At 66.8% G+C, this 42,666-nt stretch carries 19 protein-coding genes and 1 pseudogene (1 of these 20 running past the window's edge); 16 read left to right on the forward strand and 4 right to left on the reverse strand.

The window, feature by feature from the left end:
• The 4 genes and pseudogenes from BJ970_RS36305 to BJ970_RS36315 form a co-directional block, all read left to right on the forward strand.
• On the forward strand, positions 1–4,576 hold the 3' portion of the coding sequence (locus BJ970_RS36305) for a WXG100-like domain-containing protein (RefSeq protein WP_184733009.1). 4,463 nt of this gene lie to the left of the window's left edge; only the last 4,576 of its 9,039 coding nucleotides appear in the window; its start codon lies beyond the left edge, outside the window; its stop codon occupies positions 4,574–4,576.
• A 179-nt stretch (positions 4,577–4,755) separates the two neighbouring features.
• Positions 4,756–6,036, forward strand: a pseudogene (locus BJ970_RS37475) (molybdopterin-dependent oxidoreductase).
• A gap of 114 nt (positions 6,037–6,150) precedes the next feature.
• A complete protein-coding gene (locus tag BJ970_RS37485) occupies positions 6,151–6,816 on the forward strand; it encodes a flavodoxin domain-containing protein (protein ID WP_221468591.1) in 666 nt (221 codons plus the stop codon).
• A 113-nt stretch (positions 6,817–6,929) separates the two neighbouring features.
• Positions 6,930–7,148 carry a TOBE domain-containing protein gene (locus BJ970_RS36315; RefSeq protein ID WP_184733011.1) on the forward strand — a complete coding sequence of 73 codons (219 nt, stop codon included), beginning with the start codon at positions 6,930–6,932 and terminating at the stop codon, positions 7,146–7,148.
• Here BJ970_RS36315 and BJ970_RS36320 read toward each other — a convergent pair.
• Complete coding sequence (locus BJ970_RS36320; RefSeq protein ID WP_184733013.1) at positions 7,120–7,539, reverse strand: DUF5997 family protein; 420 nt, start codon at positions 7,537–7,539, stop codon at positions 7,120–7,122. The two genes, BJ970_RS36315 and BJ970_RS36320, sit on opposite strands and share 29 nt — an antisense overlap.
• A 60-nt stretch (positions 7,540–7,599) precedes the next feature.
• Here BJ970_RS36320 and BJ970_RS36325 point away from each other — a divergent pair, with 60 nt between their 5' ends.
• The 9 genes from BJ970_RS36325 to BJ970_RS36365 all read left to right on the forward strand — a co-directional run bounded on the left by BJ970_RS36325 (position 7,600) and on the right by BJ970_RS36365 (position 19,600).
• Positions 7,600–8,355, forward strand: coding sequence for a LysR family substrate-binding domain-containing protein (locus BJ970_RS36325; protein ID WP_184733015.1), 756 nt, complete (start codon positions 7,600–7,602; stop codon positions 8,353–8,355).
• A 342-nt stretch (positions 8,356–8,697) separates the two neighbouring features.
• A complete protein-coding gene (locus BJ970_RS36330) occupies positions 8,698–9,591 on the forward strand; it encodes a LysR substrate-binding domain-containing protein (RefSeq protein ID WP_184733017.1) in 894 nt (297 codons plus the stop codon).
• Between the two features lie 138 nt (positions 9,592–9,729).
• Positions 9,730–11,373 carry a M24 family metallopeptidase gene (locus tag BJ970_RS36335; protein WP_184733019.1) on the forward strand — a complete coding sequence of 548 codons (1,644 nt, stop codon included), beginning with the start codon at positions 9,730–9,732 and terminating at the stop codon, positions 11,371–11,373.
• Between the two features lie 36 nt (positions 11,374–11,409).
• A complete protein-coding gene (locus BJ970_RS36340; protein ID WP_184733021.1) occupies positions 11,410–12,588 on the forward strand; it encodes a pyridoxal-phosphate-dependent aminotransferase family protein in 1,179 nt (392 codons plus the stop codon).
• 45 nt (positions 12,589–12,633) lie between these two features.
• On the forward strand, positions 12,634–13,956 hold the full coding sequence (locus BJ970_RS36345; protein WP_184733023.1) for an MFS transporter: 1,323 nt from the start codon (positions 12,634–12,636) through the stop codon (positions 13,954–13,956).
• A 21-nt stretch (positions 13,957–13,977) separates the two neighbouring features.
• Complete coding sequence (kdgD, locus tag BJ970_RS36350) at positions 13,978–14,892, forward strand: 5-dehydro-4-deoxyglucarate dehydratase (protein WP_184733025.1); 915 nt, start codon at positions 13,978–13,980, stop codon at positions 14,890–14,892.
• A 230-nt stretch (positions 14,893–15,122) separates the two neighbouring features.
• Positions 15,123–16,511: a C69 family dipeptidase gene (locus BJ970_RS36355; protein WP_184733027.1), complete on the forward strand. Its 1,389-nt coding sequence runs from the start codon at positions 15,123–15,125 to the stop codon at positions 16,509–16,511.
• A 109-nt stretch (positions 16,512–16,620) separates the two neighbouring features.
• Positions 16,621–18,105, forward strand: coding sequence for an ABC transporter substrate-binding protein (locus BJ970_RS36360; protein WP_184733029.1), 1,485 nt, complete (start codon positions 16,621–16,623; stop codon positions 18,103–18,105).
• Positions 18,106–18,169: 64 nt separating this feature from the next.
• Positions 18,170–19,600: a purine-cytosine permease family protein gene (locus BJ970_RS36365; RefSeq protein WP_184733031.1), complete on the forward strand. Its 1,431-nt coding sequence runs from the start codon at positions 18,170–18,172 to the stop codon at positions 19,598–19,600.
• 382 nt (positions 19,601–19,982) lie between these two features.
• On the opposite strand, the gene BJ970_RS36370 is transcribed toward BJ970_RS36365, so the two are convergent.
• Both BJ970_RS36370 and BJ970_RS36375 read right to left on the reverse strand, forming a co-directional pair.
• Positions 19,983–20,594: a phosphotransferase family protein gene (locus BJ970_RS36370; RefSeq protein ID WP_312864652.1), complete on the reverse strand. Its 612-nt coding sequence runs from the start codon at positions 20,592–20,594 to the stop codon at positions 19,983–19,985.
• Positions 20,595–20,787: 193 nt separating this feature from the next.
• Positions 20,788–22,119, reverse strand: a complete 1,332-nt coding sequence (locus BJ970_RS36375; protein WP_184733035.1) for an NsdA family TPR-like regulatory protein — start codon at positions 22,117–22,119, stop codon at positions 20,788–20,790.
• A gap of 302 nt (positions 22,120–22,421) precedes the next feature.
• Here BJ970_RS36375 and BJ970_RS39315 point away from each other — a divergent pair, with 302 nt between their 5' ends.
• A complete protein-coding gene (locus BJ970_RS39315; protein WP_281399744.1) occupies positions 22,422–22,547 on the forward strand; it encodes a hypothetical protein in 126 nt (41 codons plus the stop codon).
• Positions 22,548–22,815: 268 nt separating this feature from the next.
• A complete protein-coding gene (locus BJ970_RS36380; RefSeq protein ID WP_184733037.1) occupies positions 22,816–23,373 on the forward strand; it encodes a hypothetical protein in 558 nt (185 codons plus the stop codon).
• A 294-nt stretch (positions 23,374–23,667) separates the two neighbouring features.
• On the opposite strand, the gene BJ970_RS36385 is transcribed toward BJ970_RS36380, so the two are convergent.
• Positions 23,668–34,575 carry a WXG100-like domain-containing protein gene (locus tag BJ970_RS36385; RefSeq protein WP_446689112.1) on the reverse strand — a complete coding sequence of 3,636 codons (10,908 nt, stop codon included), beginning with the start codon at positions 34,573–34,575 and terminating at the stop codon, positions 23,668–23,670.
• A gap of 1,053 nt (positions 34,576–35,628) precedes the next feature.
• Here BJ970_RS36385 and BJ970_RS36390 point away from each other — a divergent pair.
• Positions 35,629–42,666 (forward strand): WXG100-like domain-containing protein (locus BJ970_RS36390; RefSeq protein ID WP_446689113.1); only part of this gene is annotated, 7,038 nt, incomplete at its 3' end.

The following is a 42,666-nucleotide window of genomic DNA, read 5'->3' on the forward strand; positions in this document are numbered from 1 at the left end:
TGCGGCCGAGCGGTCGGAGCGTGCGGAGTTGTTGAGAGAGACGGCACGGGTGGAGGCGCGTCGTGCTCGTGACGCGGGTGAGCCCTACAGCGGTGTTGCGTTGGGGAAGAAGTTCGGGATGAGCCGGTCGTGGGGGGAGACACGACTTGCGGAGATCAAGAATGAGGGCGGTGCGAACCGGCAGACATTGCGGGAGCAGGAGTGGGCGGAGGAGCGAGAGGCGGCGCGGGTGGAGGCGCGTCGTGCTCGGGACGCGGGTGAGCCCTACACCGGTCCAGCGTTGGGGAAGAAGTTCGGGAAGACCGATAGGTGGGGACGGGCCCGGCTTGATGAGATCAGGAGTGCGGGTGATGTGCCCTGGTCGGCTGGGAAGGGGGCGGAGGAGGAGCGGTTGCGGGAGGACGCGCGGGTGGAGGCGCGTCGTGCCCGGGACGCGGGTGAGCCCTACACCGGTCCAGCGTTGGGGAAGAAGTTCGGGATGAGCCGGTCGTGGGCGGATACACGACTTGCGGAAATCAAGGATGAGGTTAATGAAGTCCGGCGGGCCATGCGGGGAGGAGAGCAGGAGTGGGCGCGGGAGCGGGAGGCGGGGCGGGTGGAGGCGCGTCGTGCTCGGGACGACGGCGAGCCCTACTCCGCGGCCGCGTTGGGGAAGAGGTTCGGGAAGAGCAAGGCGTGGGGGCAGAAGCTACTTGAGGAAATCAAGCCTGAGGGTGGTGCGATCTGGTCGGCTGCGGGAGAGCGGCAGGCCGGGCAGGTGCGGGAGGCGGCGCGGGCGGAGGCGCGCCGTGCTCGTGATGCGGATGAGCCCTATAACGCTGTGGCGTTGGGTGAGGAGTTCGGGAAGAGCGAGATGTGGGGGCAGGAGCGACTTGCGGAAATCCGATCTGAGGGTGGTGCGCTCTTGTTGTCTGTGCGGGGGCGGGAGGGGGCCCGGGAGGCGGCGCGTGCGGAGGCGCGTCGTGCACGTGATGCGGGTGAGCCCTACACCGGAGCGGCCTTGGGGGAGAAGTTCGGAAAGAGCGAAAAATGGGGGCAGAAGCGACTTGCGGAAATCAAGCCCGAGGATGGCAGCCGACCGGCCGTGCGCGGGCCGGAGAAGGAGCGGTTGCGGGAGGCGGCGCGGGCGGAGGCGCGTCGTGCTCGGGATGCGGGTGAGCCCTGCACCGGTGCGGCCTTGGGAAGGAGGTTCGGAAACGGTGAGAGGTGGGGTCGGGAGCGGCTTCATGAGATCAGGAAGGAGACGAGTGGTTCTGCCGGTGGAGCCTCGGGTTCTGGGGGTGGTGTTCCGGCGGAGGGAGTCTCGTCGGTCGATGCGGCCGAGTGGGTGCAGTCGGGTGTTGAGTCGGGTGGTGTGGCGGGGTGGTCGGAGTCGGATTTGCGGAGGGAGGTCGAGTTGGCTCAGGTGGTGGGTGGATCACGTGAGGTGGCGATGGGGATTGTGCGAGGCACGCATGATGTGGTGGCGCTGGCGTGGGAGGACGCGCGTGTGTCGTTGGATGATGTGGTGGCTTTGGTTGCGGTGCGGGTAGAGGCGGAGGGACATGCTGCGGCGGTGCGGTTTTCCCGGGAACTGGCGAACCGACTTGGTACCCAGGGGTCGGGGTTGGCCATCCGTGCCGGTGCGGGGCCGGCTCCCCACGCGGCGGTGTTCGAGGTATCTGCGGCCGACGAGGGGCCCGGTGCTCCGATGACGAGGCGGATCGAACCGGCCGGGGCCGTCTCGGGTTCGATTGATGTCGCGGGGTGGTCGTCGGGTGCTGTGGCGGGTGCGGATTCATGGGATGGTGCGCCGAGTGCGGCGGCGGAAGACGCGGAAATGCTGGCTTTTGGTGCGGCTGATCGTGGCGTAGGGGGGTTGGGTTCGGTCGGCGCGGACACCGGGCGCAAGCGGCGTCGTGACGACGATGGTGCAGTCGATGAGGGTGCGGCACGAAGGCCCTCAGGTCCGCAGGATTTCCCGATTTTTCCGGAATTTGGGAAACCCGGCGACACGACGATCGAGGTAGCACCGGAGGTGATACACGCGGCCGAGGCGGTGGATACTACCGAGTCGTCGAAGGAGGAGGCTCGCGCCGAAGCGCGTCGTGCTCGTGACGCGGGGCAGCCCTATACCGCTGGGACGTTGGGGAACAGGTTCGGAAAGAGCTCGTCGTGGGGTTGGCGTCGGCTTGACGAGATCAGGGCCGAGGGTGGTGTGAGCCGGCTGGTTTCGCAGGGGCACGAGGCGGCGCGGGTAGAGGCGCGTCGTGCCCGGGACGCGGGTGAGCCCGACACCGGTCGCTCGTTGGGGAAGAAGTTCGGGCGGAGCGCGGCATGGGGTGCGCAGCGGCTTGCGGAAATCAGTACTGAGGGCGGTGTGAGCCGCTCCGATTTGAAGGGGCAGGATGCGGCGCGGGTGCGGGAGGCGGCGCGGGTGGAGGCACGTCGTGCTCTTGCCGAAGGAAAGCCCTACGGCGGTGAGGCGTTGGGGCAGCGGTTCGGGAAGAGCGGGTCATGGGGCAGGTCCCGGCTTGCGGAGCTCAGCGATGAGGGTAGTGCTGACCAGCCTGTTGCCGAGGTGCAGGGGCAGGATGCGGCGCGGGTGCGGGAGGCGGCGCGGGTGGAGGCATGTCGTGCTCGTGATGCTGGTGAGCCCTACAGCGGTGGGACGTTGGGAAAGAAGTTCGGAATGAGCGAAAGATGGGGTCGGGCGCGACTTAAGGAGATCAGAGGTGGGGATGGTGCGACCCCGGAGGCTGTGCGGGCGGAGGAGGGGGAGCGGTTGCGGGAGGCGGCGCGGGCGGAGGCGCGTCGTGCACGTGCTGCTGGTGAGCCCTACAGCGGTGGGACGTTGGGAAAGAAGTTCGGAAAGAGCGAAAGATGGGGGCGGGAGCGGCTTCGCGAGATCAGGGCGGCCTTCAGTGGTTCTGCTGGTCGTGCTTCGGATTCTGCGGGTAATGTGCTGGCGGAGGATGTCCCTTCGTTGGATGTGACTGCGGCTGAGCGGCCGCAGTCGGTTGTTGAGTCGGGCGGTGTAGCGGGTTGGACGGAGTCGGATCTGCGGAGAGAGGTTGAGTGGGCTCGGTTGGTGGGTGCGCAGCGTGATGCGGCCGTGGAGATTGTGCGGGGCACGCATGATGTGGTGAAGCTGGCGCGTGGGGATGCGGATGTGTCACTGGATGACGTGGTGACACTGGTTGCGGCGAAGATCGACGAAGTTGGTCACGACGAGGCGAAGCAGTTTTCCCGCCAACTGGCGGCCAGAATCGGCACACCGGGGACCGCGTTTGCGATCCGTGCCGCAGCAGGACCCGATCCCCGGGCAGCGGCCGCGGTGTCCGAGGAGTCCGCGGGCAGCGCTTTGGTCGGCGACATGCCCGGCGGCCCGGCGGAGAGCCCATCGGGTTTTGGGTGGGGCGAGCTTCCGGCTGGTCGAACGGATGATGTGCTGATGACGGACTTTCCGGTGACAGGCACGAATGTGGTTGTGGCTGAAGGGTTCGCGGATGATCTGGGCGGCTTGTCTTTCCTTGGCGACCCGGAGTCGTGGTTCGTTGACCCGTTGAACGTCGGGAATTTCGGTCTTGGCTGGGATGAGGTTCAGGACGGTCGAACGGATGATGTGCTAGGGGTGGGCTTGTTCGGAGCGGGGGCGGATCCGCTTTCGATTGAATGGTTTGCGCATGATTCGGGTGGATTGTCGTCGGTTGGGGCTGTGGGCGGTTCCGGGGTGGGTGGCCGTAGCAGGCACAAGAGGGCTCGTGTTGATGGCTCGGATAATGAGGGTGCCGAGTCTGAGCGTCCGTCCCGTCGTCGTGTGCGTCGGGCGGATTCGGCGAAGCGGAAGCGGGCGGCGGAGTTGGAGACAGTGTGGGCGGAGCTGCGTCGTGCCGGTGAGGCGGGTGAGTCTCACACCGGGGCGACATTGGGGAAGAAGTTCGGAAAGAGTGCGACGTGGGGCTTTGCGCGGCTTAGGGAGTTCCGGGCAAGTCATGGGGGGACGAGTCGGGCGGATGTGGTGAAGCGGAAGCGGGCGGCGGTGTGGGCGGAGATGCGTCGTGCTCGTGACGCGGGTACGCCCCATACCGGTGAGTCGTTGGGGAAGAAGTTCGGGAAGGGTGTGTCGTGGGGCTGTGCGCGGCTTGCGGAGTTCCGGGCGAGCGAGGGAGGTTTGAGTCGGGCGGAGTTGTCGCAGCGGGATCGGGACGCGAACTTGGAGACAGTGTGGGCGGAGCTGCGACGTGCTGATGAGGCGGGTGAGTCCCACACCGGTGCGACTTTGGGGGCCAAGTTCGGAAAGAGCGCGTCGTGGGGTGTGCAGCGGCTTGCGGAGTTCAGGGTGCGGGCAGGGGAGGGCGGCCCGGCGGATGTGGAGCAGAAATGGGCGGCGGTGTGGGCGGAAGTGCGTCGTGCTCGTGGCGCGGGCGAGCCTCACACGGGCAAGTCGTTGGGGGTTAAGTTCGGAATGAGCCCGACTTGGGGGCTGCAGCGGCTTGCTGAATTCAGGAACGCGGAGAGCGCATTGGCGTCTGGGAGTGGTGTGCCCACGGAAGACGCGTCGGCCTCTGGTGCGGTTTGCCCGGAATGTCCGTGATGTCCGCTCAGAGTTGCTAGTGAAGCTCGCGCTGCTCCAGCGGCCGCGGGCCGACCCGCGTGCGCTGCTGCGTGAGCAGCGCAGGGTCCTGGAGACGATCAGCGCGGGCCTGAGCGCTCAGCAGCAGCGGTCGGTCTGGAACGAGGGGGAACACTGTGGCTAAAGCCGTCACGACCTCGGTGCGAACGGTGTGTACGTACTGCGGGGTTGGATGCGGGGTCGTGCTGGACGTGGCGGACTCTGACGGAACGCCTCGGGCGGTGAAGGCGTCCGGGGATAAGTCGCATCCGGCGAACGCGGGCCGGTTGTGCACCAAGGGTGCGACGAGCGCGGAGTTGTTCGCGGCTAGCGGGAGGTTGCGCACAGCGCTGGTGCGGCCGGAACGGGGCGCGGAACTGGCGCCGCAGCCGGTGGACGAGGTGATAATCGAGACTGCGCGGCGGTTGCGGGACATTCTGGACAAAGATGGCCCGGACGCGGTGGCGTTCTACGTGTCCGGGCAGATGAGTCTGGAGGCTCAGTATCTGGCGAACAAGCTGGCCAAGGGCTACGTGCGCACCAACCAGATCGAGTCGAATTCCCGGTTGTGCATGGCCAGTGCGGGCACCGGGTACAAGCTCTCGCTCGGGGCGGACGGCCCGCCGGGTTCGTACGAGGACTTCGATCACGCGGATGTGTTCTTCGTGATCGGCGCGAACATGGCTGACTGCCACCCGATTCTGTTCCTGCGGTTGATGGACCGGGTCAAGGCGGGCTCGAAGCTGATCGTGGTGGATCCCCGCCGCACGGCCACCGCCGACAAGGCCGACCTGTTCCTCCAGATCAAGCCGGGTACGGATTTGGCACTACTGAACGGATTGCTGCACCTCCTGGTGGCGAACGGGCAGATCGACACGGAGTTCATCGCGGAAACCACCGAGGGATGGGAGGAAATGCCCGCGTTCCTGGCCGACTACCCGGCCGCACGGGTCGCGGAGATCACCGGTATCCCGGAGGCCGACATCTGCCGGGCAGCGGAATGGAGTGGTGCGGCTGGCAACTGGATGAGTTGCTGGACGATGGGGTTGAACCAGAGCACCCACGGCACGTAGAACACCAACGCCCTGATCAACCTGCACCTGGCGACCGGCGCGATCTGCCGGGCGGGCAGTGGGCCGTTCTCGCTGACCGGACAGCCCAACGCGATGGGCGGCCGGGAGATGGGCTACATGGGACCGGGCCTGCCGGGCCAGCGGTCGGTGCTCGTGGCCGAGGACCGCGCCTACATGGAGAACCTGTGGGGCCTGCCCTCCGGCACGCTGCGCACCGAAACCCGGCGCGGCACGGTGGAGGTGTTCTCCCAGCTCGCCGAGGGCTCGATCAAGGCATGTTGGATCATCTGCACTAACCCGGTGGCCACGGTCGCCAACCGCAAGACCGTGATCACCGGGCTTGAGGCCGCCTCGGCCACCGGGACCTGAAAACCCTGCTGCGCCCGGACAACAAGGGCGAACTGGCCAAATGGGCCTGGGGCCGTCAAGCCGTTGACGTCGCCGCCGAATACCCCGTTCGCGCCACCGCGCAGGACTGGGCCGATGTGTTCAAGAGGCTGCAACCCCGGGTACTCGATCTCCTCCAGTCCGCTGACCAATCCCGGCCGGCTCAGCCTCACCGTCTCGGTGATCCGCTACGACAGCCCCAGCGGGAGACCGCGCAAGGGAGTCTGCTCCGCCCTCCTTGCCGATGCGCCCACTGCGACCATCTTCCCGGTGCTGGTCCGGCCCGCCGAGCATTTCGGCCCACCCGCCGACACGGCAACACCGATGATCATGGTCGGGCCTGGCACCGGCATCGCCCCCTTCCTCGGCTTCCTAGACCACCGCCGAGCCCGCGGCGACCACGCCCCCAATTGGCTGTTCTTCGGGGAACAACACCAAGCCACCGACTTCTACTACCAGGACGAACTCGCCAGTCTGCGCCGCGACGGCATCCTCACCGACCTCGACCTGGCGTTCTCCCGCGACCAGCGCACCAAGATCTACGTCCAGGACCGGATGCGCCAACAAGGAGCCAAGCTGTGGTCCTGGCTGAAGAACGGCGCCCGCCTCTACGTCTGCGGCGACGCCACCCGCATGGCCAAAGATGTCGACCGAGCGCTCCGCGAAATCATCGCCCAGCACGGCAACCTGAGCCCCGCCGACGCCGGCGCCTATGTCAAGCAACTCAGCATCGACAAGCGCTACGTCCGCGACGTCTACTGACTTCTCCGGGCCGGTGTCCGTATCGCGAAACGGCGTCGTGGGTGGTCACCGGGCGGTGCGGTCACAACGCGCTTACCCTCGTGCCGACACGGAGCTGTTGGCAGGGGGAACCCATGCGACTGTCCACACGCAACCAGCTATCCGGGACCGTCAGCGCGATCGAATCCGGCGGCGTGATGGCCGTGGTGAAGGTCATCCTCGACGGAGGCCAGCAGGTCACCGCATCGATCACCAACGACGCCGTCGACGACCTCGCCCTCAAACCCGGCACGCCGGTCACCGTCCTCGTCAAATCCACCGAGGTCATGCTGGCCGTCGACGGAGACGGCTAGCGTCCGGGATGACACGGCGTTCCGCGTTTTTCTCCTTGATTCGCACCGCTTCCTTCCGGACTTCGGCCTGAATGGCGCGTTCCTGCTGAAGCCACTCGGGACTGTCCGCCTTTAACGCGTAAATCTGCTCCGTGGTGAGGGGGTCGGTGATTCCGTTGCGCGCGAGAGCGCCGATGGAGATGCCCAGCCTCGCCGCGACGACCTGTCGCGGGTGGGGGCCGTTGCGGCGCAGTTCCCGCAGCCACTCCGGCGGGTTGGCCTGCAGGGCGTTCAATTCGTCGCGAGAGACGACACCCTCCTGGAACTCCGCGGGGGTGGCTTCGAGGTACACGTTCAGCTTCTTCGCCGCGGTCGCGGGCTTCATCGTCTGGGGGGTCTTCTGCGACGTCATGCCGTAAAGGGTATCGACCGCGCGGAAGCTACCTGCGATGACGCCAGGTAATCTGACCTCGTGACAGGCTCGGACGGATATCCGTCTTTCACACTCGCGTACGTCCCGGGTGTGACACCAGGCAAGTGGGTGCGGACATGGAACAACCGGTTGCCCGAGGTTCCGCTGACCCTGATCCAGGTTTCCGCGGCCGAAGCCGCCGGCGTGGTGCGAGACCGTGACGCCGATGCGGCCCTGCTCCGGTTGCCGACAGACCGGACCGGCCTGCATGCGATCCCGCTCTACACCGAGACGACCGTGGTCGTTGTCCCGAAGGACCACCTCGTGGCCACGGCCGAAGAGGTCTGCGCCGACGACCTGGCCGACGACATAGTGCTGCAGCCCCGCGACGACACCCTCGACTGGGAACAGCCGCCCGGACGGCCGGCGATCGAGCGCCCGGCCACGACCGCGGATGCCATCGAACTGGTCGCGGCCGGGGTGGGGCTGCTCGTCGTGCCGCAGTCACTCGCCCGACTGCACCACCGCAAAGACCTCGCCTACCGGCCAGTCACGGATGTCCAGCAGTCGCGCGTAGCGCTGTCGTGGCTGGAGGAGGAGACCACCGACTTGATGGAGCAGTTCATCGGGATCGTCCGCGGGCGCACTGTCAACAGCACGCGTGGGCGCCAACCGGCCTCTCCGCCGGCGAAGCGCAAGCGTCCCGCTGGCGATGGCAACAAGGCTGCCGTCCGCAAATCGGCCGGTGGGAATCGACGACTAGGTTCCGGCACGCCTAACAGCCGCAAACGCGGGAAACCGCGCCGCCGATCGTAGCGCTCGTCAACCTTGGGCCAGCAGCGATGGATTCACCCACACGGACTGTGGGCCTCCAGGAGGCACGGTTGTTCAGGCTCGACTATCCATGCCGCGTCAGGCAAAATCGGGAAACCGCGCCCTGCGCCTCAATCACGCTCCGCATCCGGCCGACCACCACGTGCACGGCCGGAGCGGCCCACCATCCAGCTGACTAGGACGCCGACGCGACGGGCACAAGGAACATCGTTCGAGACGTGCGCACCGCACCTGATCTGACTGGGCCCTCCCGCTCGCAGACGGGCGCGGCCGGTCCGCCGGGCGGGTCCGGCAGTTCCTCCCCGGCGGGCGGCGAAGGAGAACATGTTCTCACTGCTCCAGTTGAACGGCTTCGTCGCCGTGGCCGAGGAACTGCACTTCGGGCGCGCCGCCGAACGACTCCGCATGACCCAGCCACCCCTGAGCCGCCAGATCCAACTGCTGGAAAACGAACTCGGCGTCACGCTCTTCGACCGCAGCAACCGCACGGTCCGGTTGACCAGGACCGGCCGCGCCTTCCTTCCGGAGGCGCGGCGTCTGCTCCGCCAGGCCGAGCAGGCCGCGCGGACGGCCCGGTCCGCGTCCTCCGGGGAGATCGGCAGCCTGGCGCTCGGTTTCACGGCGGCCAGCGCCTACCGCACCCTAGGTGCGGTGCTGGACGTGATCCGGAAGAACCTGCCCGGGGCCGAGATCATTCTGCGCGAGATGGCGAAGAACGAACAGCTGGAGGCGCTTTCCGACCGCAGCCTCGACCTCGGAATGATGGTCCGCCCACCCATCCGGCGGCACGATCTCGAATCGCGAATCTACGTGCGGGAGCCGCTGGTCGTCGCCATTCCGGTGGGGCATTCGCTGGCGAAATCGCCGGGCCCCGTCACGGTCGCCGATTTCGACGGAGAAAGCGTCATCATGTATCGGCCGGCGGAATCAAGATATTTCCATGACCTACTCATCAGCGTTTTTCGAAATGCCGGATGCACCCCGGTGTTCTCCCACTACCTGAGTCAGATCCACTCCGTTCTGGCGCTGGTCAACACCGGCTTCGGGCTGTCCCTGGTGCCCGCCGCGGCCACCCAGCTGCGCTATCCGGACGTGGTCTTCCGGCCCATCGAATTGTCCGAGTCGAGCCAGGTGGAACTCAGCCTCGTCTGGCGACGCAACAACGACAACCCCGTGTTAACGGCATTGCTCGATCATTTGTTTGCAACAGGAGGGTAATCGATTCAATCGTTGGATCGGAACATCCAAACGAAGTATTGGACATCCCGGAATCGGCTCGCCTAGCGTGTGCACATCGGTCGGACGTCAGCAGTTCCAACAGGAACGGCTTCTGCGGTGTAGAGCGAGGAGTGCCCGGTGCGGCTCATCACGGATTGCGATCAAATCGCGGGCGAGTTCGGATTCCATCCGATCAAGCAGTTGCTCACGCCTGGTATTCGAATGGACGCGCCGAAAATGGTCACGCCGCTGATCGCGGACCGCAATGGCGAGCGGTTCCTGCTGGCCCGCGAGCAGGAGACCGGCAACCTCCGCGCCCACGGCATCCCGGCCGACCGGCTCCGGTTCTTCGAGCGGTATGTCAGCTTCGACAACATGGTGAACGGCTCGTCGGCGGCCGAGTCGCTGGCCGATGCGGTCGCGGAACTGGCCGGGTCCGACCCGATCATCGTCGGCGCAGACCTGCCATATGGCCGCTACCTGGACCTGCACGAGCAGTTCGGCGATCGCCTGCGCGTCGAAGCGTCCGCCCCGAGCGGTCCGGTGCTGCTCTACCGGCTCGCGGTCAGCGACGTGCATGACCGGTTCGCGCGGCTGCGCTCGGGTGGCGCCGAGGCGGCGGCGCGAGTGCTCCGCGACCGTCCGCACCTGCGCGGTCTGGTCGACGAGATCGATCGCGCACCGGCGGACACCCGTTTCGAGTTGCTGGAGAGCAAGCTGAACGCGGACGCGGTGCTCGCTGCCGCGCCACCGAATGTTGGTGAGCTGACGGGGCTGGCACCGCGTGCCGGGCTCGCCGTCCTGTGGGCCCGCGGGTCCGAGCACCTGTACTGCATCGCTGCTGCCGATGACTACACGATTCCCGGCGAGGTCGTCGGCGCCCACGCCTCGGTGCCGGCGGCGGTCCGCTCCGTCGTGGACGGTGGCCGACTCGCGATCGAGGAACAATGGCTCGACACCGGCACCGCGTTGGCGTTGCGGGACGCGGGATTCGAGGTCGTCCCCGCATCGCGGGAGCTGTCGCTGTGGCGCGAAGAACGGGACAGCACGGACCTGGCGTTCATGGTCATCGCCGCCCAGGCCAGCCGCTACTGCATCGAAGGCGCGCTCCAGCATGCGCGGCAGGCGCTCGACGAGGGCGCCGCGCTCACCGAACGCGACGTCTTCCGGCGCTACCTCGAACTGATTCCGGAATTCCGCGCCGAATTCGGCATCCCGTTCGCCATCGCACCGTTCTTCGTCAACTGCCATTCCGCCGACCGCACGATCTACCCGGCCATCCCGACGGAACACGCGTTGACCGCCGCTACCACGACGCTCAAGTTCGATGCCGGTGTGAAGATCACGGTGGACGGCGTCGTGATGGCCACTTCGGACATCGCGCGCTCCCTGGTCCGCACCCCCGGAGGGCGGCAGGCGTACCGGATCTTCACCGACGTGATCCGCGACGGCGTCATCCCGAACATGCGTCCCGGCACGGTGTGCGAAAAGGTCCACCAAGACTGCGTGGATCTGCTGCTCGAACACGAGGCGGAGCTCGTCGAATCCGGGCTCATGCCCGCGGGCATCGACCTGCACGCGGAGTACGGGCGCCGCAACGTCGGCCACCTCATGGGCAAACAGGAGTCCTTTCTGACCGAGTTGCGTCCGGGCCATGCCTACGTGCTCGCCGAAGGATCGTTCGGCGCCTGCGAGATCCAGTGGCCCTACCGCGACCACTCCATCGCCTCCGAGGACCTCTGGTACGTCGGCCGCGACGCGACGTACGCCATCAGCTCCTGACCCACCCACTCAACCTCGAACGCACAGGAATTTTCCATGACCGCAGTGGCATTGCAGATGGAGCCAGGCCCGACCCTGGTCGACGACCGGGTCATCCAGGCGCTGGCGGCACCGCCGATGTACCACCAAAGCGCCGAGTTCGCCGAGGTGATGGACGAGACCTGCGAACTGCTCAGGCGGATCTACGGCACCGCGGGCGAAGTCGTGGTGCTGCCGGCGAGCGGCCGGGGCGCCGTCGAGTCCGCGCTGGCCAGCGCGGACCACGTCGGCCGGACCCTCGTGGTCCCGACCAACGGCACGTTCGGCCGCATGATGGCCGCCATCGGCCGGTCGCTGGGGATGCGGGTCGTGGAGCTCAAGCACGATTCCGGGCAGCCGCTGGCGGTAAGCGACATCAAGGCCGAGCTGGACCGGCACGACAGGCCCGTTCTCGGTGTCGTGCACAACGAGACTTCCACCGGCATGGTCAACGACCTCGCCGAGTACGCCGACCTGGTGCACCGGCGGGACGGGCTGCTGCTGGTCGACGCGGTGTCCTCGCTCGGCGGCACCGCGATCGACTTCGACGACCTCGGCATCGACCTGTGCGCCTCGGCGGCCCAGAAGTCGGTCGGCGCGCCGCCCGGGCTGGCCTTCGTCGCGGTCAGCGAGCGCGCCCTCGGCGAGATCGAAGGCCGCTCGCGGCCGCCGCTTGGCTACTACCTCGACCTGCTCCGGTGGTGGGACCAGTGGGTTCCCCTGGAGAAACGAGGCCGGTTGAAGTCCGGGTACCGCCGATTGCCTTGGACCATGCCGACGAACCTGGTGGTCGCGTTGCGCCGCGCGCTTGAGCTGACCGCCGAGGAAGGCATCGAGCAACGCTGGGACCGCCACCGCCGCAGCGGCACCGGCCTGCGTGCGGCGATGGCCGCGCTCGGGATGCGCCCGGTGGCGCCGCCGGGCGCGGAGTCGGACACCGTCGGCGCTTTCCGGCTGACGGGAGTCGATGCCCCAACCCTGCGCCGCGGGCTGGCGCAGCGGCACCGTGTGCACATCGCGGGAGGAATGGATGGTGACGCCGCCACCGTGATCCGCATCGCGCACATGGCGGAGTCGGCCCGACCGGGGCCGCTGCTACACACCATCGCCGCGATCGCCCACGAGCTCAACGATCTCGGCGTCCGGGTCGCGACCGACCCAACGCAGGAATTCCTCAAGGCGTGGTGCGCCGAATAACCCCATCCCATCCTCGCGGTACCAGCCCGGAACGGAGTCACCAGCGTGAGCCAGCCAGTTGCCGACGCCGAGGTCAGATACGTCTCCTCGGCCACAACAAACAAGTCGTCCCTGCGCCGGGTCATGGCCGGCACCGCCGCGGGCCAGTTCGTCGAGTGGTACGACTACGGGATCTATGGATTCCTGACGGTTCCGATCGCGGCCAACTTCTTCGCCAGCGATGACACGAGCGGATTGATCAGCACCTTCGCGGTGTTCGCCGTGACGTTCGTGTTCCGGCCCTTCGGCGGTATCGTCGGCGGGTTTTTCGCCGACCGGTTCGGCCGCCGCAAGGTGCTGATCGCCTCCCTGATGACCATGTCGCTGGCCACGGCGGCTGCCGGGCTATTGCCCACCGCGGCAACGATTGGTATCGCGGCACCGCTGCTGCTAGTGCTGCTGCGCGTGGTGCAGGGCCTGTCCGCGGGCGGTGAACTCGGCAGCGTGATGTCGTTCGCGGGCGAGCACGCCCCGTGGAACCGGCGCGCATTCATTGTGTCCTTCGCCCAGATCGGCTCGTTTTCCTCGCTGCTCACCGGAAGCGTCATCGGCCTGTTGCTCACCGAGGTGCTGAGCAAACAGCAGCTGCACGGTTGGGGCTGGCGCATCCCGTTCTTCGTGGCGCTCCCGCTAGGCATCGTCGGGCTCTACATCCGCAGGAAGGTGGAGGAGTCCCCGGCGTACCGGGAGATCTCCGAAGCGGGTGAGGTCGCGAGCCAGCCGGTGCGCGAGGCGCTGACATCGCGAGTCGGCCGCCGGGCGATCCTTGTCTGCGCGACGTTGTCGCTACTCAACAGCTCCGGGTATTACGTGCTCACCAGCTACATGCCGTCGTATCTGCAGAAGTCGCTGCACTTCGACCCCACGGCGTCCTTCGGCACCACGGCCGTCGGCATCCTCGCGCTGCTGTGCACCGTGCCGCTGACGTCGCGCTGGTCGGACCGGATCGGCCGCAAGCCGGTGCTACTGACCTCGTCGATCGCGACGTGCGTCGTGGTCTACCCCTGCTTCCTGCTGGTTGACCACAGGGGAGCGCTCAGCATCGCCGGAATGGCGATCATGTTCGTCTGCTTCGCGATGTACACCTCGGTCATTCAGTGCGTCCTGGTGGAGCTGTTCCCGACCCGGATCCGGGTGACCGCTTACTCCATCGGCTACAACATCTCGACCGCGATCTTCGGCGGGGCCGCTCCGCTCTTCCTCACTTATTTCATTGACGTGACCGGCGACAGCCGCGTCCCCGCCTACTACATCATCGCCACCGCGATCGGGACCCTGCTCACGACGCTGACGATCCCCGAAACCGCCAAGAAGAAGCTCCAACGCTGACAACGAAGGAATTGTGATCCCATGGTGACGAGTTCTCCCGAGGACGTCATGCGACGGCTGGGCAGTGGTCTGCTGTCCTTCCCGGTCACGACGTTCCACGACGACTTCTCGTTCGACGAGAGGTCCTACCGGGACAACATCGGCTGGCTCTGCCAGCACGGCGCGACGGGGCTGTTCGCGGCGGGCGGCACTGGGGAGTTCTTCTCGCTCACTCCGACCGAGGTCGAGCGGGTGACCGCCGCTGCGGTGGCCGAAGCCCCGGACGACTTCCCAGTGATCGGGGCTGCGGGCTACGGAACCGCGACCGCGGTGGAGATGGCCAAGGCATGCGCCCGCGCGGGCGCGGCGGGGATCCTGCTGCTGCCGCCCTACCTGACCGGCAGCCCGCAGGATGGTCTCGCCGCGCACGTCCGCGCGGTGTGCGACGCCACCGATCTGGGCGTGATCGTGTACAGCCGGGCCAACGCCGTCTTCCGCGAGGACACGCTGGCAGGACTTGCCGAAACCTGCCCGAACCTGGTCGGGTTCAAGGACGGCGTCGGTGATCTGGAGTTGATGACCCGGGTGTACGCGCGGCTCGGCAACCGTTTCACCTACATCGGTGGGTTGCCCACCGCCGAGATGTTCGCGCTGCCGTACACGGAACTGGGCGTCACGACCTACTCCTCGGCGATCTACAACTTCGTCCCGAAATTCGCGGTGGAGTTCTACCACGCGGTGCGTGCCGGGGACCGGGACCGCATCTACCGCGACCTCAACGAATTCGTGATTCCCTACTGCAAGATCCGCGATCGCGGCGCCGGATACGCGGTCAGCATCGTGAAGGCGGGTGTTCGGGCGATCGGCCGACCGGCCGGTCCCGTCCGGAGTCCGCTGCGAGATCTGACCCCGGGTGAATTCGCCGAGCTGACCGAACTCATCGCCAAGCTCACCTGACCCCGACGATCCCTGTGATGCGTGAGGCGTCGTCGCTGGTAGTGACTGTGGCGGGCGCCAGTTTGCGGGCGATTTCAATGGAAATCAACGGGCTGATTTCCCATTGAAATCGCCCGCACCGCCAGCCGGTGGGGCTCCGGCCATGTGGCAGACTTGAGATCTCAAGTCCGCCCGCGCCCACCGCATTGGAGGCAACTTTGCATCCGTGGAGTTGTGACACCTTCGTCGCGATGCCCGACGTGACACCGAATGGCCATGTGCTCGTCGGCAAGAACAGCGACCGGCCGGTCTCCGACGCCCAACCGTTGTGCTTCTACCCTCAACGACGACCAACGGCCGGGGACAAGCTGGCGCTGGCCTATGTAGAGATCGACGACGCCGCCTCCTATGCCCACGTGGGTGGGTCCCCGTACTGGTGCTGGGGACACGAGCTGGGCCTGAACGAATGGGGAGTCGTCGTCGGCAACGAGGCGCTGTTCACCCGCGACTGGGCCGCCGGGGTGGCGATGGACCGCGCCGGAGCGCCGGTGGACCCCGGGGTGCTCGGAATGGAACTGGTGCGCCTGGGGCTGGAGCGCGGACGAACCGCCGAGGAGGCGATGACCGTCATATGCGCGCTTGTCGAGCAGTACGGGCAGTGGGGGGCGGCGGTGCCTGGCAGCCCGTCCCGTTCCGGCGCCTACGACAACTCGTTCGTCATCGCCGACCCGCACGAGGCCTGGATCGTGGAGACCTCCGGCCGCCAGTGGGTCGCTCGCCGGGTCCGGGAGGGGACCTGGGCGATCTCCAACCAGGCCACCATCCGGACGCAGTGGGACCGCGCCAGCGAGGATCTGGTGGCGCATGCGGTCGGCGCCGGCTGGTGGAATGCCGGGCAGGAAGGCGAGTTCGACTTCGCCCGCGCTTACACCGACCCGGGCACCCCGCTGCAGGTTTCGCACATCCGGCTGCAGCGGTCGCGGCAGTTGCTGCGGGAAATCTCGGCGAAGGGCGGGGTGGACGTCGAGGGGGCGAAACGGATTCTCCGTGACCACTACGAGGACACCTTCCTGGACGGGCCGTACTTCAACGCCGCCCTGCCGGACTTCCTCAGCCTGTGCATGCATTCCCATCCGTCGGGCTTTACCTGGGGCAATACGGCGAGTTCGGCCGTGTTCGTGCTGCCCGCCGGAGATGAGCCGCTGCCGTATCTGTGGTGGACGCCCGTGACTCCGTGCACCGGTGTGTACCTGCCGGTGTTCGTGGGTGCGGGCCGGGTGCCCGCGGCTTTCGCCACGGCCGGTTCGGCGGGTCGGCTGCCGCGTTGCCCCGTGGATGCCCCCGAGGACACGTTCGATGAGGGTTCGTACTGGTGGCGGTTCCGGCTGCTGCTCGACCGCGTCAAAGGCGATGAATCTGGCGGGATGTTCGCCGAGCGGCAGCCGATCGTCCGCAGCGCGTTCGACGAGCTCGAACGTCGCTGGGCCAAGGAGCTTCCCCAAATTCAGGACGAAGCGCTCCGGGTGCGCCGCGATCGCGGGGATGCGGCGATGGCCGAGACACTGGCAGCTTTCACCGATTCTTGTGCCAGTCAGGCATGGCAGGCCGCCGAGGAGTTGATCGCCGGTTTCGGCGGCTGAAACGCAGGACGTCGGATCGGCTCTTGACAGCGCGTCCCGCCGCATTCACCCTGTTTGAGATCTCAAGGTTGAGATCTCAGATCGAGATCTCAAGGAAAGGTCAGGACCCGTGGATCGCCCCGAGACCGCCTACATCAGAAGCAACGGCCAGGTAACCCTGCCCATCCAGGTTCGCCGCGCCGCCGAGCTGCAGGAAGGCGACGTCGTTGAGGTCGCCCTGCAGAGCGACGGAACGATCCTGCTGCGTCCGATCGCCGTATTGGACCGCCGGCAAGCAGACCTACAGTTCCGGTTCGAGGACCAGCCGTCCGCCGAGCCGACCGAGGACGACATGCGCGACCGGGTCCGCGGTCTGCTCCGCCGTCGTCAGCTCCCCGTGACGACCGGCCGCAAGCTCGACGGTCTGGTCGAGCGCTATCAGCGCGGCGACCTCACCCGCAAGGCGTTCATCGGCGAGGCGATCATGCTCGGCCTGCCGGCCGCGTCCATCGCCTCGCTGTTCCCTGGAACGAACGAGCCGGCCGCGGAACCCGGTCCCACCCAATCCTCTGCGACAAGCCGCGTCGCGGAGCCGGCCTCCGGCGGCAGGTGGTCCGGCGTTGTGCGGATCACGGAGGCGTTCCACTCGCTGCTGTACCTGCCGCTGTACATCGCATACGACGTCGGCTTTTTCGAGGACGAAGGGCTGGATGTCGAGATCACCGCGGCCGGCGGCGGCACCGAGGCGTGGTCTGCGGTGGAAAGCGGTCTGGCGGACTACTCAGTGCACGACCCGGTGTTCGTGATGCGCGCGCACGAGCAAGGCGTTGAAGACGCCGTCGTGGTGGGAACGCTCTGCAACGGACAGGCAATTCTCGCGCTCGCCGAGGATGCAGGCATAGAAGCCACAGACGATCCCCGGACATTCGTCACCGAGACGATCGTCGGCCGGACCGTCTCCACCCAGCCCCAGCCGGACTCGCAGTGGGCCCTGTTGCGATTCCTGCGATTCCTCTACGAAGCCGATCCGGAGCAGGCCCATCGCGTCCTCCAGGTGCCGATCGGCACGGAGCCCGAGCCGGTACTCGCGGGAAAGGCCGATATCTGCCTCGCGTTTCCCCCGCAGGCCGACATCGCCATCGCGGCCGGACTGCGTGAGGTCTTCGATTTCTCCCGGTTCTTCGGCCCCTACCTGCTTTCGGCGCTCGCCAGCCGCCGCGAGGTGATCCAGGCGGATCCCGACCGGCACGAAGCGGTGATCACCGCGTTGGAAAAGGCGTGCCAATACGCCCATGCGTTCCCTGCCGAGGCAGTGCGGGTCGCGCAGCGAGAGTTTCCCGACCTCGACGCCGACGCGATCGACCGCGCGACCCGGCGGTGTCTCCGGCGGAACTTCCTGCCCCGGCACCTGGCGGTGGACGGGGAAGCGTGGCAGGAAAACGGGGTCCTCAACAAGTTTGTGGGCACGATCCAGCACTACCGGACCACGACTGAACTGGTCGACAACGAAATGGCGCTGAGGGCCTACCGGACCCTCGGCAACCTGCAGATGGTGTGGAACGAACCGCGTTCGATCACGCGTGTTGTCGGTCCCACGAAAAACGTTGTCCGTTAGCAACGAAGTCATCTTCGCACTTCGATGATCCCGCCCGTGGATCCGTCACAAGACAAGGTTCATCATGGGAATCCTTGAGAAGTTTCGTGGGCCAGCCACCTCCATCGACGACCAGATCGAGAGCTTCGCGATCGATCGAGTGCCCAGCGGCCAGCGATGGCCGATTCCGGCGATCAGCCTGGTGCTGCTCGGTAACGCCACGGCAATGTTCTTCTTCTCCTTCGGTGCCCAGCAGTCATTCCTGGTGGGCTGGCCGCGCATGCTCGCGCCGATCGGCTACTTCTTCTTCGGTGCCGTGTTGATCGGCATGCTGACCATGCGGATGGCAAGCCGGGAAGGTCTCTCCCAGAACCTGCTCAGCCGCGGCCTTGGGTTCGGCAGCCACGGTTCGGCGGTGACCTCCTTCATCTATGCCGTCAACTACATCTATTACTTCCTTTTCGAGGGGACGATCGTTTCCCACGCCATCGCGCACTACTTCGACGTGCCGATCAACTCGATCGGCGGCATCGGGATCTTCGCCGTCGTGGGATTGGTGACGCTTCTGCTCGTCTGGCGCGGAATGCACGCGATGTCGTTCCTACAGTCCTGGGGCTTTCCGCTGTTCTTGCTGCTGTTGGCCTGGGGCCTGTACAAGCTGGGTACCGAGCACACCGCTGCCGGTCCCGCTGACTGGCATGCGACGGCGCCGGTGGACTCTGCCGCGATGTGGACCGCGTTCAGCCTCGCCAACGGCCAGATGATCTTCCAGGGGCTGATGGCGACGGACTACGGCAGGTTCGCGGCCCGCGACATCCGATACCGCGGAACCGCGGGAATCATGCTGGGCGAGCTGATCCCGATGTTCGCCGTCATCTTCCTCGGCGCGTTCATCGGCTCCACGATTCTCGGAGGATTAACCGGACCGGACGGGCAGGTATTGGCGCAGGATCCCGGGTTCATGTTCGTCTATCTCATGGGCGGCGCCGGGGTCGTGTTCGCCATCGTCACGCAAATCCGCATCAACGTCATGAACCTGTATTCCGGGTCCATCGCGCTGTCCTCCGGATTCGATGTGGCAGCGAAATTCCGGCCGGGACGTCAGTGGTGGATGTTCCTGGTGCTGATATTGGGTGTGGTGTTCTATGCGTTCAATGTGATCAACCACCTGGACACGTTCCTCGCGATCACCGGCGTGCTCACCAATACCTGGGTGCTGATCATCCTGGCCGACTACTTCGTCTGCCGCCGCTGGCTGCGTCTTGGCCGCAGCGAAGACATCGAGTACCGCGAACACGAAGTGCGTGCCTGGAATCCGTGCGGCCTGAGCTCGCTCGGTATCGCCGTATTCGTCGGCGGCCTCGGTATCGTCGGCCTATACCCGGACTACTACGCCTCGTTCATCGCGATGGTGCTCGGCCCGCTCCTGCACATCGTGTTCACCGTCGCCACCAAGGGCCGTTGCTACCGGCCCGAAAACCGACCCGGAGCCGAAGCATCGTCCCTGGTCAACTGACCGCACGCACCCACTGACATGCTCCCCTTCGGCCGGCTCGGACCGCACGCCACCGCTGCGGGCACGAAGCCGTAGATCTGGACCGTCTCGCCGCGTGGCCAGACGAGATCAAGAAGGGAGTTACCTGGGACGACATCGTGGCCCCCTGTACCAACTCCCGGTGGCCTGTCGTTGTTAGGAGGCAATCCAGTTCCAGGGCCGCGGGCCGTAGTGCCCGCGAAGGCAGTCGATGCGGTAGCGGGTTTCGGCTCCGATCCGGTCGCTTTGGTCTGCGCGGTTGGCGAGCCAACTGGTCATGCGGAGCTCACGAATGTCGCGTAGCAGCGCATATGACGGGCTGGCGAGGACGTCGAAGCACGTCGAAGCCGTAGGCGTCAGCGAACTACTGATATTCAGCTGGGCTGACCCAGCTGAAGCTGTCGTATTCGATCGCCACGAGTGTGAGATCCCATTCTAGCGGGCCTATCGCGAAGCGTTCGAGGTCGAGCGCCAGGACGGTGCCGTCGTCGGTGGCAACGATGTTGTTATCGTGCGGGTCGCCGTGGACCACGGCCAGTCCGAGCATGAAAGTGGCCGTCTTCCACCGGGTTTTGAGATCGCCGAGGCGTTCATGCAGGAACTTCTTGTCGTCGGCCAGGATCCGGGCGGCGTCGATGCGCTCGGCGACCCTTACGAAAGGTCGCAGCGCCGCAAGTAGGCCCTCCGCAGGTGGTGGCGTGCCGTGCAACTTGCGCAGGAACTGGCCGATTTCGGCTGGGGTTGCGGGCCGGTGTGGAGGCAGTTCGTGCCAGAAGGTCACCACGGTGTCGTTCAGCTCGACCGGTTCCTCGACGGGCCGCACCACCGGGATGTGGGCGCTGTGCAGCCACGATGACATGGCGACTTCCCGCAAGGCGGTATCGCGCTGACTTGCCGTTCGGGTCACACGGGCGACGAGTTGGTGTGGCAGCCGGAAGGTCGCTGTCGCCCAAGCTGAGAAGAACGGCGTCTGCACCGTCTATGCCCCTCTGGGCACAGGCCGCTTGCAGGGCCTGGGTCTCGGCTTGGGCACGGTCGTTCGGGGTGGTCATGGTGTTAGCCCTGCATCGTCTTGGCGATCTGGTGACGGAGCTCGACTACGTCATCGAGCCGCGCATGGGGCTTGGTCGCGATGTGCAGGTCGCGGAGGTAGCTGCGGACACGGGGGCCTACGCGGAGTTTCGGAGGGATCGGGCCAGGCGGCCCTGCAGTTCTTTCGCGTCGGGCAGGTCTCGGTGTTTGACGAGCGCGCGCTGAATCCGGGCCAGGTCATCGCGCGCTCGTCGGGACGACAGCCGGTCGTCGGTGTTGATGGCTTGCCGGCCGTAGTCGATGCCTTGCTTGACATCACCGCGGGTGAGTTCCAAGATCGAGAGTTTTCCCAGTACAAAGGCGCGTGCTCGAACGTTGTTGTGATCGTAGGCGGCCAGAGATCGGGCCAAGCGGTCGCGGGTAGCAGAGACGTGGTTGCCCGTGAGCGCGACGTCGAGGAGTGCATGCCCATTGTCCCCGTCCAGTTCGGCTTGGCTGAAGTACCGGATCCACGTGGGATCGTTGTCGGGTTCGCTGTCGCTGAAGTGATCTTCAGACCGGAGGACAGCACCATAGGCGTCGTCACCCTGTCCTTTGGCGGCGAGAGTTCGGGCGCGCACGACCGACAGCATGGCCTGTGCGGTCGGGGTAAGCCGGTCCTGGCGAACCTGAGCGAGCTCAATAAGCGTAAGAGCGTCTTCGACTGTGCCGATGTAGATGGCTTGGCGCGCCATATCGGAAAGCACGTTGGCGCGTAGGCCCCAGTCGCCAGCAATCTCAGCGCAGGCCAGGGCATCGTTGAAGTAACCGCGGGCTCGCGCATGTTGTCCAGCGTCGAAGGCACCCCAACCCGCGACGTTGGCCATGAACCCCACTGCTGAATGCAGGTCACGTATCGTTGTCCGGCTGCCGCGGGCCTGCAACAGGCTGGTCGCCCAGGCCAGGTGACCCGCGATGGCATCCATGCAGGCACCGCCGCCGCGCCGGTCCTGCCAGTCTCCGAAAAAATCGACCGACTCAGCGACCTGCCGCACGTCATCTGTGCCCACCCGGGTAGGTGAGGGGCCCGCGACGGTGGCACGAACGGCCGCCTCAGCGACCGGGGCACTGAGCGTCATTCCGGTTACTGATGCCGCGACCCCACGGAGAAATGCTTGGCGCTTCACGTCCTCACCCACCTCTGGCTCGTCTCTCCCGACGGTAGCGGTCTGACGCCGTGGTGGATAGAAACCGAGCGCGTCGTCGTCGGCTGCCCCGAGAGTGATCCGCAGTGCCTGACGAACGGCCCCGCGCGGCCACCGGACACGTCCACGTTCCAGCCTGGAGATGTAGTGGTCGGTCGCAGCGCCGGGCGTCCCTGTATCTCGCAAAACCTGTTCGTTGACCAGCTGTGCCAGGGCTTCTTGCGTGAGCCGAGCTTCTTCACGCGCTGCGGTCAGTTGCGTGTTGCGCTCATGGCACTGACTCACGACTGTTCCCTTCTGTGATCACCGAGGATCACAGAGTAGCGGCGAACAAATGTCCATGCGGCCACGAACGACATCTCGCAATACCAATCCGCCCAGTTGATTGCTCAGTTGTCTGCCCGGTCATCTGCCCTTCCGGCTCGTACGGATTTGGACGACGCTCGGTGTCCAGTCCGTGAGCCCGCGCCCCCAGTAAGGACGTCTGTGCTTCCACCTTCCGTAGGCCGCCGCCGTAGCGCACCGGAGCCCTGATTGTTCGCGCCCAGGGATCCGTTGACCTCGATTCGCGTGTAGGCGGCGGTGTCGTGCACCGGCTGGAGGCGGTGTTCGACATGACGTTCGACGTGCTGGACATCAACCATCGCAGGCTGTCCTGGCCGGGCTTGGCCAGCGGATCCGTCCTGATGTTTCTGAATAGCTCCGGGGGATGATGCCAATGTTCCGTGACCGATCTGGCGTGGTTCCGGGGAAATGGGGCCGGAGTGCACGCCGTGCAGTACTGGCTCCGCCTTGGTGCAGGAGACCGGCCGGACCGGGGGACGTGCCCCGCTGCTGCGCCCCGAAGGTGCCGGACGGGCGAGTCATGCCGCTGGCCGGGGTGGGGAACGTACTAGACGTTGCGGCCGGTGGTTGCCCTGTCGGTGGGTGGTGGTGGGCGGCATGAGAGGGGTTGTTCTTGCCCGCCGCCGGGGCGCTACCTTGGCGCTCGGCGGTCCGCCGCAGGTCCATGCCTATCGTGTGCCCGGCGATTCTGCTTCGACCGCGACGCGGGTCTTGAACGCCGGTGGGGGTGCTCCGAGCGAGATCGACCAAGCTTCGGGCGGCGATGATCCGGTCGTGTGGGTGGCCGTGTGCGGCGACCGGATCACACCGGACGATGCGGAGATTGTCGACCGTTTCACGGGCATGCCGTGCATTCTGTGCTTCATGAGTGCGGTACTCGCCAGCGACGTGCCGTCGGTGAGCCGCGCGCAGGTCGAAGGCATGCCTTCGGCAGGGCAGGCACCCGCGCAACCATCGACGCAAGACCTCGGGGTCGCTGAGGTGAGACGAACGATCCAGTTTGCGCCCTCCTGGCGGGAACGCGTCGTTCATCTCGCGTACTCCGGTACGACGCAAGCGGATTACGAGGGCGGAAAGGTCGTGCTCGGATTCTGTGGCCAGATCGGTTGGGGGCCCAACGAGCGCCCGCCGGAAGGGTGGCAGTTGTGCGAGGAGTGTTACGCGATCGCGAATGACAGGAATGGGGAATCGTAGACATGGTAGGGAAACATCACGGGACGGGAATCATCGCTGGCGGTGTCTTGTGGACGGGTGAGCTCTCCGAAGAACCCGGCCGGGACTGGTTCACGCCCACCGTCATCGGGCCCGACGGTCCGGCACGGCGGACGCAGGACGTCGACCTCGACGCGGCAAGCGGGGGAACGGGGGAGCGGTGGCTGGCCGCGCAGCAGGGTTGGCGATTTCGCGCGAAATTGACGGCCTGGGTGCGGAGTTGGCGGCGATTTCGCGCGAAATCAGCCGTCACCCGCTGCCGGCGGCGGTGACCCGTTACGGCCTTGCCCCTGGTTCTCGGACGGGCCAGTGTTGGATGGTACGACTCTGGTGTCCGTCGTTGGGCCAGCGTGCCTTGTAGGCTTCGGCCAACGCCTCGCCCAGGTCTGCCTTACCGGTCGGCCGCCCGTCGGTGGACCCATGTGCGAACTCGATCCATCCTCGCGCGCTGGGCTGGAATTTCAGCACCCCATGCTGGTCGACGTACGTGCGGCCGGTCACCAGTCGCCCGTCGCGGGTTCGGCTCATTTCCTCCGCCGGTACCAGCACCCGGCTTCGGCCGGATTCGAGCACCTTGCTCACGAGCGCTGGGGGAACGCCGCCGCGGATCGCCAGCACGGTCCAATTGTCGTGGAACATCCCGACGCCGCGTTGACCGAGCATCCAGGCGAACCTGTCGAAGTCGAGAGCGCGGCCGTCCCAGAGCCGGATCGCGTTCTGATTCGACGTCAGTTTGGCCAGGATGAGGCACGCGTCCTCATATAGCTGGTACGAGTGCGTGGCCGCGACCACGCTGGCCTTCGAGTTTCCCGGGGCGGGAAACAGCTTGGAGTTGCCCGGCAGGTCCACCGTTTGCGCGCGGTACTCGGGATCGTTGCCGCCGGTATCCCGCCACGGTTGTGTCGTGGCGAAAAGCTGCACCACCTGCGTCTGCGCGGCCGGGCTCAGCGGCAAGAGCGCCAGGAAATCCAGCAGCTGTTCCAGCCTGGCGTCCTCGTCCAATCCAGGATCCTCATGGCCCAGCAGATCCGGCTCGACCATCCGCCGCTCCAGCTCCGGATAGATCGTGGGGTCGGTGACGGCCAGCGCCATCGCCGCGCTCAACTCGGCACGCGCCTGCCACACCGCGGGGTTCAGGCTCCCCGCCCAGAGCCGGAACTCCGTGCGCTCAAGCCCGTTTAGCTCCGTAAGCTCGAAAAGCACCGCGTCGTGCTTGTTTGAGTTCAGGTCGTGGGCAGGGCCGTAGTCATCGGCCGATTCCCCGTCCTGATCCGCCGTGTCCAGGGTCACCGGGAGCGGCATGGGGCCTGCCATCTTGATGTTGCGGTGCGGCCCGCCGGCCGCGCTGCCCTGGACGTTGCCCAGCCGGTACAGCAGCGCCTCGAATGCCTTGACCAACTGTGCCAGACGCACGTAGTGCGCCGGAGTCAACGGCCAGTCGAAGCTGACGTTCACATTTCCCGCGGAGTCCCGGGCGTCACCGCCATGCAGGCGTGCCGCCTCCAGCAACCGGGCCACATCGGGCCAGGCACCAGCCCGCAGGATCGGTGATGTCACCTCCACCTCGTTTTCCAGCACCTCCTTGATCAACGCCCACTTCCCCTCGGCCACCACGCGTTTGGCTTCATCCGCGGTGAGCAGGCTCGATGGCGCGTCATCCCAGTCCAGAAATCCCTCGTCGTCGAGGTAGGTGCCCAGACTTTCCAGCTGTGTGCCGAAATCTCCGTGCAGGAGCTGGAATTCGATCTCGAACCCGAGACGCACATCGGGCCGGGAACTCACGCCTCCCGGCACACCGTTGTGGAAGAAGACGATCGGGTCACGCCCCAGCGCTATCGACTGCTGTGCCCGGTCATACACGTGCCGCACCATCCGGCGCCGAACATTCCGCACCGATTGCTCCACCCGCCGCGAACCCGGCAAACCCGCCCGGACGCCGTCCAACTGGGCCGGAGTCCAGTTCTGCCGCTCCGCCAACAGCCGCCTCGTAAGCTCGACCTTCGGGCGCACTTCCGGACCGAAATTCGGCGGCAACGTCGCCAGATGCCGCCGCATCCGCCCGGTCAGCTCGGCGAACTCGGCGACCGCGTCCAATGCGGAACCGGCGGCAGTGGACGGGCCGGATGTGCCTTCGTGCGTCAATCCGGAACCGCTGGGCGGCCCGTCCGACGGCTCGGACTCCGGTTCCGCCCCCGGATCCGGCAACTCCTCGTCCCTGCCGGAAACCGGCTCTGCGGTTCCCTCGCGTGACGCCCCGTGTCTCGGGGACCCCTCCGACTCATCCGGGGACCCCGGCGACTCCTCCGGCCCCCGCACTGGCTGCACGATCTGAAGGGACAGAACGGGTGCCACCATTGCCGCGGCCTCAGCCCATGCGCTCGTTTCGGGTGCGTCGGCGGAGAGTCGGTAGGCGATCCGCTGGGCCATTCGGTCCCACAGGTCTTGCATGGCCATTGCCGAGGGTGTGTCGCTCTGTCTGGGGCGTGGCCACATGCTTGCGAGGATCGTCGTGGCCCGCGCCTGTAGGTCGGCGAGCCAGTTAGCGGGCAGTGCGCTTAGTGCGCGTTCGGCTTCTTGGAACTCTTCGCTCCACCGCTGGCGTACGGTAGCGATCGCGGCTTCGGTGATCTCAGCGGGCAGGGCTGGGCGGGTGGCGCCGGACAGGGCTGCCTCGCGTTGCCTGTCGACAGCCGCGACCGCGGACGCGGCCTCCCCGGCACTCTCATAACTCGGCGGGGAATCCGGTTCATAGTGCGGCACGAATTCCCGGGACTCCTCCGGGTCACGGACATCCCCAGCCCGCCGCCAGTGCAGCTCGGGTGTCACGTTTCGCAGCCGGTCCAACACGGCGTCGGTGTCGGAGGCAGAGTGGCTGTATCCGTCGTAGACGTACACGGGTCGTGGCGGCCCACCAACTTGCCGCAAGCCTTCGGCGAGTGCTCTGGCGTACCAGTCCGGTAGCGGCGTACTCCCCCAAATCGGCACGACCACCACCGTTCGCCCGAGTTGCCCGGTATCGGCGAGTTGGAAGTCCGGGGAACTCAGAATGAGCGTGCCCAGCTCAACAGGGTCCGGTGCCCCAGGCTGGTCAGACCCGTTGGGCGTTGCCAATACTTTTCCGTCGAACGCTCGCACACACACGAACAGAGGGTCCGGATCGAATTCTGCTACCGCGCGCCGCAGCATGGGCCCGTGCCCGGCGTAGTCCAACGATCCCCATGTTCGCCACTCGTCCGCGTCTCCTGGATGCGCCGGGAAACATACGGCGTTGTGCGCCGACTCCGCGCCCACGCCGATCCGCAAGTTGTGGGACTGCAGTTTCTGCTGCGGCGGGAGCGGCTGCTTTTGGTCGGTCGTCAGCAGTCTCAGTCCGCCCGACACGACGCTCCCGCCTGCCGGCGAGGCGAGCCTGCTTGGCACGATGTTGTCTTCGGTGATGTAGACGGGCCGGTCGGCATCGGTGGTACCCAGCAGTCCTTGCGTCAAGGGGTGCAGGCCCGTCATCGCATCACGCTGGTGCCGCGTCCCGCCTACCGTGACGATCACTACCGGTCGTCGCCAGTCTTCTCCCATCGCATCAAGGTATTTCGGGCTTTTCGCCAGTACGGAGCCGAAAGGCCCAGGGGGGATTCTCCTTCTCTCGTCCGGCAGGATGAAATCCTCGCCCTGCCTGCTCGTGAGCAGGACAATCGGCGGTTGGGGACCGCTATACCCCAACTCCGACAACAACCGGGGAATCCCGAACGAACGAAGCTGGTCAGGGACACCCGCGTGGGCACTGCCCAGACAGGAGACCAGCGAGGGCCGCAGCGCCTCGACAGCACTGGCGGGATGCGTGAGCTGCGCCGACTGCACAGACGGGGCCTCGATCAGGGCGTGCGGCCGCCACCGCCACGTGTCCGGGTGCGTCGTGACCTCGCCCATGGACAGGAAGACGGGCCGTGCGATCCCGTCGCTGCGCAACCCCTCGGCCAACGATCGCGCGTCCCGCTCGGTCAGACCGGACGGCCAGTTGCCGAACAGCACCACAACCGGGCGGTCCGGATCGCTGCTGAGGCCCTGCTGGAACTCCGCGCTCCTGGCCACGCTCCGGCCGAAGTCAGAAGGACCGAGAACCCACTCCTGCTTGGTCGCCGGGTCGAGCACGTGGAAGCGTCTGGCCTCCGGTTTTGCCACCACAACGAATGGCCTTCGGTGGCCGGCCGCCGAGACGAACCACTCCGTGTCCCAGTCAAACAGTTGCGTCCGTATTGACCGGGTCGAATACGTCACCACTGGCCCGAAGTCGTCGTCCGCGGGCCGGATCAGCTCAGCAACCGGCGACCAGCCCTGCGGCGGCACGAACCTCGGAGGATTAGCGAGGAAGAGGAAGATGGCCACGCCGTTCGCATCGCGCCGCAACCGGAAATCCCGGTCCGTGACATGGACCGCGCGATTCGGATCGTTGCTCCACACGCCGCGGGCGAACTCACGCGCGGCGTGTTCGCTTAGCCCGGTCTCGGCTCCCACGGTCGCCAACACGACAGGCGCGTCTGAATGCGCAGCGACCGAGTCCTGATAAGGCCCGCTGAGTGTCATCTGGCGACCGAATTCGAAGGCCGACACGGTGCCCGACGGTGTGACGAACTCGTCTCCCCACAACCGCGCGAGGACAAAGGCCGTGTTGCGCGACGTGGCCGGTCCAGAACCGCTGACCCGGAAACCTTTCGACGACCACTGACTCCACCAAGCCACGTCCGCCGCGGTTCCACCGGCTGCCAGCAAACGGAAGGTCAGTTCGCGCACCGAAAGTTCGGCGGGGCGCGGGCGTCCTCCGGCGAGGGCGATCCCCTGAGCGTCGAACCGGATATCGTCGCCGTCGCTGTGTTCCTTTACCGCAGCAACATAAACCGGCCCTTCGTGGCCGTATCGCTGTATTCCTCTCGCGAGTTCCTGGCGCGCGTGCTCTCCCACGGCAACCTCGTCATGCTGCTGCACGGCAAACACGACGACGGGCTTGCTGGGATCCGAGGCGATTACGTCACGCAACGCTCCAGCCACGACCCGGCCGAATTGCCGGGCACTCAGGCGCTGGCTGCGCCAGCTTCCAGGGTCGACGTAGGCGAAATTTCCATCAGGATGACGGAACGCCAGCACGAGAGTCGGTGTTTCATCACGCACCTCTGCTAACAGTCCGTCCAGGTTAGGCCCCGATTCAGCCCACTGCCTCCAAAGCGCCTCCTCGGTACTGTTGAGGGGATACGCGACAGCGTCGATCGTGTTTGAACCAACCGGTATCGCCAGCCGCAATCGGGGCGACCACGGGACCACAGGTTCGTAGGTGATGCTGTTCGTCGCGGTGTTCCATCTGGCCACGTGCACCGGCCCGCGATGCCCCGCCTCGCGGAAACTCGCGGCTAAGTCCTGCCGGGCCCGCTCTTGTAGCGTTTGCTCAGGTTCCCTGGCGAATGTGTGGACGATGACGGTGCGATCATCGTCATGCCCGGTGATCCCGTGGGAGCGCGCATCCTCGATCGCCCGACGAGCGAAATCACGTGGGGTCAGATCCTGCGTTTCCCGCGTTTCTTCGTCGGCGACGGTGAACTTGTCCCGCGGTGTGATCCAGGCCATCACGGCGATCCGCGAATCATCAGCCAACTGCGCCGACGCCCTCTCTGCCGCTGCAAGTAGTTGTTCTTTGGTCGCGGCGTTAATCGGGTAGGCGACCGCATTGTCCTGTGTGGACTCCAGGCGCAGCGTCAGCACGCTTGGCCGCACGCCTGAGGGCAGCACCAGTCCGGCTTGGTGCCGGCCCGGGCCCGCGGCGGCTAATCCGAGCCCGGCGGGATCGTGCGTGATGTAGCCTTCCGCGAGAAGTACCTGGCGGGCGTTGTCTCCGCCTGCGCTGAGTCCTTGGGCGAATCCGTGTGTGAGCTGGTCGCGGCTTAGGTGTACGCCGAGGCCGGCGTTGCCGCCGAGCACGACGAGGACGACTGGGCCGTGTTGGTTGGTGGCGGCGATTCGTTGGTATTGCTCGGTGCTGGCTACTCGTTGTCCTAGGTCCCAGGGAGTGTCCAGGTGTGTGGTCGCGTTGCGGATCTCGTCGTTGAGCAGGAATGATTTTTCGGCGCCGGCGGTACGTCGTCTGGCTTCGACTACGACGATGAGGGGTTCTTGGTCGCTGGTGATCCCCAAGTGGTGGCGTATCTGGGCGAGGTCTACTCGGCCGCCGCGGAAGTCTCGCCACCATCGTGATGAGGCTCTGCTGATCGGGTAGGCCACGGTGTTGTCGGTGTGGCTTCCCATGCGCAGGGTTACGGCTTGGGTGGCTCCACGTCGCCACTGCGCCTGTAGTTCGGTCAGGGTCGCTCGCCGTTGCTGACCCAGCTGTTCCAGTCTTTGTTCGGCCTGCTGGAGAACTCCAGCCAGGTGGCGCACTTCGTGTGGGCGGGCGTTCGTGGTGGTCTCGGTCAGTTCCTGCACGAGGGTGTGTATGTCTGCGGCGGTGACGGTCGGCCCGTGTAATCGGCCGGTGTCCCGGATCCAGTCGGCTACCAGTCGGACATCCCGCGCGTCGTCGACGGTCGGTTGCCCGCCCAGCTCCTGGGTCAGGTCTAGAACGTGGAGGAGCCTGCCCCGCAGCCGTTCCGCACTACGGGTGCCTGGCTCTCCCGCGCGGTCCCGGTAGCGCAGTCCCACCGCATCGGCCAGCCTCCGCACATCCTCATCGGCCAGCCTCCGTCCAGCAGACGACTCACCATCGGCATGCTCATTCGCGGCCCACCACCCCCGCAACAGCTCGTCGAGCAGCTGCCTGACTTCGCCAAGCGGCTCAAGACTCCGTGCGGCGTCCGGCCCGAACCTTTCCCCCAATGTCTCGGCCGCGCTCCAGGGGACGGTTCCACGGAATCTTGCCTCCACCGCCGCAGTGATGGGCTCGTCGGATTCATGAACCCGCCGCGTCTCCGCCCGTATCGCCGCCCGGTGCCGCTCCAGCTCATCCGTTGTCTCGGCAAACCGCGCCGCGCCCCATCCGTGGTCCGATCCGGACCGTGCCGCCAACGCCGTAGCGGTGTCGGGCTCGCTGGCTTCGCCAGCCTGCCGCGCCTCGGTTGGTTGCAGCGCTGACGGGCCTGGCTGCGGCTGCTCCTGCGGACCGGGCTGGTCCGCGGCAGCCTGATTCCTGAGCTCGGCAAGCCGCGCCGCGCCCCACATGCGGCCCCGTCCGAAGATCGCCCCCAACGTCGTACCTGTGTGGGGCCGACCGGCTTCACGAGCCCGGCGCGCCTCCGCCCGCGCCCGCTCCTCGACCGTCTCCTCAAGTTGGGGGCGTGGCCTGGCGGGACCGGCATCGCCGTTGTCCGCCCACCTGATCACCGGCTCGGGACGGGTGTCGGTGTAGCGCGGAGGGGCCGTGCCGGTCAGGGCGGCCCGCAGTTCCGGTCCGCGTGTGAGCACTGGCTGCCCGTCGGGGTCCAGCAGGGACCAGAGGCCGGTTCCCTGGCCGTCGACGAACATCGGCAGCATCCGGCCATCGCCGGTGATCACCGTCTCGGTGGCGTGCACCCCGCCGTCCGCGGTCTGGAACACCTCGGCGTCGGTCGCCCAGGCGCGCCCGCCCAGCGCGCGGGTAAACCGCTCGGCGAAGGACAACGCACCCGGCCCCGGACGCTGATACGCGGCGCACCCCAGCAGCGCGAGGTTCAGCCCCGGCACGAAACGCCGGTCCTGCTGCACCCGCGCGGCGAAACCCTCCGGCGCGAGAAAGCTGCCATCTCCCAGGACCGCACGCCCGTCCCCGGTCACGTGGACAGCGACGATCTGGGTGTCGAGCAGATGGGGTGCCAACCACGCGGCGCGCTCGATGAGCTCGCTGGAATCACGGGGGCCTCGGAACAGCAACGGTTCCGGCCTGGGCCGGTGGGTCAGCTCGGCGGGCGGATCAACCAGTCGAGGCCGGCTCCCGTCCGCCCTGTACAGCTGCCACCATGGTCCCGCGCCGAGGTTGACTCGCGCCAGCACGTCCGCCCCGGTGCCGTGCGCCAAGGCAACAAAATCCCCGGACACGACCATATCGTTGTGTCCGACCACCAGCAGCGGCCGGACGTCCTGCGGGGCGGCGGCATGATGCGGCGACCGGGTCCACCCAACGTAGTCGGCACGTTCTCCCGTTCCCCGCACCGGCAGGCTCACCGCCGCGGTAGACACCGCATCCGCACGTGCCGGACGCACCGCATCCCGTGTCCCGTGGCCGATCGCCACCACATCAGGCCACCGGCTCGCCGACGCCGAACTCGCCGTGACAGCCGAGGTGCCCCCTGCTTTCGCTGCGGATGCAGTGCCGGTGGAAGGCTCACCACGACGCGTGTTCGGCACCGTCTGCGCAGCACGCACGGGTTCGGTTGACTCCGGCAGCATCGTCTGTGCCGCGCTCGTCGGGACAGTGGTGGCGGAACCGGTCAACGCACCCGGGCCCTGGTGTCCTTGGCTGGTCTGCCCCGGTGCCACGATCGGTCCCGGCCCGCCCGTCGGGCGGGGACGTGCTCCATCGGCACCGAACCGCATCCACCGGGGACCGCGCCGGCCACGTCCCGGTACCAGCGCGACGACGTCACGTCCCAGGCTGCGCGCCATGTCCGCGGCCTGGTTCGGCGGGATCACCACACCAGAGCCCGAACCGTCTGCCGGGGCGAGCACCACTGGGCCGGTACCGGCATCGCCTACCTGGCGACGCACGAACTCGGCACCACTACCTTCGGAGACAACATCGGCGCGCACCGGCACGCGCACGGTATCGGCGGGCAAGCCCACCGGCCCCGCAGCTGCGTCGCGGCCGCCCGGGGACTGCGGAGGTATGCGCGGCTGCGGTGTAGCACTGTGGGCGGCATCGGTACTGCCCGCGACCGAACCCGTCCCCGCGGACAAGCCGGCAACGGTGCCGTCACCCCGCGCTGAAACCAGGCCGGGCAACGGCACCCCGCCCTCGGTGGCCGCACCCATACCCACAGCAGACGTCGTCTCCGGCACCACGCCGCCGGACAAGACGCTGGGCGCATCGGGGGAGCGGGGCAAGGGGGTGTCCACGGGGGAGCCGGGCTCGCCTGCTGCGGGCTCTGCCTCTCGCGCACCCTCCACCGCAGCACCGGGAGTATCCACAACGGACAGTCCGGTGTCGGGGTGGTCGTCGTGCGGCGGCGAAGGGGCAGGGACATCCGCGCTCGGCACGGCACCTTCAGATAGCACCGAGCCATCCGAAACGGGCGAAGCCGACCCCGGAAGCGGGGCTGGACGTTGCGCCGACACACCTGAGGTGCCCGCGTCAGGGGAGTCGGCATGGGCGTGGTCGCCGCCGGCAACCTGGCCGTGCGCCGGGGGTGCGTCGACACGCCAGCCCCCTGCTGTTACCCCGCCGTCAGAGTTTGTCGAGCCGCCCCGGACACTACTGTCTACAAGAGACGAACCGGATGTGGTGTGGTCTTCTCGCGTCGGCGAATCGGCCGGGGATTCACCGACCGTCGACTCAACATCGGAGGCCTGTGGGCCGTGCTGGTTGAGCGAACCCGCCGCCGGCCCCGGCAGGGACGGCTGCGCATGTCCGGTCGAACCGGAAGTAATGTCCACATCAGACGATACTGGTCCGGTATGGCCGGTATCGGCGGCCGGACGGTAGGGCGGTGGTGGTGTGCTGGCACGGCCGGTCGCATCGCCGGTGGCCGGTGCGTCGCCGCGGGCATGGTCCTCGCCTTGCGGCGGGCTGTAGGGCGGCGGGTCGGGCCTGTCTTGGCTCGACAACGCGCCCGCAGCGCCCGCATTTTCCCCGGCCACCGTGCCGTCTCCGGCTCCCGTCGCACCGGATGAATCATCCGGCGGCGTTTTCGCAGGAGCGGAGCCGATGGCCAGGAGCGTCGACGCGACCGGAATACCCGGCGTTACCGAGCCCTTCTCCGGATCCATCTTTTCGGAATCCGCTGCCGGCGCATGGGATTGCACGTCGGGCATGTCCTTCGGGGGGCTGGGTTTCTCGCTGACAGTCTCGGCAAAGCCGGGCTTTTCGCTTGTCGGTATCCCGGTCTCGGTCGTCGACTCTTCGGCCGTGTCGGTGTCGGTGTCGGTGTCGGTGTCGGTGCGGGTGGAGTCTTTCTCCCCGGTGTCGCGTGCTCGGCCCGCCGGGATCAGCTGGCCGCGCACCGCAAGGCCCGCCAGATTCCCGATACCCGAACCGATCGCTTCCGACACCCCGGCGGTGAAGGAGAACGGATTCCACTGCGCCCCCTGACCACTGATCGCGCCATAGCCGGCCTCGCCCAGCATCTCGGTCAGGCCTTCTTCCAGGGATTCGCCCAGGCCGTGGCCGAAGCGGGCCACCCACATCGCCCGCACCGACATACCGGTGTAATCCTCTAGGTTCTTGGCCACCACATCGGCGAATCTCGCCATCGAAGCCACCGGGTACTGCTCCGCATGCTCCTCGGCCACCTGCCGCGCCGCCGCCGCCAGCACCTCAGCATCGATCTTGTCACCCAAGCCCCGTACCAGGACTTTGGTGATCGCGTTGCCCACCACATTGCCCAGCGCCGAGAGCGGCACCGCCAGCAGCCCGCTGAACGAGCCGACCCCCACCGCCATCTCCGACATCGCCGCATCCCACTTCTTCCGCGTCCCCAACGCGAACTGCAACCCTTGGGCCCCGGCATCCATCACCACCTGTAGCCCGATGCCCACGATCTGGGCCATCGCCAGCCGCATGAACAACTGGCCCCACCACCGGGTCAGCAGCAACCGCATCACCGCGAACCGCGCCGCCAGCCACGCCATACTGGCCCCACCCGTGGGACCGGCCATCGCCACCGCCCAGGCGATCTCGGCCACCAGCAGCAGCAAACCCCCCACCGTGACGAACTTCAAATACTGCACCTGCAACGCCAGATTCCGCACGAACTCCGCCAACTGCCGGACACCCACAGCACCGGACTCCAACACCGGTCCGAATGCCTCCAACCGCCGCGTGAACCGGTCCGCCGCCTTGCCCGAAAACCCGCCCCGCACCAGCTCCACCACGTCCCCCACCACCGGCCCCAATGCCTCTACCGTCGCCGCGCCCGACTCCAATGCCGCCGCCACCGCGAATAACGCATCCTCATCCGCATCCGTCATGTCCTCACCGGTCAATACCTGAAAAAGCCGCCTCACCTCCTCCGGCACCATCAAGGACACGCAAAAGCACCCATCCGTCTCGCATTCGGACTAGCCCAAAATGATCATAGCGCCAGCACCACAAGGCCGATCAAGCCGTTGGACCAAACGGTGCGCCCGCACCTATGCAACTGTGCCCGTTCCCATCAAACCTGCGACGAAGGGTTGGCGGTTTCGCGCGAAATGGCGTTTCCCGGGGCAACCCGGACAGTGCGGCGGGTTGCCCTCCCGGCGTGATCTATACCTCAACCAAGGTTTCTGGGCGAAGCATGAGTGTACCGGGAGTGCGTGGCTCGGTCGCCCGGATCGCGGCGAGGATGCTCGACTGCGCATTGCTGAGGATGTTGTCGGCGTCGGCGATCCTGCCCTCGGCAAGCGCGCTTACCGAATCCAGGCGACGAAAGCTGGGAAATCACCGCGGTTCCCACTGAACCTTTCCAGGTAAGCAGTGTCGCTCTGGGTAGTCGTCGTGGCTGCGGCTGGTGCCGGTGGCGTGAGATGTCCACGTTGTTGGGCTGCAAAGCAAAAGGGCGAGACCTGGTATAAATGACCCTTCCACAGATCAACTTCACGGGAGTTCCGCGCCTGATGAGTGTGACATTCACCCCGGTCTGCACCTCTGGCCCGACCCTTGGCTTGGATCTCAGGTGGTCAGGTAAGCACGGTCATCGTGGCGGGAACATCCACGTCAGCATCGCCCCGGCGGATGGCGGCGCCAGGGCTCTCTGAGGTGCGCCCGGGTCGCGAGCACGACACCACCGCACTCCGCGCTCACCACGACATCATGCCGCGCCTGGACGAGCTAGGCCACGAAGGTGTGTCCGGCACCATCACCATCGCGTTCAAGCAACAGGGCCATCCACGGCAACAAACCTCTACTCTGAAAGGCTCGCCGGCACAACAGGAACACCCGTTAATTCCAATCTTGATGACTGAACGCGCAAAGTTGCTGCGTAAGTGGGTCCTGCTTTACCGGGTTGTATGGCTAGCTCATACTACCGGCTTAATGGTCTTGTTCGGTCTAGTCCGCGTCGGTAGTCGGGTGGGAGTTTTCGCGTGTCCTTGATGGTGCCGGAGGAGGTGAGGCGGCTTTTTCAGGTATTGACCGGTGAGGACATGACGGATGCGGATGAGGATGCGTTGTTCGCGGTGGCGGCGGCGTTGGAGTCGGGCGCGGCGACGGTGGAGAGTTTGGCACCCGTGGTGGTGGATGTGGTGGGGCGGGTGCGGGGTGGGTTTTCGGGCAAGGCGGCGGACCGATTCGCCCAGCGGTTGGACGCGTTTGGTCCGATGTTGGAGTCGGGGAGCGTGGGGCTGCGGGAGCTGGCGGAGTTCGTGCGGAATCTGGCGTTGCAGGTGCAGTATTTGAAGTTCGTCACGGTGGGGGGTTTGCTGCTGCTGGTGGCCGAGATCGCCTGGGCGGTGGCGATGGCCGGTCCCACGGGTGGGGCCAGTATGGCGTGGCTGGCGGCGCGGTTCGCGGTGATGCGGTTGCTGCTGACCCGGTGGTGGGGCCAGTTGTTCATGCGGCTGGCGATGGCCCAGATCGTGGGCATCGGGCTACAGGTGGTGATGGATGCCGGGGCCCAAGGGTTGCAGTTCGCGTTGGGGACGCGGAAGAAGTGGGATGCGGCGATGTCGGAGATGGCGGTGGGGGTCGGCTCGTTCAGCGGGCTGCTGGCGGTGCCGCTCTCGGCGCTGGGCAATGTGGTGGGCAACGCGATCACCAAAGTCCTGGTACGGGGCTTGGGTGACAAGATCGATGCTGAGGTGCTGGCGGCGGCGGCGCGGCAGGTGGCCGAGGAGCATGCGGAGCAGTACCCGGTGGCTTCGATGGCGAGATTCGCCGATGTCGTGGCCAAGAACCTAGAGGATTACACCGGCATGTCGGTGCGGGCGATGTGGGTGGCCCGCTTCGGCCACGGCCTCGGCGAATCCCTGGAAGAGGGCCTGACCGAAATGCTGGGCGAGGCAGGGTATGGCGCGATCAGTGGTCAGGGGGCGCAGTGGAATCCGTTCTCCTTCACCGCCGGGGTGTCGGAGGCGATCGGTTCGGGTATCGGGAATCTGGCGGGCCTTGCGGTGCGCGGCGAGCTGATCCCGGCGGGCCGAGCACGCGACACCGGGGAGAAAGACTCCACCAGCACCGACACCGACACCGACACGGCCGAAGAGTCGACGACCGAGACTGGGATACAGACAAGCGAAAAGCCCGGCTTTGCCGAGACTGTCAGCGAGAAACCCAGCCCCCCGAAGGACATGCCCGACGTGCAATCCCGCGCGCCGGCACCGGATTCCGAAAAGATGGCCACTGAACCGGAGAAGGGCTCGGCATCGGTGGGCTCGGATGTTCCGCTGACGTCGGACATCTTGCCTGCTGGCTCCGGCATTGAAAAGGCGCCGCTGGGTGGTGGTGTGTCCGGTGCACGCGAAAATGGCTCGATAGTGAAGGAAACGGCGGCTGGTTTGTCTCCGTCCCCGGACATGCCGCCGGATAGCCCGGCTCACGGGGCCTCGGCACCGGATACCGATGCCGTGGTGGGGCAGGACTCCAAGGCCAGCGTGCGTGAGGCGCGGAACGACAACGCGCCGTTGTCGTGGCACGGGGGTGGTGCGATTGCGCCGGCTGGGCTGCGGGGCCAGGACAGGCCGGGCACGCCGTCGCCCCCTTACAGCTCGCCTCAGGCAGATGACCTCTTCGGCGATTCCCCGGGTACCGATGATGCGGCTCGGGAGGGGGGTTCCCGTGCCGCTATGCCGCCTGCGTATAGCGCGGTTGCGGGCGATGTCCGCGCTGATGTCGCATCGTCTGGTGTGGACAGAGCCGGTGAGTACCGGGGCAACTCACTGGGTTCTGACAGCGGTGCCACGGTGGGGGATTCCCCTTCCGATTCGGCGCACCGCGACTACTATCATGCCGCCGAAACCCCCCAAGTGGACAGCCAAAAGGCCGTAGACGATGTGCGAGTGGTGGAGCCGCAATTCCAGGCGGGCGACTCTTCCACGGAGAATTCGTCGAACGGCGCCGCTGAGGTGTCCGGTCAGTCCTCGGATGTCGTGACTCCGGGGATGCGTCATCCGGTGGCTGGGCCGGTTGCGGGTACCGGCGGCGAAGCCATAGTGCCGGGACACGGGCCGGTGTGGGATGGCCCGGCTGTTCCTGGAGCGTTTGCCGGGGCGGATTCGCTTGCGGGGGATGCGGATGTGGCTCGCTTGGGCGATGGTGCGCGCCAATGGGCAACGCCGCCGGAGTCGTCCGGGGTGGTGGGTTCGGGTGGTCCGGGGTTCGGTGCGGGGCCGGTAGGGATGCCAGCGGATGCGGCGCGGGTGTCGGTGCCGGCGGAGGTGGTGTCCAACGGTGGGGTTGTGGGGTTTGTGCTTGGCCGGGCGGCGGATGTGGGTGCTCCGGTGGTGTTGGTGGCGGGTGAGGATTCGGGTGCTCCGGTGGTGTCGTCGGGGCAGGCGTCGCGGGTGGCGCGCGAGGTGGGGCGTGATGTTGTCGCGTTGATGCCGGGGAGTGGCCGGCGTGATCCGCGGTGGATGCGGTTCGCTCCGGACGGCTCCCGTCCCCGCCCGGTCGCTGGGCCCGGCCGGACTACGACCCCGCAGCAGGCCGGCGAAGGGCGCGTCGGGCTGGATGGTGTGGCGAAGCCGTCGGCCGCGGTTCCCGAAGGTCCCGTGGTTGCGGGACCGACCGAGGCAGGAGGTGCTGAGACGGCATCGGTTGATGCTGATTCCACGGCTACCGGCGCGGCTGAGTCGCGCATGCCGAGCCATGCCGGGGAACAACCGGATTCGAGCAGCGTGGCTGAGTGGACGGAGTCGGATCTCCGGCGGGAGGTTGAGCGGGCTCGGTCGGTGGGTGGGCCGCGTGAGGCCGCGCTGGAGATCGTGCGGGGCACGCACGATGTGTTGGCGCTGGCTCGGGGCGACGCGGCTGTGTCGCTTGATGATGTGGTGGCTTTGGTTGCGGTGCGGGTTGATGCGATGGGGCGTGCTGGGGCGGTCCGCTTTTCCCGAAAGTTGGCGGACAAACTTGGTACGCAAGGGACAGGGTTGGATATTCGTGCCGGGGCGGGGCCGGATCCCCATTCGGAGGTTCCGGTGTCCGAGGAATCGGTGGGCAGCGAACAGGTTGGTGGTCTGAGCGCTGAGTCGGTGGATATCCCCATGGCGTGGGGGTTGGATCCGACCGCCGCCGAGTGGGCGGATGGATTCGGGGCGTGGTCGTTTGATCCGGCGGCCGTTGAGCAGACCTTGGGTCCTGGGTGGGATGTGCTGGAGCCTACGGTGAACGCCGAGGGGGGCGGGTCGGAGGGCGTGTCGGGGATGGATGGTGAGCGGTCGCGGTTGGTTGCTGAGTTGGGTGAGTTGGTGGCTGTGTTGCGGCGGCTGCTGGCGGGTGCGTCGCAGGGTTATTTGCCCGGGTTGCGGGGGCGGGTTGAGCATTGGTCGCAGACGTTGGCTCGCGGCGGGTTTGATGGCGTGGACGTGGTGGCGTTGCGGAAGCGGGTGAGCGATGCGGGGGCGTTGGTGGGGCGGTTGCGTCGCGATGGGTTGGTTGATGCCGCCGCCGGTGATGGTGGTGTGGGGGTCTCGGAGATCGGCGTGATTGGCGGTGGGTCCGTTGATACCGGGGAGGCGGTGGTTGCGCGTGTGGATGCGGCTGATCGCGGTGTGGGCGCGGTGGGTTCGGTGGGTGAAGGCGAAAGTCGGAAGCGGGGCCGTTCGGGAGATTCGTCGGATGAGGGTGCGGTACGGGTACGTCGGTCGGTGGGATCCGGTGAGGCGGCGGTGGGCCCGGAGCCGGAGGCGGTGGACGCGGCCGGGGTCGAAGACCCGGCGCTGAACGAGGCGGGGCGGGCGGAGGCGCGTCGTGCCCGCGACGCGGGCCAGCCCTACAGCCAAGGGGCGTTGGGCAAGAAGTTCGGAAAGAGCAAGCAATGGGCTCGGCGACGACTTGCGGAGATCAGCGGTGAGGGCGGGGCGAGCCGGTCGGATTTGGAAGAGCGGTTGCGGGAGGAAGGGCGGGCGGAGGCGCGTCGTGCTCGTGACGCAGGTCAGCCCTACACCAGCGCGGCGCTGGGGGAAAAGTTCCAGAAGGGTGCGAAGTGGGGGTTGACGCGGCTTGCGGAAGTCGACCGAGAGGTGGGTGAGGGCTGGGCGACTTCGGCGGAGGGGTCGCGGGAAACGGTGCGGGTGGAGGCGAATCGTGGTTCCGATGCGGACGATGCTAATCGTGCTGAGGAACTGGGGAAGAAGTTCGGCAAGGGCAGGACGCGGGGTCAGGCGCGGGTTGCGGAGATCGGCGGTGAGGATGGCGAGAGCCGGTCGGCCAAGGCGGAGCGGTTACGGGAAGCGGGGCGTGCGGAGGCGCGACGCGCTCTCGCCGAGGGCAAGCCGCACACCGGTAGAACGTTGGCGGAGCTGTTCGGCAAGAGCATGGACTGGGGGAAGCTTAGGCTAGTCGAAGTCAAGGGTGAGAGCGGTGTGAGCCGGTTGGATTTGGCGGAGCGGTTGCGGGAGGCGGCTCGTGTGGAGGCGCGGCGCGCTCGTGACGCGGGTGAGTTTTATTCCGGCGCGGCGTTGGGGACGAAGTTCGGCAAGAGCTCTGATTGGGGCCTCCGACGGCTTCGGGAGGTAAAGAACGAGGTGGGTAGTTCTGCCGGAAATGCTTCGGATTCAGGGGGTGATCTCGCGACGGAGGATGTCGCGTCAGGGCGTGGGATGGAGTCGATTGACCCGGGGCCGCAGGCGGACTCCCCGACTTTGCCCGAACTTTCGGACAGCGGTGCGGCCGGACGTATCGCCGCTGACTCGGCGGATGAGGGGTGGTCCTGGTGGCCTGGGTGGGATGTTGGAGCAGCGGCAGGTGTGGGTGGCCTGGATCGGGGGAGCGGCGAACATCTGAATGTGGCTGAAATCGGGTTGTCGGGGGCTGCCGACGCCGCTGCTCGTGGTGTCGGAGAAATGGATTTGATCACGTTGGAGGCGGGTTTTCCTGGCGGTGCAGCCTCCGGTTCTGCGGGCGGTGTGTCGATGGGGGGTGGCCCGTCGACGAATGTGGCTTCGAATGAGTGGTCGCAGACGGGTGTTGGGTCGGTTGATGCGGCGGGATGGTCGGAATCGAAATTGCGGGTGGAGGTCGAGTGGGCGCGGTTGGTGAATGGGTCGCGTGATGTCGCGGCGGGGATCGTGCAGGGCACGCACGAGGTGTTGGCCCTGGCCCGTGGGGATGCGGGTGTGTCGTTGGATGACGTGGTGGCCCTGGTTTCGGTGCGGGTGGATGAGGTGGGGCGTGATGAGGCGGTGCGGTTTTCCCGGGAGTTGGCGGCCAGGCTTGGTACGCAAGGGACGGGGCTGGGTATTCGTGCTGGAGCGGGTCCGGATCCCCAGCCGGAGGTTCCGGCATTGGAGGAATCCGTGGCTGCCGAACCGGCGGACGGCCTGGCGTCGGGTGCTTTTGATCCGGGCGTTGCGGCTGAGTTCGATCCACTGGATGTTGGGGGGTGGTCACGGGGTGAAGTGGCGGGTGTGGCGCCGCGGGGTGGTGTGCCGGGGGCGGGGTCGGATGATGCTGGGTTGTTGGGGTTTAGTGCGGACGTGGCTGACCGTGGTGCCGGGGAGTTGGGTTCGGTCGGTGAAAGCAGCGGCCGTAAGCGGGGTCGCGAGGATGGTTCGGTGGATGAGGGTGCGGCGCGCAGGGCCTCAGGTCCGCAGGGTTTCCCGGTTTGGCCGGAATTTGGAGGGGACAGTGCGTCGTGGGGTGTTGATGATGTGCCGGATGCGGCTGCTTTGGATCCGGCGGCTAGCGGCGGGTATCTGAATCCGGATGAATTGGGATTCTTGGGTTTTGGTGCGGATCCGGGTTTGAGTGATGTCCTAGGAGGGGATTCGTCGATCCCCGAAGGTGCTGTGCCGTTGTCGGTGGAGGCCGAGGGCGCAGCAGTGGACCCGCTATTGGAAGCGGTAGACCCGGCCGAGAATGTGCGGAGTGCGGGGGCGTCGAAGGAGGCGGCGCGGTCGGAGGCGCGTCGTGCTCGTGCCGCGGGCGAGCCCTATACCGGTGCGGCGTTGGGGAAGAAGTTCGGGAAGAGCACGTCGTGGGGTTCGCAGCGGCTTGTGGAAATCAAGGTCGAGGATGGTGAGCCTCGGTCCGATTCGAAAACGCAGGAGGGGGAGCGGTTGCGGGAGGCGGGGCGTGCGGAGGCGCGTCGTGCTCGGGACGCGGGCGAGCCTTATACCGGTGTCGGGTTGGGGAAGAAGTTCGGGAAGAGCCAGGCGTGGGGTAGGGACCGGCTTGCGGAAATCAAGGCTGCGGATGGTGTGACCCAGCGGCCTTTTCCGGAACAGGAGCAGGAGTGGGAGCGGGAGCAGGAGGCGGCGCGTGCGGAGGCGCGTCGTGCTCGGGACGCGGGCGAGCCTTATACCGGTGTCGCGTTGGGGAAGAAGTTCGGGAAGAGCAAGGCGTGGGGTTGGGACCGGCTTGCGGAAATCAAGGCTGCGGATGGTGTGACCCAGCGGGCTGTTCCGGAACAGGAGCAGGAGTGGGAGCGGGAGCGGGAGGCGGGGCGGGTGGAGGCGCGTCGTGCGCGTGATGCGGGGGAGCCTTATACCGGTGTCGGGTTGGGGAAGAAGTTCGGGAGAAGCGACACGTGGGGGAAGTCTCGGCTTGCGGAAATCACGGCTGAAGATGGCGCGATCCAGCGGGTTGTGCGGGAACATGAGCGTGGTTGGGCGCGGGAGCGGGAGGCGGGGCGGGTGGAGGCGCGTCGTGCTCGTAATGCGGGGGAGCCTTATAGCGCTGCGGCGTTGGGGAAGAAGTTCGGGAAGAGCAAGGCGTGGGGTAGGGACCGGCTTGCGGAAATCACGGCTGAGGGCGGCGCGACCCAGCGGGCTGTACGAGAACAGGAGCGGGAATGGGAGCGGGAGCGGGAGGCGGGGCGGGTGGAGGCGCGTCGCGCGCGTGATGCGGGGGAGCCTTATACCGGTGTCGGGTTGGGGAAGAAGTTCGGGAGAAGCCACGCGTGGGGGAAGTCCCGGCTTGCGGAAATCACGGCTGAAGATGGCGCGATCCAGCGGGTTGTGCCGGAACAGGAGCGT

It is taken from the genome of Saccharopolyspora phatthalungensis (assembly GCF_014203395.1).
In the GTDB taxonomy this organism is placed as follows: Bacteria; Actinomycetota; Actinomycetes; order Mycobacteriales; family Pseudonocardiaceae; genus Saccharopolyspora; species Saccharopolyspora phatthalungensis.

Bases quoted from the DNA above. Each gene is read 5' to 3' on its own strand.
- BJ970_RS37485 (WP_221468591.1), top strand. From the start codon at position 6,151: ATGTGTTCAAGAGGCTGCAACCCCGGGTACTCGATCTCCTCCAGTCCG.
- BJ970_RS36315 (WP_184733011.1), top strand. From the start codon at position 6,930: ATGCGACTGTCCACACGCAACCAGCTATCCGGGACCGTCAGCGCGATC.
- BJ970_RS36320 (WP_184733013.1), bottom strand. From the start codon at position 7,539: ATGACGTCGCAGAAGACCCCCCAGACGATGAAGCCCGCGACCGCGGCG.
- BJ970_RS36330 (WP_184733017.1), top strand. From the start codon at position 8,698: ATGTTCTCACTGCTCCAGTTGAACGGCTTCGTCGCCGTGGCCGAGGAA.
- BJ970_RS36340 (WP_184733021.1), top strand. From the start codon at position 11,410: ATGACCGCAGTGGCATTGCAGATGGAGCCAGGCCCGACCCTGGTCGAC.
- kdgD (WP_184733025.1), top strand. From the start codon at position 13,978: ATGGTGACGAGTTCTCCCGAGGACGTCATGCGACGGCTGGGCAGTGGT.
- BJ970_RS36355 (WP_184733027.1), top strand. From the start codon at position 15,123: ATGCCCGACGTGACACCGAATGGCCATGTGCTCGTCGGCAAGAACAGC.
- BJ970_RS36365 (WP_184733031.1), top strand. From the start codon at position 18,170: ATGGGAATCCTTGAGAAGTTTCGTGGGCCAGCCACCTCCATCGACGAC.
- BJ970_RS36385 (WP_446689112.1), bottom strand. From the start codon at position 34,575: ATGGTGCCGGAGGAGGTGAGGCGGCTTTTTCAGGTATTGACCGGTGAG.